Annotated in this window: 41 protein-coding genes and 2 pseudogenes; 21 read left to right on the top strand and 22 right to left on the bottom strand. The window is 31.1% G+C overall.

The window, feature by feature from the left end:
• From ACVC2P_RS13355 to ACVC2P_RS13310, 10 genes and pseudogenes are all read left to right on the top strand, one after another.
• Positions 1-1,192, top strand: a pseudogene (locus ACVC2P_RS13355) (patatin-like phospholipase family protein); the annotation flags it as partial.
• Positions 1,193-1,380: 188 nt separating this feature from the next.
• Positions 1,381-2,538, top strand: coding sequence for a homogentisate 1,2-dioxygenase (locus ACVC2P_RS13350; protein WP_452598956.1), 1,158 nt, complete (start codon positions 1,381-1,383; stop codon positions 2,536-2,538).
• Between the two features lie 180 nt (positions 2,539-2,718).
• Complete coding sequence (hppD, locus tag ACVC2P_RS13345; protein ID WP_452598955.1) at positions 2,719-3,882, top strand: 4-hydroxyphenylpyruvate dioxygenase; 1,164 nt, start codon at positions 2,719-2,721, stop codon at positions 3,880-3,882.
• 139 nt (positions 3,883-4,021) lie between these two features.
• On the top strand, positions 4,022-4,807 hold the full coding sequence (locus tag ACVC2P_RS13340) for a DUF3108 domain-containing protein (protein ID WP_452598954.1): 786 nt from the start codon (positions 4,022-4,024) through the stop codon (positions 4,805-4,807).
• Complete coding sequence (locus ACVC2P_RS13335; RefSeq protein ID WP_452598953.1) at positions 4,807-5,730, top strand: tryptophan 2,3-dioxygenase family protein; 924 nt, start codon at positions 4,807-4,809, stop codon at positions 5,728-5,730. The genes ACVC2P_RS13340 and ACVC2P_RS13335 overlap by 1 nt, the downstream gene beginning before the upstream one ends.
• Complete coding sequence (locus tag ACVC2P_RS13330) at positions 5,688-7,022, top strand: peptidoglycan DD-metalloendopeptidase family protein (protein ID WP_452598952.1); 1,335 nt, start codon at positions 5,688-5,690, stop codon at positions 7,020-7,022. Before ACVC2P_RS13335 ends, ACVC2P_RS13330 begins: the two co-directional genes overlap by 43 nt.
• Positions 7,022-8,665, top strand: coding sequence for a glucose-6-phosphate isomerase (gene pgi / locus ACVC2P_RS13325; RefSeq protein WP_452598951.1), 1,644 nt, complete (start codon positions 7,022-7,024; stop codon positions 8,663-8,665). Before ACVC2P_RS13330 ends, pgi begins: the two co-directional genes overlap by 1 nt.
• A gap of 169 nt (positions 8,666-8,834) precedes the next feature.
• Positions 8,835-11,417: a TonB-dependent receptor gene (locus tag ACVC2P_RS13320; protein ID WP_452598950.1), complete on the top strand. Its 2,583-nt coding sequence runs from the start codon at positions 8,835-8,837 to the stop codon at positions 11,415-11,417.
• A 12-nt stretch (positions 11,418-11,429) separates the two neighbouring features.
• Complete coding sequence (locus tag ACVC2P_RS13315) at positions 11,430-13,124, top strand: choice-of-anchor J domain-containing protein (RefSeq protein ID WP_452598949.1); 1,695 nt, start codon at positions 11,430-11,432, stop codon at positions 13,122-13,124.
• A 107-nt stretch (positions 13,125-13,231) separates the two neighbouring features.
• The gene (locus tag ACVC2P_RS13310) at positions 13,232-13,669 is read left to right on the top strand and encodes a hypothetical protein (RefSeq protein ID WP_452598948.1); all 438 of its coding nucleotides are present in this window, start codon (positions 13,232-13,234) and stop codon (positions 13,667-13,669) included.
• Between the two features lie 75 nt (positions 13,670-13,744).
• Here the strand turns inward: ACVC2P_RS13310 and ACVC2P_RS13305 are convergent, their stop codons facing one another.
• Positions 13,745-14,797: an endonuclease/exonuclease/phosphatase family protein gene (locus ACVC2P_RS13305; protein ID WP_452598947.1), complete on the bottom strand. Its 1,053-nt coding sequence runs from the start codon at positions 14,795-14,797 to the stop codon at positions 13,745-13,747.
• Between the two features lie 141 nt (positions 14,798-14,938).
• Between ACVC2P_RS13305 and ACVC2P_RS13300 the strand changes: the two genes are divergently transcribed.
• From ACVC2P_RS13300 to ACVC2P_RS13290, 3 genes are all read left to right on the top strand, one after another.
• Positions 14,939-17,764, top strand: a complete 2,826-nt coding sequence (locus tag ACVC2P_RS13300; protein ID WP_452598946.1) for a carboxypeptidase regulatory-like domain-containing protein — start codon at positions 14,939-14,941, stop codon at positions 17,762-17,764.
• A 36-nt stretch (positions 17,765-17,800) separates the two neighbouring features.
• The gene (locus ACVC2P_RS13295) at positions 17,801-19,261 is read left to right on the top strand and encodes a DUF5689 domain-containing protein (RefSeq protein WP_452598945.1); all 1,461 of its coding nucleotides are present in this window, start codon (positions 17,801-17,803) and stop codon (positions 19,259-19,261) included.
• A gap of 70 nt (positions 19,262-19,331) precedes the next feature.
• Positions 19,332-19,709, top strand: a complete 378-nt coding sequence (locus ACVC2P_RS13290) for a hypothetical protein (protein WP_452598944.1) — start codon at positions 19,332-19,334, stop codon at positions 19,707-19,709.
• Between the two features lie 91 nt (positions 19,710-19,800).
• On the opposite strand, the gene ACVC2P_RS13285 is transcribed toward ACVC2P_RS13290, so the two are convergent.
• A complete protein-coding gene (locus ACVC2P_RS13285; RefSeq protein WP_452598943.1) occupies positions 19,801-20,706 on the bottom strand; it encodes a histone deacetylase family protein in 906 nt (301 codons plus the stop codon).
• Between the two features lie 158 nt (positions 20,707-20,864).
• Positions 20,865-22,991: a Tex family protein gene (locus ACVC2P_RS13280; RefSeq protein ID WP_452598942.1), complete on the bottom strand. Its 2,127-nt coding sequence runs from the start codon at positions 22,989-22,991 to the stop codon at positions 20,865-20,867.
• A 197-nt stretch (positions 22,992-23,188) separates the two neighbouring features.
• On the opposite strand from ACVC2P_RS13280, the gene ACVC2P_RS13275 reads away from it, so the two are divergent.
• A complete protein-coding gene (locus ACVC2P_RS13275; RefSeq protein ID WP_452598941.1) occupies positions 23,189-23,932 on the top strand; it encodes a T9SS type A sorting domain-containing protein in 744 nt (247 codons plus the stop codon).
• A 4-nt stretch (positions 23,933-23,936) separates the two neighbouring features.
• Here the strand turns inward: ACVC2P_RS13275 and ACVC2P_RS13270 are convergent, their stop codons facing one another.
• Positions 23,937-24,191, bottom strand: a complete 255-nt coding sequence (locus tag ACVC2P_RS13270; protein WP_452598940.1) for a hypothetical protein — start codon at positions 24,189-24,191, stop codon at positions 23,937-23,939.
• A 99-nt stretch (positions 24,192-24,290) separates the two neighbouring features.
• On the opposite strand from ACVC2P_RS13270, the gene ACVC2P_RS13265 reads away from it, so the two are divergent.
• Both ACVC2P_RS13265 and ACVC2P_RS13260 read left to right on the top strand, forming a co-directional pair.
• Positions 24,291-25,088, top strand: coding sequence for a LytTR family transcriptional regulator DNA-binding domain-containing protein (locus tag ACVC2P_RS13265; RefSeq protein WP_452598939.1), 798 nt, complete (start codon positions 24,291-24,293; stop codon positions 25,086-25,088).
• Positions 25,089-25,261: 173 nt separating this feature from the next.
• On the top strand, positions 25,262-26,299 hold the full coding sequence (locus ACVC2P_RS13260; RefSeq protein ID WP_452598938.1) for a serine hydrolase domain-containing protein: 1,038 nt from the start codon (positions 25,262-25,264) through the stop codon (positions 26,297-26,299).
• Positions 26,300-26,302: 3 nt separating this feature from the next.
• Here the strand turns inward: ACVC2P_RS13260 and ACVC2P_RS13255 are convergent, their stop codons facing one another.
• From ACVC2P_RS13255 to metG, 3 genes are all read right to left on the bottom strand, one after another.
• The gene (locus ACVC2P_RS13255) at positions 26,303-27,721 is read right to left on the bottom strand and encodes a hypothetical protein (protein WP_452598937.1); all 1,419 of its coding nucleotides are present in this window, start codon (positions 27,719-27,721) and stop codon (positions 26,303-26,305) included.
• A 19-nt stretch (positions 27,722-27,740) separates the two neighbouring features.
• Positions 27,741-29,153 (bottom strand): hypothetical protein, encoded by a 1,413-nt coding sequence (locus ACVC2P_RS13250; RefSeq protein ID WP_452598936.1) that lies wholly within the window; start codon positions 29,151-29,153, stop codon positions 27,741-27,743.
• A 63-nt stretch (positions 29,154-29,216) separates the two neighbouring features.
• Positions 29,217-31,298 carry a methionine--tRNA ligase gene (metG, locus tag ACVC2P_RS13245; RefSeq protein WP_452598935.1) on the bottom strand — a complete coding sequence of 694 codons (2,082 nt, stop codon included), beginning with the start codon at positions 31,296-31,298 and terminating at the stop codon, positions 29,217-29,219.
• 23 nt (positions 31,299-31,321) lie between these two features.
• Here metG and ACVC2P_RS13240 point away from each other — a divergent pair, with 23 nt between their 5' ends.
• Together ACVC2P_RS13240 and ACVC2P_RS13235 are read left to right on the top strand one after the other, a co-directional pair.
• Complete coding sequence (locus ACVC2P_RS13240) at positions 31,322-32,356, top strand: S66 peptidase family protein (RefSeq protein WP_452598934.1); 1,035 nt, start codon at positions 31,322-31,324, stop codon at positions 32,354-32,356.
• Between the two features lie 46 nt (positions 32,357-32,402).
• Positions 32,403-32,762, top strand: a complete 360-nt coding sequence (locus ACVC2P_RS13235; protein WP_452598933.1) for a YraN family protein — start codon at positions 32,403-32,405, stop codon at positions 32,760-32,762.
• Positions 32,763-32,845: 83 nt separating this feature from the next.
• Here the strand turns inward: ACVC2P_RS13235 and ACVC2P_RS13230 are convergent, their stop codons facing one another.
• The 10 genes from ACVC2P_RS13230 to ACVC2P_RS13185 all read right to left on the bottom strand — a co-directional run bounded on the left by ACVC2P_RS13230 (position 32,846) and on the right by ACVC2P_RS13185 (position 43,886).
• Positions 32,846-34,021 (bottom strand): serine hydrolase domain-containing protein, encoded by a 1,176-nt coding sequence (locus ACVC2P_RS13230; RefSeq protein WP_452598932.1) that lies wholly within the window; start codon positions 34,019-34,021, stop codon positions 32,846-32,848.
• A gap of 110 nt (positions 34,022-34,131) precedes the next feature.
• The gene (locus tag ACVC2P_RS13225) at positions 34,132-35,271 is read right to left on the bottom strand and encodes a helix-turn-helix domain-containing protein (RefSeq protein WP_452598931.1); all 1,140 of its coding nucleotides are present in this window, start codon (positions 35,269-35,271) and stop codon (positions 34,132-34,134) included.
• Positions 35,272-35,648: 377 nt separating this feature from the next.
• The gene (locus tag ACVC2P_RS13220) at positions 35,649-37,391 is read right to left on the bottom strand and encodes an FAD/NAD(P)-binding protein (RefSeq protein ID WP_452598930.1); all 1,743 of its coding nucleotides are present in this window, start codon (positions 37,389-37,391) and stop codon (positions 35,649-35,651) included.
• A gap of 362 nt (positions 37,392-37,753) precedes the next feature.
• On the bottom strand, positions 37,754-38,539 hold the full coding sequence (locus tag ACVC2P_RS13215; protein ID WP_452598929.1) for a VOC family protein: 786 nt from the start codon (positions 38,537-38,539) through the stop codon (positions 37,754-37,756).
• A 272-nt stretch (positions 38,540-38,811) separates the two neighbouring features.
• Positions 38,812-39,933, bottom strand: a complete 1,122-nt coding sequence (locus ACVC2P_RS13210; protein WP_452598928.1) for a serine hydrolase domain-containing protein — start codon at positions 39,931-39,933, stop codon at positions 38,812-38,814.
• Positions 39,934-40,227: 294 nt separating this feature from the next.
• Entirely contained in the window at positions 40,228-41,877 is a 1,650-nt protein-coding gene (locus ACVC2P_RS13205; RefSeq protein WP_452598927.1) for a serine hydrolase domain-containing protein, read from the bottom strand.
• Positions 41,878-42,074: 197 nt separating this feature from the next.
• Positions 42,075-42,674, bottom strand: a complete 600-nt coding sequence (locus ACVC2P_RS13200) for a dioxygenase family protein (RefSeq protein ID WP_452598926.1) — start codon at positions 42,672-42,674, stop codon at positions 42,075-42,077.
• A gap of 185 nt (positions 42,675-42,859) precedes the next feature.
• A complete protein-coding gene (locus tag ACVC2P_RS13195) occupies positions 42,860-43,054 on the bottom strand; it encodes a hypothetical protein (protein ID WP_452598925.1) in 195 nt (64 codons plus the stop codon).
• Between the two features lie 74 nt (positions 43,055-43,128).
• The gene (locus ACVC2P_RS13190; protein WP_452598924.1) at positions 43,129-43,482 is read right to left on the bottom strand and encodes a hypothetical protein; all 354 of its coding nucleotides are present in this window, start codon (positions 43,480-43,482) and stop codon (positions 43,129-43,131) included.
• Positions 43,482-43,886, bottom strand: coding sequence for a hypothetical protein (locus ACVC2P_RS13185; protein ID WP_452598923.1), 405 nt, complete (start codon positions 43,884-43,886; stop codon positions 43,482-43,484). Before ACVC2P_RS13185 ends, ACVC2P_RS13190 begins: the two co-directional genes overlap by 1 nt.
• A gap of 159 nt (positions 43,887-44,045) precedes the next feature.
• Here ACVC2P_RS13185 and ACVC2P_RS13180 point away from each other — a divergent pair, with 159 nt between their 5' ends.
• Entirely contained in the window at positions 44,046-44,609 is a 564-nt protein-coding gene (locus tag ACVC2P_RS13180) for a tyrosine-type recombinase/integrase (protein ID WP_452598922.1), read from the top strand.
• Positions 44,610-44,725: 116 nt separating this feature from the next.
• Positions 44,726-44,857, top strand: a pseudogene (locus ACVC2P_RS13175) (hypothetical protein); the annotation flags it as partial.
• Here the strand turns inward: ACVC2P_RS13175 and ACVC2P_RS13170 are convergent.
• The 3 genes from ACVC2P_RS13170 to ACVC2P_RS13160 form a co-directional block, all read right to left on the bottom strand.
• Positions 44,847-46,526 (bottom strand): TlpA family protein disulfide reductase, encoded by a 1,680-nt coding sequence (locus ACVC2P_RS13170; RefSeq protein ID WP_452598921.1) that lies wholly within the window; start codon positions 46,524-46,526, stop codon positions 44,847-44,849. The pseudogene ACVC2P_RS13175 and the gene ACVC2P_RS13170 sit on opposite strands and share 11 nt — an antisense overlap.
• Before the next feature lie 32 nt (positions 46,527-46,558).
• The gene (mfd, locus tag ACVC2P_RS13165) at positions 46,559-49,897 is read right to left on the bottom strand and encodes a transcription-repair coupling factor (protein ID WP_452598920.1); all 3,339 of its coding nucleotides are present in this window, start codon (positions 49,895-49,897) and stop codon (positions 46,559-46,561) included.
• A 62-nt stretch (positions 49,898-49,959) separates the two neighbouring features.
• On the bottom strand, positions 49,960-50,382 hold the full coding sequence (locus ACVC2P_RS13160) for a JAB domain-containing protein (RefSeq protein ID WP_452598919.1): 423 nt from the start codon (positions 50,380-50,382) through the stop codon (positions 49,960-49,962).
• Between the two features lie 252 nt (positions 50,383-50,634).
• On the opposite strand from ACVC2P_RS13160, the gene ACVC2P_RS13155 reads away from it, so the two are divergent.
• The gene (locus tag ACVC2P_RS13155) at positions 50,635-51,066 is read left to right on the top strand and encodes a TerB family tellurite resistance protein (protein ID WP_452598918.1); all 432 of its coding nucleotides are present in this window, start codon (positions 50,635-50,637) and stop codon (positions 51,064-51,066) included.
• Between the two features lie 56 nt (positions 51,067-51,122).
• Here ACVC2P_RS13155 and ACVC2P_RS13150 read toward each other — a convergent pair whose 3' ends face one another.
• On the bottom strand, positions 51,123-52,631 hold the full coding sequence (locus ACVC2P_RS13150) for an ATP-binding response regulator (protein WP_452598917.1): 1,509 nt from the start codon (positions 52,629-52,631) through the stop codon (positions 51,123-51,125).
• 95 nt (positions 52,632-52,726) lie between these two features.
• A partial coding sequence (locus tag ACVC2P_RS13145; protein WP_452598916.1) for a response regulator occupies positions 52,727-53,134 on the bottom strand: 408 nt, incomplete at its 5' end.

The raw sequence follows: 53,134 nt of genomic DNA, 5'->3' as shown, positions 1-53,134 counted from the left end.
GCTAAGACCATTTCAAAAAGTAAGTTATAAGCGTTTTATAAGTGGAACTAACAATATAATAGCCACTAACAACTTCGATAGCTTTGTATACCAATTAAAACCATCGGTATTTGAAGGAGTAAAAGGATATGATTTGTATGTAGAGCTAAGAGAGTCTAAAAAAACAACAGTACTACGTTTTGGATTGCATTACGATGGTTTGTATAAAAGTGCGCTTTTGGCTAACATAACAAAAAAGCAATTGCTTTTAAAAAATGATATAGTATCATTAGATTTAATAGCAGGAGATAATGTAAGGTATAATTTTGAATATTATATAGACAAAGGATTTTATTGGAGTGTAGGTGTGCGTTCTCGTTATAATGAGTTTGATAAAGGAGTGGCAGCAGCAGCACTTTTAAATTCAGATGAACAAAACAACTTAGAAGTCAATAAAATAGATGTAAAAATAGCAGATTTAACCAATCAAGTATTTGTGCAAACACAATATAAAAATGATCTCACTTTAACGCTAGGAGCAGAGCATAAAAAATATAAAATAACAACAGAAACAGTAACCTCTTCAGGAAATCAAGATAAAACTATTTTTGATAATAGCGATTATGTAAGTGTCTTTGCAAATTTTAGATTCGATTCTTTTGATCATCGTTATTTCCCAAAACAAGGATTTTATTTTAATGGAGATTTTAATTTATACTTATATTCATCAGACTATAATAATAACTTTTCAGAATTTTCAATAGTAAAAGCAGATCTAGGATATGCCCATGCGTTTTCTTCTAAACTTAGTGCTAATATTATAGCAGAAGCAGGGACAAAGATTAATGCGCAAAATAATACGTATTTAGATTTTGTTTTAGGAGGATACGCTAAAAATTTCATTAATAATTTTAAATCTTTTTATGGATATGATTATTTGTCCATAGCGGGAGGTAGTTTTATAAAAACAACTTTAAATATAGACTACGAAATATTTAAGAAAAACCATATTACATTTGCAGCAAACTACGCTAATGTACAAGACGACCTATTTAGTTCTACAGATATAGATTGGTTTTCGCTACCAGAATACTCGGGATATGCTTTAGGGTATGGAGTAGAAACATTTTTAGGCCCAGTAGAAGCAAAATATACATGGTCTCCAGAAACAAAGAAAAGTTATTGGTTTTTCAACCTAGGATTTTGGTTTTAGCTCTTATCTAAAAAGATTGAAGGAATGTTATATTTTATAAAATCCAAAAAAATCACGATATTTGTTTAATAATGAAATACTATTGGCAAGACATACTAACTTTTTTAAAGTTTCTTATTAAAAGAAACCCAGAATGATTTACCCTGTATTTATAATAAACCATTGTTTAATTAATAATACAAATCATTATGCCATTTTATCATAAATTAGGAGAAATTCCTCATAAAAGACACATACAATTTAGAAAACAAGACGGTTCTCTATATTATGAGCAGCTCTTTGGAACTATAGGTTTCGATGGGATGTCTACTAACTCATACCATGAGCAGAGACCAACACAAGTAAAAGCTATTAAAAAGCAATATAGTGTAGCTCCAAAAATAGCTAAGAAAAACCATATGCAATCCTATCGTTTTAGAGGATTTCAAGTAAAGCCAGAAAACGATTATTTAGAAAGCAGAAAAGCAGTGCTAACAAATAGCGATTGTACTATTATTTTAGCAGCACCAAAACAATCTACAACAGATTATTTTTATAAAAATTCTGATGCAGACGAGCTTATATTTATCCATAAAGGATCTGGGAAGTTAAGAACACATTTAGGGAATTTAGATTTTAAATATGGAGACTATTTAGTAATACCAAGAGGTATTATTTATAAAATAGACTTTGATACAGAAGATAATCGCTTATTTATAGTAGAGTCTCGCAGACCAATTTATACACCAAAACGATATCGAAATTGGTTTGGCCAATTATTAGAACACTCTCCATTTTGCGAAAGAGATTTACGTAGACCTTACGAATTAGAAACCAATAACGAGTCTGGAGATTTTTTAATGAAAGTTAAAAAGCAAGACGATATGTTCGATATGGTTTATGCTTCACACCCTTTTGATGTTGTAGGTTACGATGGTTATAACTACCCTTATGCCTTTTCAATTCACGATTTCGAACCCATTACAGGTAGAATCCATCAACCGCCACCAGTACACCAAACATTCGAAACGGATGCTTTTGTAGTATGTAGCTTTGTACCACGTTTGTATGATTATCATCCGAAAGCTATTCCAGCACCATATAACCATAGTAATATAGACAGTGATGAGGTGCTATATTATGTAGATGGCGATTTCATGAGTAGAAACGATATCGATGCAGGGCATATATCATTACACCCAGCAGGAATACCACATGGACCGCACCCAGGTGCTGCAGAAAGAAGTATAGGAAAAGTAGATACAGAAGAATTAGCAGTAATGGTTGATACCTTTAAACCATTAATGGTAACAGAAGAAGCAATGAAAATTGCAGACGAAGACTATTATAAATCTTGGTTAGAGTAAAATAAAAACATTAAACACATCAAAATAATATATTGGTAGATTCTCAAAGTAATAATTCAGCAATTGTTACCACTAGAATTAGAAAGAGAATAAATGACGTACATCTAGACAATAAAAGTTTTATAGAAGTAGAATCATTCCAATAAAATAAAAAATAAATAACTCAGAAAATTTAAAGATATGAGTAAAAAAGAAGTACAATCGGTAAACTACGGTTTAGAAAAAATATTCGAAGAAGCGCAAGATTTCTTACCGTTATTAGGAACAGACTATGTTGAGTTTTATGTAGGTAATGCAAAACAAGCAGCACATTTCTATAAAACAGCATTTGGGTTTCAATCATACGCATACAAAGGGTTAGAAACAGGATCTACGGAATCTGTTAGCTATGTATTAAAACAAGATAAAATACGATTAGTATTAACAACACCACTTAATAGCAAATCCCCAATAAATAACCACATAGTAAAACATGGAGATGGCGTAAAAGTAGTAGCGTTATGGGTTGATGATGCTAGAAAATCGTATGAAGAAACAACAAAAAGAGGTGCTAAATCCTACATGGAGCCAGTAGTAGAGAAAGATGAATATGGAGAAGTAGTAAGAGCAGGAATCTATACTTACGGAGAAACTGTACACATGTTTGTAGAGCGTAAAAACTATAACGGTATATTTATGCCAGGATTTACAGAGTGGAAGTCAGATTACAACCCAGAACCAGTAGGTCTAAAATATATAGATCACATGGTAGGTAATGTAGGTTGGGGACAAATGAATACGTGGGTAAAATGGTACGAAGACGTCATGGGGTTTGTTAATTTCCTATCATTTGATGATAAGCAAATACATACAGAATACTCAGCATTAATGAGTAAGGTAATGAGTAATGGAAACGGACGTATTAAATTTCCAATAAATGAACCAGCAAAAGCCGCAAAAAAATCACAAATTGAAGAATATTTAGATTTTTATGAAGGCTCTGGAGTGCAACACATTGCAGTAGCAACAGACGATATAATTAAAACAGTTGCACAATTAAAAGCAAGAGGAGTAGAGTTTTTACCACCACCGCCACAAGCCTATTACGATGATATTCCTAACCGTTTAGGAGAACATAGAGAGATGATGAAGGAAGATATAAAAGAACTTCAAAAATTATCGATTCTTGTAGATGCAGATGAAGAAGGTTACTTACTTCAAATCTTCACAAAACCAGTAGAAGATAGACCAACGCTGTTTTTTGAGATCATTCAAAGAATGGGAGCAAAAGGTTTTGGAGCTGGAAATTTTAAAGCGCTTTTTGAATCTATAGAAAGAGAACAAGCAAAAAGAGGCACACTGTAATAAAAATTAATAAAAAAATGCCATTACAAATAGTGATGGCATTTTTTAGTTTCATACTTTTGGAATAGTAATTGTTATCTATTTAAATAGATAATAATAAAATAACTTTTTAAAGTTATTTAGCAATGACATTAGGCATATGAAAAAGACATTACTTATACTATTAGCAATTGTTACATTTAATGTAAGCTTTGCGCAAGAAGGTGCTTTTAAAGACGGAGAATGGTTTCGCTTTAGAATGAGTTATAGCGGGTTCTTAAAAGCAGGAAACGCAACGCTTTCAGTAAATGAAACAACGTTAAACGGAAAACCAGTATTTCATGTAGTAGGAAAAGGATGGACCACGGGAGCTATTAAATGGTTTTTTAAAGTTAAAGATAGATATGAGAGTTATTTTGATGCCGAATCAAATTTGCCATATAAATTTATAAGAAACATAAACGAAGGCGGGCATAAAAAGAATATTGAAATAGATTTTGATCAAAAAAATCAAACAGCATTAGTATTCAATAAAAAATACAATAGAAAACGTACAATAGAAACAAAGCCCAATGTTCAAGATATGGTGTCTACATTTTATTATTTAAGAAATAAACTAGATGTTTCAAAATTAAAATCTGGAGATGAGATAACATTAGATATGTTTTTTGATGAAGAAAACTATGGTTTTAAATTAAAATATTTAGGGAAAGAAGTAATAAAATTAGGAAATAAAATAGGAAAAGTAGAAGCTTTAAAGTTTAGGCCCTATGTAATGGCTGGTCGAGTATTTAAAGAAGAAGAAAGTTTAACACTTTGGGTTTCTAATGATAAAAATAAAGTACCTTTACGTATTAAGGCAGATTTAGCAGTAGGATCTTTAAGAGCAGACTTAGAAGCTTTTAAAGGACTAAAACACTCTTTTAAAACAGTAGTAGAAAACTAATGGAATTAGATTCTAAAATAACCAACAAACTCAAAGAAAAGTACGATGCAATCGATCAAAATTTAGAAACCCATTTAGATGGCTTGCTGCATTCTAAACCCATAACGTACTGGGATTATATACAAACAGATGCGCTGTTAAATCTTCAAAATCAACGTACAACACTACCAGATGAAATGGTGTTTTTAATGTACCATCAAGTAAATGAGTTGTTGTTTAAAATGATACTTTGGGAAATAGACCAAGTTGCCAAAGAAAAAGATATAACAGCAGCTTTCTTCGAAACTAAATTAATGCGAATAAGTCGTTATTTCGATGTGTTAACCTCTTCCTTTACTGTTATGAAAGATGGAATGGATGTTGAACAATACAATAAGTTTAGAAACACCTTAACACCAGCAAGTGGATTTCAAAGTGCACAATACAGGAAAATTGAGTTTGCTTCAACAGAATTAATCAATTTAATAGATAATCGTTTTAGAGCTACAATAGATAGAAACACCTCTTTTGAACATGCTTTTGAACATTTATACTGGCAAGCAGCAGGAAAAGACTACAAAACTGGTAAAAAAAGTTATTTATTAACAATATTTGAAGAGAAATACAAAGACGAATTTATTAGATTTGCTGAATTCTATAATACACATAACTTGTGGACCATTTTTAAATCGTTGCCACAAGATGTAAAAGAAGACGAAGATTTAATAAAAGCAATGCGTCATTACGATTATACAGTTAATATAACTTGGGTAATGGCACATTATAATACTGCTAACCATTATCTTAATATAGGTGGCAAAACAGCAGAAGCAACAGGAGGAAGTGAATGGGTAAAATATATGCATCCAAAATATCAAAAAAGAATATTCTTTCCAGACTTATGGAGCCAAGAAGAATTAACAAATTGGGGAAAAGATGTGTAATACTTTTTGTGTTACTAATAAGTATATACAGCTGTAAAAAAGACCCAGAACCAGAAGAGATAACAGAACCAATAGCTGTTGTAGAACCAGAAGAGATATACGAATTTGGTTTTAATTTAAATGAATTTATTGTTAAAAGAGACACAGTAAAGCAAGGAGAAACCTTTGGTGTTATTTTAGAACGTAATAATATTGGCTATCCTGAGATATATAATATTGTAGAAAAAACTAAAGATAGTTTCGATGTAGCACATCGTTTACGAGCAGGAAAACCATATACCTTACTGTGTTCTACAGATTCACTACAACGCCCTCGATGCTTTATATATCAACCCAATAGAGAAGATTATGTAGTAATTAATTTTCAAGACTCTATTCATGCCTACACAAGCTCTAAGCCAATTAAGTACGTAGAAAAAGAAGTATCTGGAATTATAAAAACTAATATTTCAGAAGCGTTAGACGAGCAAGGAAAAAGCTTTAATATAGCCCTTAAAATGTCAGACATATATGCTTGGACTATAGACTTTACAAGACTTCAAAAAAATGATAAATTTAAAGTAATCTATACAGAAAAGTATATAGACGATAGTATTTATGCAGGAATAGATAATATTAAAGCCGCTTATTTTGAGCACAATAAACAGCCTTTATACGCTTTTGAATTCAAAACAGATTCAGTTAAAGGCATAAAAGACTATTTTAGCGAAGATGCAAAGAATTTAAGACGCGCCTTTTTAAAAGCACCAGTAAGTTTCAGCCGTATCTCATCAAGATATAATTTAAACAGACGAATTGCATTGTACGGAAACAGAGTGAGAGCACACAAAGGAACCGATTTTGCTGCGAAAAGAGGAACCCCAATTATGGCTACAGCAAACGGAACAGTAATAGAATCTGCAAAACGAGGAGGAAATGGTAACTACGTTAAAATAAGGCATAATGCAACGTATACCACCCAATACTTGCACATGAGAAAACGTAAGGCTAAAGTAGGAGATTATGTTAAGCAAGGAGATGTAATTGGTTGGGTTGGAATGACAGGAAATACCTCTGGTCCACACGTATGTTACCGTTTCTGGAAAAACGGAAGACAAGTAGACCCTTTTAAACAAAAATTACCTGAAGCAGAACCAATTTCAGATAGTTTAAAAACAAAATATCTAGAATATATAAAACCTATAAAAGCTCAGTTAGATACTATCGAGTTTCAAGAACTAGAAAGTGAAGCTCAAGAACAAGATTTAAAAACTGAACTAAAAGAAAACCAACAAATCACACTATCAAAATAATGTCATTACCCAATATCAACCCTACAACAACACAAGCTTGGAAAAAACTACAAGAACATTTTGAGCTAGTAAAAAATGTAGAAATGAAAAGCTGGTTTGCTCAAGATAAAAATAGAGCGAATAAGTTTACTATTAAATGGGAAGACTTTTATGTGGATTTCTCCAAAAATAGAATTACAGAAGAAACATTTAATTTATTACTAAACCTAGCAGAAGAAGTTAAATTAAAAGAAGCTATAAAAAGCTATTTTTCTGGAGAAACTATTAATCAAACAGAAGAAAGAGCGGTATTACATACAGCATTACGAGCTAAAGCAACAAATACTATTTTAGTAAACGGTAAAAATGTAATTCCAGAAATAGTTGAAGTAAAAGCAAGAATTAAAACGTTTTCTAACGAAATTATAAATGGAGATAGAAAAGGATATACAGGTAAACCGTTCACAGATATTGTTAATGTAGGCATAGGAGGGTCAGATCTTGGTCCAGCAATGGTAGTAGATTCACTCCAATATTATAAAAATCAATTAACAACACATTTTGTTAGTAATGTAGATGGAGACCATGTTAATGAAGTTTTAAAAAAAATAAATCCAGAAACAACCTTATTTGTAATAGTATCTAAAACTTTTACAACACAAGAAACATTATCTAATGCCAATACTATTAGAAAGTGGTTTTTAGAACATGCAGGAGTAGAAGACGTATCAAAGCATTTCGTAGCAGTATCGACCAATATAGAAAAAGTAAAAGACTTTGGAATAAACGAAGCTAACGTATTCCCAATGTGGAACTGGGTAGGAGGACGCTTCTCTTTGTGGAGTGCCGTAGGATTAACTATTAGCTTAGCAGTTGGATATTCTAACTTCGAAAGCCTTTTAAATGGAGCTAATAAAATGGATAATCATTTTAAAACAGAGGCTTTTGATAAAAATATACCAGTAGTTCTAGCATTATTAAGCATTTGGTATAATAACTTTTTTAAAGCAGAAAGCGAAGCGGTAATAGCATATTCACAATACTTAAACCAGTTTGCTACTTATCTACAACAAGGCATTATGGAAAGTAATGGTAAAAGCGTAGATAGAAATGGAGATAAAGTCAACTACGAAACAGGAACACTTATTTGGGGAGAACCAGGTACAAATTCTCAACACGCATTTTTTCAATTAATACATCAAGGCACAAAACTAATTCCAGCAGACTTTATTGGTTTTGCTACAAGTTTACATGGTAATAAAGACCATCAAGACAAATTAATCTCTAACTATTTAGCACAAACAGAAGCGTTACTAAACGGAAAGACTGAGACAGAAGTAATAAGTGACTTAAAAGCGCAAAATCTTTCAAGTAATCAAATTCAAAAACTATTGCCATTTAAAATATTTGAAGGTAACAAGCCTACAAATACTATCTTTATAAATAAACTAACTCCAGAGAGCTTAGGAGAGTTAATAGCTATGTATGAACATAAAATATTTGTACAAGGTATTATATGGAATATATACAGTTACGACCAATTTGGAGTAGAATTAGGAAAACAATTAGCCACTACTATTCTATCTGAATTTGAAATTAACACAATTGCGAATCATGACGCTTCAACGCAAAATCTTTTAGAATACTACAAACAATTAAGATAATTTTTGTTAAAAACTTTTGTATAGTTTTGTTTGTTTAATTCTATGAAACACAATGAATTGAGTTATCTTCTATTGTCAAAAAAATGTTAACTTTTAGTTAATATGCGTGCATAATTTATTTGTACTTTTGCACAAAATTTAAATTAATCAACTTTTTTAATTAAACAAAATGAAGAACACATTCAAATTTTTGTTTTTTGCAGTTGCATTTATGTTTTCTGCGATTACAATGGCTCAAAGTACAGTAACAGGAACTGTATTAGATCCAGAAACTAACGAACCTTTACCAGGAGTAAATGTTGTCGAGGTAGGAACATCTAACGGGATGTCTAGTGATTTTGATGGGAATTTTACATTAACAACAAAATCTGAAAACGCTACCGTTACTTTATCTTATGTTGGCTACCTAACAAAGGAATTTACAATAACTGGAGACACTAACCTTGGTGAGATTACTTTAGAACCAAGTGAATTTGGTCTAGAAGAAGTGGCAATTATTGCTTCTGTAGCTGTAGATAGAAAAACACCAGTTGCAGTATCTACTATTAGAACAGCAGACATTGAGCTAAAGTTAGGAACTCAAGAATTTCCAGAAGTTCTAAAATCTACACCTGGAGTATATGCAACTAAAGCAGGAGGAGGTTTTGGAGATGGACGTATTAACTTACGTGGATTTAATTCAGAAAACGTTGCGGTAATGATTAACGGTGTGCCAGTAAACGATATGGAGAATGGTCGTGTATTTTGGAGTAACTGGGCAGGACTAGGAGATGTAACAAGCTCTATGCAAGTGCAAAGAGGTTTAGGAGCATCTAAAGTTGCTGTGCCTTCTGTAGGAGGAACAATAAATATCCTTACTAAAACAACAGATATAGAAGCTGGAGGGAATTTTTACACAACTTTAGGTAATGATGGCTATAAAAAGTTTGGAGTAACCTACTCAACAGGTTTAATGGAAAATGGTTTTGCTGCAACAGTATCTGCTGCTAAAACAGATGGAGATGGTTACGTACAAGGAACGCAATTTAACTCTGTCTCATATTTTGTTAATTTATCTAAAGAATTAAATGAAAATCATAAATTATCATTTACTGCCTTTGGAGCAAAACAACGTCACGGACAGAGACAAAACAGACACCTAATTGAAACTTACCGAAAAAGTGAAGATGGAATAAAATACAACTCAGATTGGGGGTATAAAAATGGACAAGTAACATTTATAGAGGATAACTTTTATCACAAACCACAAATTTCTTTAAACCATTATTGGACGCTTAGTGATAATACGAGTATCTCTACCGCAGCCTATGCTTCATTTGGTTCTGGTGGAGGTGGAGGAACTGTAGGTTCTGACAGAACTAAGTTTGAATTTGATAATGACGAGTATAGAATAGGAAACTTTGGGCCTTTAGATTTTGATAAAATTGTAAGAGAAAATGAAGAAAATGGAGCTTTAGGAGCAACAACTGCATTAAGAGCATCTCGTAATGACCATAACTGGTACGGTATTTTATCTACTTTAAAAACAGATTTATCAGACGATTTAGTATTCTTAGGAGGATTAGATTTTAGAAACTATAAAGGAATACACTTTAGAGAAGTAACAGATTTACTAGGAGGACAATTTTTATTAGACGACAATAACGTAAACAACCCTTTAAATGCTGCGCAAGTAGGAGATAAAATTGCATACCATAATGAAGGTCTTGTAGGTTGGTTAGGAGCTTTTGCTCAATTAGAATATGATGTAAATGAGAATTTTAACACATTTATATCGTTAGCAGCATCTAATACCTCTTATAAAAGAATAGATTATTTTAATTATTTAGATACAGACCCTTTACAAGAAACAGATCGTTATAATTTCTTTGGCTACAGTGCAAAAGGTGGAGCTAACTATCGTATAGATAATAATCATAATGTATTCGCTAACTTAGGATATTTTGAAAAAGCAGCAGATTTTGATTCAGTATTTACTCAATTCGATAATGAAAATATTATTGATGATGCAGAAAATCAAAAGATTTTAAGTTTCGAATTAGGATATGGATTTAGAGGAGAAAAATTCTCTGCTAATGTAAACTTATATAGAACAACATGGAAAGATAGAACCGAAACTGTAGGATTTCAACAACCAAGCGGAGAATTTGCATCTGCTAATATTTTAGGAGTAAATGCGATCCACCAAGGAATCGAATTAGACTTTGTATACAAGCCTACAGAGAAGTTAAACCTTACAGGAATGTTATCATTAGGAGATTGGAAATGGCAAAACGATATAGAAAATGTTCAGATTTTTGATGAAGAACAAGAACTAGTAGAAACAGTTAACATTCTTATTAAAGACTTACACGTTGGTGATGCAGCACAGACTACTTTAGGATTAGGCGTTAACTATAAGTTTACACCAAAAACAAGGCTAACAGTAGATTATAACTATTACGATAGATTATTTGCAGATTTCGACCCTAGTGATAGAGGAGAAAGAGGCCCAGATGCATGGGAAGTACCAGCATATGGTATTTTTGATACAGCGTTCACTCATGGGTTTAAATTTGGAAATTTCGATGCTAGTTTAACAGCAAGGATGAACAATATATTTGATACCCGTTTTATCTCAGATGCTCAAGACGGTTCTGCAGTTGGAACTCCAGGAGAACCAGGGTACATACCAGGATCTACTTCTAGAGTAGCAACAGTATATTATGGTTTTGGAAGAACATTTAGTGTTGGAGCAAAAATTAAATTTTAAAAAATTAGAAAAATGAAAAAAATAGTTTATTTATTAATGGTTATAGGAGCCGTTTTTACGAGCTGTAACCCTATAGAAGACATCAATAATGAAATTGATGCAGAAGCTAATCCTGTTGTGGGAGAAGTAGCTTTTACAATGACTACTGAAGACTACACAGATTTAGTAGAACAAGGAGAAGATGACCCTGTAGATTTCTATGAAATGTTTGAAAGTTTTAGTGATTTAAATGATGCTAAAACTATGTTGCCCCCTTACTTAGAAAATAAATATCCTTATTGGGGAGAAGGATCTTCTGCAGATGTTTCTTTTAACATTTATGCTGGTAATCCAGGAGATGATTTAATTGGCTTGGTTGCAGCATCTTCCTACCAATTGAGTACAGATGATTATCCTACAGTAGCAAGTAATGCTTTTTATCCAAATGAAGATACAGACTCTACTTTTGATGCTGTATTAGCTAGTCAATTTCCAACACCAAGTGCAGGAGATGTTGTAAGAATAGAATATAAAAGATTTAATGAAGAACCAGTAGTGGGATTTCCTGTCGTTTATGATGGCTTATTTCCAGATGTATATACAACATATGAAAATATAGATGTTCTTGGTGCTCAAGGATGGACAGAAGGCTCAAGTTATGCTCAGGCATCAGGTTATGATGGTTCTAATAATAATGATAATGAAGATTGGTTAATTTCTCCTGAAATTGATTTAAGTGCTGAGCAAAGCCTTCAATTTCAAATTAATCAACGTATTAGCTTCTTAAATGGAGCTACGTTATCAGACCATGTTAACATATTGGTAACTACAAACTACACAGGAGACGTTAATACTACAACGTGGGATACTATTGTGCTAAACACAGTTCCAGATGGAAATAGTTCAGCTTTTGTTTTATCAGAAGAGTATGATTTTTCTGCTTATGATGGACAAACTATACGAATAGCATTTAAATTTGAATCAACAGTAGCTAACTCACCACTTTGGAGAATAGATTATTTTACTATTAAAGCGTTAGGTATTACAGGAGAGACAACTACAAAGTCATCATATTTTCAATTTGTAAATGGAGCATGGCAAGAATTAGATGGAATTTATTATTTAAGCAATGCTGACTATGACTCAATGGGCGAGTCTTCTGGTCAACCAGGTCAATTTAACAATTTTAGTGGATCTGTTCTTCCTGAAAACTACTTACCAACATTTTTAGATATTAAATTTCCATTTGCACAAGAAGAGGATGAGTTATTTATGGTTTATAAGTTTTATGGAGGTAGTGGAGTTGGAACCGTTACTCGAGGGAATTTATATACAGTAGAAAACGGCATTTGGACACCAGCTATTACTAGTCTTAAATTCAGTTTTAAAAATGGAGTATGGGTACCAGATAATACTATTCGTTATACGTTAGTTGGAGATGATTATAACTATATGTCTTCACAATTAATAACAACACCAGATTTTGAAGGACCAGCTGAAAATATGGGTAATTTTGGAAGTTTTGATATTAGACCAACTAGTGGGAACTTCTGGAATGATGAAATGATTGTAACTGCCTTAGATATTTTATTAAATAATTTAAACCCAAGTGCAGAAGAAGGACAGAAATATATTCTTACTTACAAAATATATGATGGGAATGTAGGAACTAGAGAAAAAAGCCTAATTAAAACAGGAGGAAGTTGGGTTTTAAATACAGAAGGTTAAGCAGAAACCGAATGTATAATAAAATTAAAACCGCTTCTACTTGAAGCGGTTTTTTTATGCATAATAATTACTACATTTGTTTTATACATAACCTTAAAACTAAATCTATGTACTCAACAGTAAAAACGTTACACTCATATTGGGCTTATCTAGTCCTTGTTATGATAGTGATAGCAACATTTAATGCGCTTATAAAGCACTTTGGTAAAAAAGAATATGAAGCTAAAGATTTTAGACTTGCTTTATTTACATTAATAGTATCACATATCATGCTATTAATTGGAATTGTGTTATTCTTTGCTGCAGACTATTTAAGTGTAATAAGCGAGATGGGTATGGGGGCAGTAATGAAGAATGCAACATTGCGTTCTAATATTATTGAACACCCAATAACTATGATTTTAGCAGTAGCGTGTATTACTATTGGTTACTCTAAACATAAAAAGAAACTAACATCTGCTGGAAAATTAAAACCATTAGCTATATTTTATACAATAGCCTTAGTTTTGGTTCTTGCAAAAATCCCTTGGAATACTTGGTTTTAAAAGCAAATATAAATCATAAAAAAAGCGATTCTTAATTATTAAGAATCGCTTTTTTAAATTTTATAACTATGGTGATTATTTTACCTCTTTAATCAAATAAATATAAACAGGAAAGTGGTCGCTAAACCCATCGGTAAAACTGCCATTAGAGAAACTACGTTTAGGATAACCTTTGTAACGCCCTTTTTTGCTAATTAAATAGTTTTTATTAAAAATACCGGCTTTGTATAACTTAAACGAATCGTAACCTTCATCTATAAAAGGCTTGGTAACCATGATTTGATCAAATAAACTCCAACTATCCCTATAAGCATTAGAGCCTAGCCCCTTTTTGTAGAAATTCATCATTGGGTTATAAATACCTTTAAAGTCTACATTTTTCTTTTTGCGTTTAGCATTAAGTGTTTCTTTAACACTAGCATTATTAGGGTTATCGTTTAAATCACCCATAGTAATAATTTTAGCATAAGGATCTATAACCTGTAAAGAATCTATAATGCGCTTATTTAATTTAGCAGCAGCAACACGTTTAGCTCTACTTTTTGCTTCTCCACCACGTCTAGAAGGCCAGTGGTTAACAATAACGTGTATAGTTTCTCCGTCAAGTTTACCAGTAACTAAAAGCTGATCTCTGGTATAAATACGCTTTCCAGAGCTATCATCAAATATTTTTAAAGTATGAGTACTTTTAGAAATAGGTTGAAATAAGTTTTTTTGGTATAATAAACCAACATCTATACCTCGCTTATCTGGGGAGTTAAAATGTACAATACCATAATCTTTAGCTAAAAGTAAAGGGTCGTTAACAACATCCTCTAAAACATCAATGTTTTCAATTTCGGCAACCCCTACAAGGGCAGGAGTGTTTTTTGCAACGTCAGAACCTATGTCTGAGATTACACGAGCCATATTATGCACCTTCTTTTTATAAATAACTTCACGATTCGCTTTTATTTCCATCATTGGGCTCGCTTCATCGTTTTTATCAGGGTCATTTACAGTATCAAATAAATTTTCTAGATTATAGAAAGCCACAGTATGTAACTTAAATTTTTTTCCTTCTTGGGCATCAACGCTAACAAATGCAGTGATAATAACAGCTGAAAGCCACACTTTTAAATTCTTCATTGGTAATAAATGTTATATTATTGTTATGCAAGCATACAAAACTCACGCCAAAAGTAAATATTTCTAAGAAATAATGTACATTTGCACCCCTTAAATAATTATTATTTAGGGTTTAAACTATTATTAACAAGTATTTCAAGTATGAAAAAAAGTTTATTTATTTTTTTATTCGGAATGTTTTCTACGTTAACAGCATTTGCTCAAAACACTGTTGTTAAAGGAAGCGTTAAAGACGCGGTGACAGATGAACCCATTCCAGATGTTACAATTACTGTTGAAGAGACAGGACAAACAGAAACAACAGACGGCTTAGGACAATTCATGTTCAAAGAAGCCGTACCTTTTGGAGAACAAGTGCTAAAAATCTCTAAAGTAGGATTTCTTACTAAAAGATATCCTATTGTTGTTAACGAGGGACAAACAGTAGACATTCAAGACATGACTCTAGAAAAAGATCTAGGAAGTCAACCAGATTTGTTTACTATTACATTATCAGACGACGAATTAAGTGATGACTCAGCGGGTTCAGATAATATCTCAGGATTATTATCGGCATCAAGAGATGTGTTTCAAAGAACAGCTGCTTTCGAATTTAGCTCATCATTTTTTAGAGTAAGAGGATTAGATTCAGACAATGGAACTGTTTTAATAAACGGTATTGAAATGAATAAATTCGATACAGGAAGACCACAATGGAGTAACTGGGGAGGACTAAATGACGCCGTAAGAAATCAGGAATTTACTATGGGGTTAAAACCATCAGCTTATACCTTTGGTGGTGTATTAGGATCAACTAACATTAATACAAAAGCCTCTTCATACAGAGAAGGAGGTCAAGTAACATACTCTTCATCTAATAGAAGTTATACAAACCGTTTAATGGCTAAGTATTCTTCAGGATTAATGGAAGATGGATGGGCATATACTATTATGGCTAGTAGACGTTGGGGTAACGAAGGGTTTCAAGAAGGAACACTTTACGATGCTAACTCATTCTTTGCTTCGATAGAAAAGAAATTTAACGATAAACATAGCTTAAACTTTACATCTATATACGCACCTAATAGAAGAGGACGTTCTTCTGCAAATACACAAGAAGTTTACGATTTAAAAGGGATTAAGTATAATGAGTTTTGGGGGTATTTAGATGGAAAGAAAAGAAACTCAAGAATAAGAGAAGTTATTGAGCCAGTTTTAATGTTAAATCATACATGGGATATCTCTTCTAAAACTTCTTTAAATACTAATATAGCATATCAATTTGGACAAAGAGGTAGTAGTCGTATAGATAATGCTTCAGGAGCAAACCCTAGCCCGGCGTATTACCAAAATTTACCAAGTTATTATTTAGCAGACGACGACGGACCAGATTTTTCTGGAGCTTATGGAGCAGAGCAACAATTTTTAAACGACGGACAATTAAATTGGAACAATCTTTTTATAGCAAACAATTCTAGAAACCTATCTGGAGACACAGCTGCTTATGTATTATATGAAGATAGAACAGACGATAAAACGTTAACAGTTAATACTCTTTTTAATACAGAATTAAATGAGAACATTATATTAAATGGAGCTATAAATTACAGACGTTTAAGCTCAGATAATTTTGCTGAAGTAATAGATTTATTAGGAAGCAACATAGGAGCTTCTAACGTAGATGGATTTAGCCAAAATCAATTCGACCTTTTTAACCCTAATAGAATAGTACAAGAAGGTGACAAGTTTAGATATCACTTTAAAATAGATGCTAACGAATTATCTAGTTTTGCACAAGCACAATTTAAGTATAGTAAGATAGATTTTTATTTAGGAGCTAGCGTAACAAAAACAGATTATCAAAGAGAAGGTATATTCTTAAACGAGAATCAAGTGTTAAGAAATTCAAATGGAGATATTACTTTAGATAACTCTTCTGGTAAAGGCGATAAATTAAAATTTACAGGAATAGGAGCAAAAGCAGGATTTACTTATAAAATATCTGGAAAACATTTAATAGATGTTAACGGAGCATATTTAACACAAGCACCAACGATTAGAAATACGTACACTAACTCTAGAGAAAGTCACGATTACGTAGGTATATTCCAAGGACAGCAATTAGGAGATATAGAATTAACTGAAGAAAAAATTAGTTCAGCAGATATTAGTTATATCTTCCGTTCTCCAATAGTAAACGCAAGATTAACAGGGTACTATACTAAAATAGAAGATGCAAATGAAGTCTCTTTCTATTTCACACAAGGTTCTACAACTGGATTTATTCAAGAAACAGTTGCTAATGCAGATAAAAAACACATTGGAGCAGAATTAGGTATAGAAGCACAAATAACACCAACTATTAAATTAAAAGGAGCCGCATCTGTAGGACAATATACATACGATAATAATCCGTTTGTATATGTAACATCTACCTCTGAAGATTTCTTAGGAGTAGATGATGCAGGAGATCAAATAAACAGATCAGGAGAAATTTACGAAACATCTTTAAAAGATTATAAAGTAGCAGGAGGGCCGCAACGAGCTTACTCTGTAGGTTTCGAATACCGCGATCCAGATTACTGGTGGTTTGGAGCTACAGCTAACTTCTTCTCTAATGCTTATGTAGATATTAGTCCATTAGCACGTTCGACCAAATTTTACCAAGATGAAGATGGTCTCCCATTTGCGGATTACGATCCAAACGAAGCAAGAGAATTTTTACGCCAAGAAAAGTTTGATGACTACATGGTAATCAATTTAATAGGTGGAAAATCTTGGAAAGTTGGTAAAAACTTTGTAGGTTTCTTTGCTAGTGTAGGAAACTTATTAGATAAAGAATACAGAACAGGTGGTTTCGAGCAAGGACGTACAGCAGATTATAGAGCTATTAAAGAAGATAGAGGTAATCCAAAACGTGTATTTGGTTCTAAGTACTGGTATGGTCGTGGAGCTAACTACTTCGTAAATGTATATTACAGATTTTAAAAAAAAGAAAAGAAAAATATTATAAAACATTAAGTTATGAGTAAAACAAATAAATTTTTAGCGTTAGCACTAGGTTTAGTAACTATGCTATTTGTAAATTCTTGTGTTGAAGATGATGATTATACAGTGCCAGAAGTATTAGTACCAGCTGTTAATCCAGCAGATTTTGGAACTAAAACTACTTTTGATGCTGTAATATCAAGATATAATGATGCAGTAGCAGATGGAGATGATGTTGGTACTTTTGAGTTCGATGCTCCTTTATATATAGAAGGTTATGTAGTTTCTAGTGATGCTAGTGGAAATTTCTTTGAAGAAATTATTATTCAAAACTCACCAGATGCTAACGATGCTGGAAGCGACCCAAGAAGAGGGTTAAGAATTGAAATTAACCAAAGAGATTTAGCTAATTTCTATAATGTAGGAAGAAAAGTTTATGTAAGATTGAATATCCCAAAACCAAATCCAGTAAATGGTAATGAAAAATGGTTGGCGATAGGCTTAGAGAATGGGGTGTACACTCTAGGAAAAGCTGAAGGTACAAGTTTAGAGCAGTTAGAGCCATTTGAATATCAAGATGTAGTTATAAGAGATCCAGAAGTAGCGAATTTAACTCCAAAAGTTATTAACAGTTTATCTGATTTAGAAGAAAATGATGAAAATACATTAATTCAATTCTCTGATGCACAATTTATAAAAAATGCAATTGAAAGTACAAATACTTATGCAGGTGAAGAATCTGATCAGTTTGATGGATTTAGAACTATTGAAAAATGTGATACTGGAGAAACTATAGCTTTGCAAACTAGTACATTTGCAGATTTTAAATCTTTTCCATTAGCAGCAGGAAAAGGTTCTATAACTGGAATTTTAAGTAGAGATTTTGGGGATGATTTCGATGTGTTAATTGTTAACAATACAGATGCAATTAGTTTTACAAGTACAGACAGATGTGATCCAATTGTTTTAGAATGTACAGATCCAGTATCTACTGCATTTACAGTATTCGAAGAAGATTTCCAATCAATCACTAACGAATCACAATTAGATACTATGGGATGGACTAATATTAACGTATCTGGAGGTAGCGAACGTTACGAAGACAGTTCATTTAGTGGAGACAGATATATGAAGATTTCTGCATTTGGTACAGGAGAAAGTCCATTAGAAGCTTGGTTAGTAACACCAGCAATAAACTTAGATAGTACAACTGGAGAAGAGTTAACATTTGAAGTATCTGCGAACTTCGAGACAGGAACAGTTTTAACAGCTTTCATTACAGAAAACTTTACTGGAGACGTTACTACTACAGAGTGGATAGAATTAGAAGCTAACATTCCTGTTGGTGGAGGTGGTTTCGGTTCTTTTGTAGCCTCTAACCTTAATATTTCTTGTTTAAATGGAGATGTACATGTTGCCTTTAAATATTTAGGTGCAGACGGTGGTGCAGAAACAAGATACCACATAGACGATATTAAAGTTACAGGACAGAACTAATAACTGTTTCTTTATAATATTATACCTAAAACCTGCTAGACCATCTAGCAGGTTTTTTTATTTTTACCACATGACAATTTTCGATAAATTATTCTTTAGTATTTTTTTAAAATATAAAATACGTTTTAAGAAAAAGGCAAATACTATAGCTTTAGTATATACTTCGGTATTACAAATAACAATACTCTTCCTTTTGGGCTGTTTCTTTGCCGCTTTTTTTAGCCAAATGCATTATAACGCCATGTCTAGCGAAAAGGCTTGGACGGTCTTTATATTACTTTCTATAGGCATCTATTTTACTAATTGGTTAAAGTACAATGGTAAAACACGTAAAATATTGAATGCAAAACTAAATAAGAAGAAAACACCACAGTATAATATAAGCATGCTTTTAGCTTTACCATTTATATGTGTAGGTTTTGGCTTGTTATTTCTGCAGGCACTTTAAATTATATAAGTTAAAAATAATAGTTAAATGGTTATGAGAAACTGAAACAAGTTCGGTTTACCGAAAATTTTAATTTCTTATGAAAACGTAATCAAAAAAAGATGTCCTGAGCCAACCTAAAGGTATTTGCATGCGCATTTACAATGGTTTTAATATCTGGAGAATAACCACCGCCCATACTACACATAACAGGAATGTTTAATGTTTTACACGTTTCTAAAACGAATTGATCACGTTGTTTACAACCTTCTGTAGTTAAGCCTAACTTTCCTAGTTTATCGGTTTTAATAACATCTACACCAGATAAATAATAAATAAAATCAGGTTGTTGTTTCTGTATTAATTTAGGAAGTATTTTTTTTAAAATACTAAGATATTCGGTATCACTTGTATTATTCTCTAGAGCAATATCTAAATCGCTAACTTCCTTTTTAAAGGGGTAATTATGCTTGCCATGCATAGAAAAGGTAAATACAGATGAATCGTTAGCAAAAATTTCAGCAGTGCCATTGCCTTGGTGTACATCTAAATCGACAATTAGGATCTGTTTTGCTAATCCTTTGCTTTGAAGATGTCTTGCGCCAATGGCTTGATCGTTTAATAAACAAAATGCTTCTCCTCGATTAGTGTAGGCATGATGTGTGCCCCCAGCTATATTCATTGCAATACCATGTTTAAGAGCAAATTCGCTAGCCTTAATAGTCCCATCGGCAATAACAATTTCACGCTCTACGAGCACTTCACTTAAAGGAAAGCCTATTTTTCGAGCAGCACGTTGATCTAGAGTAATATTTAATAAATCGTAGAAATAATCAGGATCATGAACCGCCAGAATAGGGTTTTCATTTAGCATACGTTCAGGCTCAAAAAAGTTGGCTTCTGTGCATGTACCTTCGTGTAATAACTGTTCAGGTAGTAGTTCGTACTTAAGCATAGGAAAACGATGTCCCTCTGGCAAAGGGTGTTTGTAAATAGGATGGTAGGCTATTTTTAACATATTTATTTCCCGCAAAAGCGGGAATCTCTTTAATTAAATTTAGATGATGAAGAATAATTGCTATGTTTCAAAAAATCAAGATTTGTCATTTATAAAGTCTTAGACTGCACTTAGACTAACATTTTAGTAAACCATTAAGCAAAACTCGTCAATCAACTTTATTTATGTAATTTTAATTGAATTCGTTTTCTAGCAACATCTACTTCTAAAACTTTAATTATAATTTGTTGATGCAAATGCACATGCTCGTTTACATCTTTAACAAAACTATCGGATAAATTAGAAACATGTATTAAACCACTTTCTTTAATACCAATATCTACAAAACAACCAAAATTAGTAATATTATTTACAATACCAGGTAGTAATTGTCCAGCATGCAAATCGGTAATAGTTTTTATATTCTGATTAAATGTAAAGACCTTGGCTTGTTCACGTATATCTAATCCAGGTTTTTCCAATTCTTTTATAATATCCTCAAGAGTAGGCATTCCTATAGTTTCGGTACAATACTGTTTTAAGTTTATTCTACTCAATACCGCTTTATTGCCAATAAGTTGTGAAACGGAAAGCTTTTCATCTTTTGCCATTTTTTCAACAATTTTATAACTTTCTGGATGTACAGCAGAATCATCTAAAGGATTTTTAGGTGCTTTAATACGTAAAAAAGCAGCACCTTGCTCGTATGCTTTATTACCCAAACGCGGCACTTTTTTTATATCGTTACGGGAGTTGAAAGCACCGTTTTCGGTTCTGTAATTAAAAATATTTTCGGCTAATTTTGGGCCTATTCCAGAGACATAACTTAATAGCGATATACTAGCAGTATTAATATTTACACCTACAGCATTTACACAGTTTTCTACTACCAAATCTAACGATTTTTGAAGTTTGCTTTGGTCTACATCGTGCTGATATTGGCCAACACCTATAGATTTAGCATCTATTTTTACTAATTCTGCAAGGGGGTCTTGTAAACGTCTACCTATAGATACCGAACCACGAACAGTAACATCGTAGTTGGGGAATTCTTCTCGAGCAATTTTTGAAGCCGAATAAATACTCGCACCAGCTTCGCTAACTACAAACACTTGGATATCGTTTTTAAAACGGATTTTTCTAATTAAAGCTTCGGTTTCTCTAGACGCAGTACCATTTCCTATAGCAATAGCTTCAATATTATGAGCTTCTGCTAAAGAACTTATTTTTTTCATTGCACCAATACTATCATTTTTTGGAGGGTGCGGATATATGGTTTCATTATATTTTAAATTCCCTTGAGCATCTAAACACACCACTTTACAACCTGTTCTAAACCCAGGATCGATCGCTAAAACACGTTTTTCACCAATAGGCGAACCTAATAATAACTGTTTTAAATTTTTAGCAAACACGCTAATTGCAGAGTCGTCTGCTTTGCTTTTTGCGTTTTGTAATGCTTCATTACTTAACGAGGGGAATAATAACCGTTTGTAGGCATCTGTAATTGCTAATTCAATTTGGTCTGCACAAGCGTTATTACTACGTATTATTTTATTATCAATACGCTCTAAAGCACGAACATCGTCTATAGTAATTTTTACACGAATATAGCCTTCGCTTTCTGCTCTTAAAATTGCAAGTAACCTATGAGATGGAATGCGGTTTAAAGACTCTTCCCATTCAAAATAATCTCTAAACTTTTGCGCTTTCTCATCATTAATTTTTGCTTTTACTACCTTGGTAGCAATCATAGCATAACGCTCTAATTGGTTTCTAAGACTTGTTCTAATATCTGTACGCTCGTTAATCCATTCTGCAATAATATGTCTAGCACCTTCAAGAGCATCACTTACAGAAGAAACCTCTCCTTTTATGTATTTTGAGGCAATAGGTTCTATAGCATTAGCATTCTGACTCATAATAATTTTAGCCAAAGGCTCCAAACCATTTTTTCTAGCCGTCTCTGCTTTTGTTTTGCGCTTTTTCTTGTATGGTAAATACAAGTCTTCTAAAGCAATTAAGGTTGTAGTTGCATTAACCTTTTGTTGTAAATCTTCGGTTAATACCCCTTGCTCTTCAAGCGCTTTTATAATAGCCGTTTTTCGTTTTTCTAAAGCTTCAAATTCTTCTTTATATTTAACAATAGCTCCAATAGCTACCTCGTCTAGGTTTCCTGTACGTTCTTTACGATAACGAGAAATAAACGGAATAGTGCAGTCTTCATTTAATAATGCTATTGTGTTTTTAACTGCTATTTCTGAAAGTTGTGTTTTTGAAGTAATAAATGCTATTAGCTGAGTCATTAAGGCCTAAATTTTAAAAGAGCAATGTAATTACTAGACCATAAATAAACAATAAAAACCTATAAATATCTGTTTATGTTAAAGAAATGCTAAAATTAAAAACAGGTACAATTTAAAAAGCATGTTTTTTAAATGAATATGATAAATCAAAAACACAAAGGTCTATAGAAAAATACTACGCTAAAAAAGAGTTAAATATGGTAAAAGCGTGGAATATTTTGGTGTGTGTTGTGTTTTGTAATGTCTCTTTATCTCATAGTATATTACCTGTAAATAGTTGTAATTTAGAGATTGAAACAATAACACCTATTAATTGCAGTGAGACATTTAATGGAACAATAAAAATTACAGTTTCTGGAGGTACTGCACCTTATTATTATAAAATAAATAATGAAGAGTTTGTTGAATATAATATAATAGATGGAGTATTATCTAATAATTACGATATTACAGTTAGAGATAGTAGCGGATGCGAAGTTACTTTATATACTTACATAGAAATACCTGAACCCTTAACAATAGCCTATGCATTAGAAAACGGTAAACTTATTGTTACTATTAGTGAAGACGGAAAGTATAAATATAAATTAAATAATGGTAATTGGGTAGACTCTCCTATATTTAACGATGTTACCGAAGTTAATACGATATCTGTTAAAACAGAATATGGCTGTGAAATATCTAAAACTATAAACGACGTTAACATTACAGATGTCTTTAAGTTTCATCCTAATCCGGCAAGTGATTATGTTTTTATAATGGGAAATCGCAAAATTAAAAACATCGCTATTTTAAATGCTTTTGGAAAACGTGTAGTATCCCAACAAGTTAATAAAAGCATCATGAAACTAAATGTTTCTAATTTAAAAAGAGGAATATATCTTATTCAGGTTATAGATATAAACGATAGAAGACAGGTGAAAAAATTAATTGTTAATTAAAATATTAGTGAAGCCTACTAGCAATAAGTATAGAACACTCGATGATTAGAATTGGAATGGTAGAAAAAAACATACCGTATGCAATGTGTTTTTTCTTATAAGAAAAGAACACATAACCTATAATAGGTACAAGAACAGCAAATAAAATAGCAAAAAAACCATGCTCTATAGTATTGGCTAAACCTATACCAATTAATACTAATAGAAACGATATAAGTATACCTAAACAAAACTGAAGTATTAATTGTAGTGTTCTCAATAGCGCTTTTTCTTATACCAAGATAATACTATATTCATGTAAATCACATTTAGTTTAATCAAATATGTTTATTAGCTTTGAATAGCTGTAACATTTACAATGAATAAAAACTACCCATTTTACTCTATATTACAAAACCATTTGTGGATTACTTTAGGCTTAGCTCTTTGGGTGTTTTTGTTTTTATACTTTTCTGAACCTTTTGATATTAACAGATTTTCGGAAAATGAAAAAATATTTTTATTGCCTATTTATGCCTTAATACAAGGCATTTGTTATAGTATTCCATTACTGTATCAAAACTTTGTTTACAGAAAACAACAACAATGGTTTTTTAAAAATGAAGCTGTTTTTTTAATACTATTAATAAGTATAGGGGCCATTTTAAACTTTCTGTTTTATAAAATTATTATTGTAGATAATGATCCAGAAACGTATTCCTTTTTTCAGTATTTTAAATGGATATACCTTCCTGCTGTTGCTATTATATTACCATTTGTAATTGTTACTCGTATTATTTTAGGTAAACTATATAATCCAAAAGAAAGTAATGATAAAATAACAATTAAAGGGAAAGGAAAATACGACTTTATAACATTAAAACAGGAAGAGTTATTGTTTATACAATCGTCGGATAATTATATAGAAATTAACTTCATTCAAAATAATACAGTTCAAAAAAAACTAATTAGAGGAACTATTTCAGAAGTTGAGAGTACTTTTCCAGAATTACTAAAAACACATCGCTCCTTTTTAATTAATACAATACATTTTATACAATTTAAAACGGAAAACAAAAAGCTATTTATAGACTTAGGTTATGGAAATGCTATTCCTGTTTCTAGAAATTTACAACAAGCCGTAAAAAGTAAGTTACAACCAACCACAAATAAGTAACATTTCGCCACAAGAGCTAATTTTATTGAGCATTAAGCGCTTTTGACTAATACTTTTGAAGTATTAAAAATTAAAAACGCAATTAAAAAATGTTTAAAAAATCATTATTTTCTTTACTTATCCTAGCTTTGTTTTTGTTCATTTTGTCTTTTCAATCTTGTCATGTTGGACGAATGATTAGATATTATAAAGCAGATATATACGATCATAAAATATTCCCTTATACAGAAGTAAATACAGGAGAAAAAACATTCTATTTTAAAGATGGAACAAATTCTAAATACGCTAAGCGTATAGATACATTAACCATAGTAAGAAAAAATGGAAAAATATCAATAAAAGAAGCTTTAGATAAACAATCGGAAACAACAGCATATTTAATTATTAAAAACGATAGTATTATCTCTGAAAACTATTTTGAAGGTTACAAAAGAGACTCCATTTCTAATATCTTTTCGGTTTCAAAATCTGTAACATCATTATTACTTGGTATAGCCATAGACGAAGGCATAATAGAAAGTGTTAACGACCCTATTACCAAATACATTCCAGAGTTATCCGAAGCTAATAATAAGTTTAATAAACTCACATTAGAGCATTTGTTAAATATGAGATCGGGTTTAAAGTTTGATGAAACCTACAGCAGCCCTTTTGATGAGGTGAGTAAGTTGTATTATGGAAAAAACCAGATTAAGCAAATTAAAAAAATGAAATTTGAGCATGAGCCAGGAACAGTGCATAATTACCAAAGTGTTTGTACAACATTGTTGGGTATAGCCATAGAGCGAGTAACCAATAAAGAGCTAGGTAAATATCTAGAAGAGAAAATTTGGAAGCCATTGCAGATGGAAAACCCAGCAACTTGGAGTGTAGACGATAATAAACGTCGAAATACAAAAGCATTTTGCTGTTTAAACACTACTGCTATAGATTTAGCTAAAATTGCACGATTATATTTAAATAAAGGGCAGTTTAACGGACAACAAATAGTCTCTAAACAATGGATAGAAAAATCTGTTATAGGAAATACAAATAACGGTTGCTATCAATACCAATGGTATAGTAACGAGTGTGGAGAAGATTTTTATGCACTGGGCATTTTGGGACAAATTGTATTTGTATCGCCTAAAGAAAAAATTATTATTGTGCGCTTAGGGAAATCTAGCAGTAACTTTTATTTAGGCACTGTAGTAAATGCTTTAAAAGGATAAATACTAAAATTTAATAAGATTATATTCTCTTTCTTTTTGGTTAAAATAACCAAAGTAAAGGGTGTTATTATGAAAGAAAATATCCTCTGCTGTAATGTATCGTAACGGTGTTTTGTATGCCTCTATTTTATCGAAAACGTTATCTTTAAAATTACCTTTTTTATGATTAAAATTTAAATCGAAAATAGAATTAAAATAAGTAGATTTTGTTGTTGTGTAACCATTATAGCTTAGATAGGTTGTATTGAAACCTGTAAAGTTTCCGTTGGTAGTGGTTACCATCATTGGGCCACCGTTATGGATGTATTCAAACCCTCCTAAAGTTATGTAATACGATTGGTCTTGCTCTATAACTGTTAACCCTAATTGTCCAGAAGTAATTTTTCTTAAATATTTTTTAGTAGCCTCAAGCTCTCTTTTAGTAACAAAAGGGATAGCAGTAGCTCCCTCTTGAATAATAGAGGAATTTTTTATTGTAATTGGTTTGTCTTTATTAATATAAAAATCTTTTATAAGTTCGCCTTCTAAGGTTTTTATAGCAAATTTCATTTCTTCTTTAGAACTAGCTATTTGATAAAGCTTGTTTTTGTATAAGAAAGAATTAAATTTTTTAAAAGGCTTAATCCCTTGCTCAGGATAAGGAATAGCATTAAGAGATAGGTTTAAATACTCTAAATCTATAGTGTAAATCTGCGTCGCTTTTTTATTTACATCAAACGTAAGGTAAATAGAACTTCCGTTTTGATATATTTTGTTTTCATTAGAAGTCTGTTCTATAGAGTTGGGTACTCTTCGGTCTATTTTAGTAATATTTGAAACCTCTTTTCCTGAAAATAAAAAGGGGCCAAAACTCATTTTAGAACTAATAAGGTTAGTGTCATTACTTATTTCTTCTAAAGAAAACGTTTTAAGAACTTTAAAACTAGTCTCATTATCAAAAAGTCTTATTGTTATTTCAGAATTACCATTAACAGATAAAAGATAAAGCTTGTTATTATAATGTATAGCATCTAAAAATAAATGGTCTTCAAAATCTATGTCAATTTCTTTAGAAGCACCTGTGTGCGATTTAAAATCTAAAGACAATATGGAGAACTTATTTTTATTTTCGTTGGTATATAATATAGAATACCTTTCATTATTTATAGAATAACCTAAAGCTTTGTTGTATTTAGCTTTTATATTTTTACTTTCAATAGTGCTTTTTTGTTCAAAATTTGAATTAAAAAGATAGGCAAATATTTGTTTCCTCTCTAAAATAACAATTGCTAAATCATTATTTAAAGTATTAGATAACGTGTAAGAGTCTTTAGAAATTCGTTTAGAAAGCACTTCGTTTTTAAAGGAAAGTACTTGTTCTTGACTATATAAATTAAGAGCATTAATACCTATAAAAAGAAAAGAGAGAAGTATTGATTTCATAATTTATGCCTTGTTGTGATTAGTTAAACCTATATAATCTATAAGTGCTTTTATCTAGAGCTCCCCAAATATAACGGTCTTTATATTTAAATAAAGATTGTAGTTTATGATTATTAAACGTTTTACTTTTAATGAAATCATTAATTTCATCAAAAGCATTTAAAGGGATTTCTCCTTTTTTATGATTAAAATCTTTATCAAATAAACAGTTAATTCTAGTGGATCTTGTTTTAGAATAAGAATTAAAGGACGAGAAGATAGCGCCTCCAATTGCACCACCAATAAAACCACCCCCAACAGTTATCATGTTTATTTGCGGTACAGTCTCACTTGCTCCTAATGTTATTATAATGTCATCGTTTTTTTCATAAGCAGTAATACCTATTTTAGAGCCTGTAACTTTTCTTAAAAACTTAGAAGTTTTTTCAAATTCTCTATAATTACTAAATTCTCCACCTTCATGGATAATAGGGGAATTTTTAAAAGTAATGGCTTCTCCTTTTAATATTTCAAAGGCTTTAATAAGTGTTTTTGTTTTTAAATCGTAAACATTAAAATTCAACTTTTTATTAGTTGAGTATATATTAAAAAAATAATTCTTAAAAATATAAGAACTAGAGTTGTCTCCTAAGTTTTGCTCTAAAAAATCCTTATTATTAATAACATCGAAAGATTGTGTTGCTTTTTCTAAATCTAGTGTTGCTATATATGTATACTTATCAAAGAGGTTATTAGTTAAGGTCAATTTCCCCTCTTTAAAATATAATTTGGTGTAAGCTGCTGTTTTTTCTAGTGCATTAGGAACGTCGTTTTTTATAAGCTCTACAGTAGAATATGTTGGGTTACCATAGAGCAAATAATATAAATTATAATCCCAGCCTCTATCGCTTTTTATTTCTTCGTTAGAGAAATCGAATTTTTTAGAATCGACCAATCCATTATTATCTAGCTCGTATGTTTTTAAAACAGATGTTTTTTTAACAATACTAAGTATATAAATTCGATGCTTGTCTATTAAAAAATCGATAACTTTTTCACCTTTAATATCTATTTTTAGTTTGTTATTTATATTAAAATTTTTAGTTATAAAATTAATAGATATAGAGCTAAAGTATGTTTTTCTATTATTCGAAAAATATAAGGTGTAAGTGTCGTTGTTGTATACTGTACCTATTAAAACCTGTGCTTTTTTAGGGATTTCTATGGGGCTTATTGTGCTAATTAATTCCTGGTTTTCATTATATAAATAACCAAAAATCTTTTTTCTGTTTTTAAAAAATAGTGCTAATTGATTATTCTCCTCGTTAACAAAAGGAACTGCGTCTTTTATAATGTAATTTTCGGTAAATGGAGTTAAATCCTTTTCGAGCCATTGGTCTTGAGCAGATACAAAGGATATTGAGAATAACAGGAAATATAAAATGGGTTTCATTAATAGCGATTTTTATTAAAAAACCCTCACTAGTAGAAAATAGTGAGGGTTATGTATATAGTATTAACTTATATGCAATCCATTATTAACATTTGCATCATCGGGGTTTACAAATACTAATTTCCCTTCTGGAGTCTCAGTCATTAAAATCATGCCCTGACTTTCTACACCACGTAATTTTCTAGGTGCTAAGTTTACTAAAACAGTTACTTTTTTACCAACCACTTCTTCTGGTGTAAAGCTTTCTGCAATACCAGAAACAATAGTTCTTACATCTATTCCTGTATCTACTTTTAAAATTAAAAGTTTCTTCGTTTTTGGCATTTTTTCTGCTTCTAGAATGGTACCAACACGAATGTCTAATTTGGTGAAGTCTTCAAAAGTAATTGTATCTTTTTGAGGCTCTACAACTTTATTTGCAGCTTCGTTTGCCTTTTTACTAGCTTCTAATTTATCAAGTTGTATTTGAATATCTTTATCTTCAATTTTAGAAAACAATAATTCAGACTTACCTAATTGATGACCTGCTGGTAGTAAAACAGCTTCTGTTGCAATAGCATCCCAAGCATTACCGTCTGTATTTAATATGCTTTTTAGCTTATTAGAAGTAAATGGTAAAAAAGGCTCGCTTAATGTTGCTAAAGCAGATGCGATTTGTAACGCTACATACATGATGGTTTGCGTACGGGCTTCGTCTACTTTTATAACCTTCCAAGGTTCTTCGTCTGCTAAATACTTATTACCTAATCTGGCAAGGTTCATTAATTCTTGACTGGCTTCTCTAAAACGGTAGCGTTCTATAGAGCTAGAAATAACAGCAGGATAGGCTTTTATAGCCGCTAGAGTTTCTTCATCTACAGAAGATAACTCGTTAGGTGTAGGAACAATACCATTATAATATTTAGTGGTTAATACAGCGACACGGTTAATAAAATTACCAAAAATAGCAACCAATTCATTATTATTTCTTGCTTGGAAATCTTTCCAAGTAAAATCATTATCCTTAGTTTCTGGAGCGTTTGCAGTTAAGGCATAACGTAAAACGTCTTGCTTGTCTGGAAAATCTTGTAAATAGTCTGGTAACCAAACCGCCCAGTTTTTTGAAGTCGATAATTTATTGCCTTCTAAGTTTAAAAACTCGTTGGCTGGTACATTATCTGGTAAAATGTACGAACCTTCTGCTTTTAGCATGCATGGGAAAATAATACAGTGAAACACAATATTATCTTTTCCAATAAAGTGAACTAATTTTGTGTCTTTATCTTTCCAATAGGGTTCCCAATCTTTATTTTCTCTAGCAGCCCATTCTTTAGTTGCAGAAATGTAACCTATAGGGGCATCAAACCAAACATAAAGAACTTTACCTTCTCCACCTTTTACAGGAACAGGAATTCCCCAATCTAAATCTCTAGTAACGGCTCTTGGTCTTAAACCATCTGTAATCCATGATTTTACTTGCCCGTAAACATTGTGTTTCCAATCTTTTTCATGGCCTTTTAAAATCCACTCTTTTAAGAACTCTTCATGCTTGTTTAAAGGTAAATACCAGTGTTTAGTTTCTTTTAAACTTGGTACATTTCCTGTAATTGCAGATTTAGGATTTATTAAATCTGTTGCATTATGGCTCGTTCCACAGTTTTCACATTGGTCGCCATAACTTTCTTCGTTACCACATTTAGGGCAAGTTCCAATAACAAATCTATCTGCTAAAAATTGATTTGCTTCTGCATCATATAACTGCTCCGAAACTTCTTCAACAAACTCATTTTTATCGTATAAAGTTTTAAAAAACTCAGATGCAGTATCATGATGAATCTTTGCAGATGTACGCGAATAATTATCGAAGGTAATGCCGAAGTCTTCAAAAGATTGCTTAATAATTGCATGGTATTTATCTACAATATCTTGAGGTGTTACGCCTTCTTTTTTGGCTTTAATAGTAATTGGTACACCGTGCTCATCGCTTCCGCAAATAAATGCAACATCGTGTCCTGTTAATCTTTTATAGCGTGCGTAAATATCTGCTGGCACATAAACACCTGCTAAATGCCCAATGTGAATTGGTCCATTAGTATATGGTAATGCTGCAGTAATTGTATATCTTTTTGACATTGTTTTTTCTTTTGAAGCCGTAAAAGTACGCATTTTGACAGCGATTTAGAAAAAAAATGTACATTTACAATATGTCGGAAAATAGATTAATTATACTGTTGTGTTGCGTTGTTTTCTTCTTTGGAGGTAGAGCGGCAACGTCTCAAAATAATACAACATTAAAAACAAATGAAAATTTGATACAACCACCATATTTAAAAATAGGAGATACTGTTGCTATTGTTGCACCTTCGGGTATTTTAAAAAACAGAAATAGAGAAGTAGAACAAGCAAAAACATTACTTAAACGTTGGGGACTTAATGTTGTTGTTGGTAAACATGTGTTTAGTAGGGATAATCATTTTGCAGGAACAGACGAAGAACGATGTGAAGATTTTCAATCTGCACTAGATAATCCTAATATAAAGGCCATTTGGAGTGCAAGAGGAGGCTACGGAACGGTAAGAATTTTAGATAAGTTAGATTATACTAAATTTAAAGAAAACCCAAAATGGATTATAGGGTATTCAGACATTACTGCTTTGCACAATCAATTGCATAATAATGGTGCGGAATCCATTCATGCTATTATGTGTGTAAGTCTAACGGAAGATTTAAGTGAAATAAAGGAAAGTATTGCAACGTTTAAGGCTGCTATTTTTGGAGAACCTTTAGCGTATACCATTGCGGGGTCAAAATATAATAAGGAAGGAGAAACCTCTGGACAGTTAGTAGGTGGTAACTTAACCATTTTACATACTATGTTAGGCTCCAATACAAGCTTAAATATGGATGGTAAAATTCTCTTTTTTGAAGAAATAGGAGAGTATGCTTACCATATAGACCGTATGTTACAGAGTTTAAAACGTGCGGGGTATTTTGAGAATTGTAAAGGCGTAATTGTAGGCGATATTTCTAGGGTTAGAAAAAATACAACACCTTGGGGAAAACCAGTACAACAATTAATTTTAGATGTTTTGGCAGATTATAATTTTCCTGTTGTTTTTAATATGCCAGCGGGACATGAAGATGATAACCGCGCTTTAATTTTAGGTAGAACAGTAAAGTTAAAAGTAGGAAAAGAGACTTCTACTGTTGTTTTCGAAGAATAATCTATAAAAACAAGCAGGATGAGATTCCTGCTTTTGCAGGAATTAAATGGCACAACATAACGAACTTGGTAAGAAAGGAGAACAATTAGCAGTAGATTTTTTATTAGAAAAAGGTTACGAAATTATAGAACGTAACTATCGTTTCGATAAAGCTGAGGTAGATATAATTGCAAAGGCAAAAGAGACATTAGCTATTATTGAGGTCAAAACACGGTCTACTACAGATTTTGGAAACCCTCAAGATTTTGTAAAACCTAAACAAATACAACGCCTTGTAAAAGCTGTTGATGAATATGTTACCGCAAACGGATTGGATTTAGAAGTTCGTTTTGATATTATAGCCATTGTAAAAAGTAATAATAATTATAACATTGAGCATTTAAAAGATGCCTTTTATCATTTTTAAATAAGAAAATATAAAAGTGATTTAAATTACTATAAATCACTTTTATATTTAACTTAAGTGGTAATTAATTTATGTTTAATTGTTTATTGAAGCGAAATACTTTCCAATAAAGAGTCGCCAAGGTCATCTATATTCTCTGAATTTGGGTGTGTAGTGGCAGATACATTAGATAATACTATTACGGCACGTTTATTAATTTTATCTATAGCCAAATACGAGGTGTAACCAGCTGTACCTCCATTATGTGTAAGTATTCTAAATCCTTCACTTTCTATAATATGCCACCCTAAGCCCATAATATAATTTGTTGCTATATTAAAAGTAGTCTCTTGTGGTAGGTTATAAACGGCATTGTTTTCAAAGTTTTTTCGTACAAACTTTTCAAGATCTACTACTGATGATTTTATCGATCCGCTTCCAGACATGGTGTCTGTATGGTTCCAGTTTACAGCTGCATTTCCATATTGGTCTTGTCCTATTACTAATTTTGAAGTATCAACATTAGCTATTAATGTAGTGGAATTATGCATTTGTAATGGTTCCATAATTACACTCTGTATAAGTTCTTCGTAAGATACACCTCGTTTTTTTGCCAAAATATAACCTAGCATACCCATGCCTAAGTTAGAATATTCATAGGCTGTTCCGCTTGCAGTATTTAAGGTAATATGATTTTGCAGATAACTTTCTAAATTAGCTACAGTGTAGTTAGCATAAGGATCATTTATATCAAAGTCTATAACCTCCTCAACGTTAGTGGGCAAACGAGGTAATCCAGAGGTGTGATTAGCTAGTTGTAATAAGCTTATGTTTCCGCCATTTAGTAATGGGAAATCAAATTGTTGTTGTATTGTTTCGTTTAAAGAGGCTTCGTTGGTAGCAATTAATTCTGATAGGCATATACTAGTAAAAACTTTGGTTATTGAACCAATTTCAAAAATGTTATCGGCATTATCTATTGTTCGTAAAGTCCCATTATCATTTATTACACCAATAAATTCTGTTGAGGTATTGTCTATTATGGCGATTGCTACTTGGGTGTTTTCTGGAAAAATAGTAATATACTCCTCAATAAGATTTGCAAACTCTTGGTTGTCTATTTCATCTTTAATAGTACTACCATTGGTAGTTGGAGGGGTATCGTCACTAGTATTGCAACTGGTTGCAATAAATAGGCATAACAATGTAATAGTAAAGAGGGCTTTAATAGTTACAGTAGTATTCTTATGTAAAGAATAGATTTGTTTTAAAATTTCCATAGTTTTTTTGATTTAATGAAATTGATGAATAATTGTTTTATGTCATTACAAACCTATGGTGGTAAAACCTTTAGAAGGTTTCAATATCTTAAAATCTAATAAATTCGAACTTATTTGTGCTTTTTTCGGTAAGCATTTGGTGTCATTCCAGTCATTTTTTTAAATGAATTATGAAAAGTGGTTTTAGAAGAAAATCCACATTCTAACCCAATTGCTAAGAGGCTATAATTATCAAACTCTGGATCTAAAATAATACGTTTAACTGCTTCAACTCTATAGCGATTAATGTAGGTTGAAAAATTTTCGCCAGTAACGGTATTAATTAACTGCGACACATAACCAGAACTAATGCCTAATTGTGTTGCAATTTTTTCTCTATCTAATGTGCTGTCTTTATAAATGTTCTGATCATTACAGAGCGCTTCTAATTTTACAAAGTAGTTGTTGTCCTTAGTAAAAGTATCTCCTTTTTTTATGTTTAAACTATTAGATGATTTCTGCTCAATACTAACTGGCTTACTTGAATTTAATTTATTAAGTAAGGTTTTAATTTCTTTTCGGTCTTTTGCAAGTCTAAATTTAAAAATCCCAATGTAGCTAATCCAATAAATTAAAAATGCTACAAATAATGTTAACATTTGTATTAATGGAGTAATGATATCTTGTTGTAGAAATTCGCTAACAGCAGACCCTATAATAGAACCAAAAATCCAAGAAAAATAGAAAATAGAGACTAGAACTAATAAATAGGTTAACCATTTTTTTTCTTCTGGAGTATCAGAAAATTTAATAAAAGTGAACGTGTATATTAAAAGGACTGGAGTAAAAAGGAGTATTATTGGAATTTGAATAAGATTTAATATTAACTCTACTGTTTTTGGTAGAAAACTTAGGCCTCCAGCATATTCATCTATCGCATCATAAACAATACTATATAGAAAAGGAACAAATAACCATAACCATTTTTTTGAGTTTTTTATATTGTGATTTACTTGATGTACCACATATAGAAAAAGGAAAATTGGGAATAGTAGTCCAGAATCTATAATATCAAAAAATCGTAAAAAAGGATAATTTGTATAGGCTCCTGTTTCTTCTAAAACAAAATTTAGTAAAGAGATAGAGAATGAAAAAATAGCAAAGGCTAAATATTTATTTGCTTTACTTTTAAATATAGGTGATTTTAAAATCACTATCCCTAAAATAACTCCTTGAAAAATGGCAATGTTAAGTAGAGTAATTAATAGCAATGGGTAAGTGGTTTGTTTAATGTTTTATAACGATGTATTTATTATTTTGATTTTTTAGATTGAGCATATCAAGAATTTGTTAATATTGCTAGAAGTAAAATCGTAATTATTTTTACACGCATTCTATATTTTTTACTATGGTTTGTATCTAAAAGTAGTAGATTTATATATGTTCTTTTTTTACTTAGCCGAAAGATAATAAAAAAGGGTCAACCAAATAGGTTTATAATAACTCTTCTATTCTATATATGTGTGCTATTGTTTTAGAAATGCAATTATTTTAAACATAATACTAGATAGTTTGTCCAGGTTAGATAAATTTACAAATGGAGAAATATTTTGTTCGTAATACTATAACATGGGTTGTAAAACACGTTTTAATTTAACCAGTTTTGGTGTCTAAATGCGGCTTTTTTGGCCCAATCTTTAGGGCGATCTCCAAAACATTCCAAAATAGCATCTACACCTATTATAGTGCCTTTAGCTAATCTGCCTAATAATGCTATAGGAATCGTTTTGCCATTGGTATCGTTTTTTGGAATAATATAACCATTAGAGTCGGTTTCTATACCATAATCGTCATGAGCTGGCTTTATAAGTTCGTTTAAAAACAGGCTGTTAACTAGCTCAGAATTTACTTGTTTTACCTTGGGACTATCTAACACAGAATTTATCATTACATTGGCTAATATCGTATTGTTATTAGAAGACAAATACCAGCCTTTTTTATCTAGAGTTATTTCCGGATTGTTTATGTAATCTGTTGTCATTATTCCAGCAGACAAAAGTGCTAACATTTGTTGAATACTTTCTACTGGTGGACCGTACGCATATCGTTTCATACGTTCATCTAAACCAATAATTTCAGCAAAAACTTCTGGACTACACTCGTTAAAGGATAATTGCTCGTATATAGAGGGTTGACAGTGCCTCCATACTTGGCCAATACAAAAATCTAAGCTTATTTCGCGGGTGTTTTTAGCCATTTCTATATAGTTCTGCATTAAAAGTGCTGTGGATTGTTCATTATCTACTATAGAGGGAGCTTTGTAAGATTCATTTTTTAACCAGTTTTTTACATGAGTTTCTATAGCACTTAGTATTCTTGTGTTACAAGGTTTGGTTAAAGGTAATTCTGCATAGATTTTTGCAATTATAGGTGTTATAGCTTCTATTAAAAAATTGAAATTTTTGGCTTGCTTTTGTGTTTCGGAATTACCTATTAAGGCGCTAAAAAGGTCTAATTGTTTGTTTGTTGGTTTGTAATAGTTATCTATTTTGGCAGAGAGTGGTTTTGGGACTACGGGTAAACCATTTAGAGAAAATGGAATAAACATAATTTTAGCATCGTTTTTAGGGCGATATACAATTTCTTGTGTTTCTTTATTATTAACTATAAATGTTCCTGTATTACTAGCGATGCTTCTAATAACATCTATGGCGGCTAAACCAAACCCACGAATTGCTATTGTATTTGTGGGTTTTATATGTTCTAAAATTTTTACAATAGGGTAAGGTTCTGTAAAAAGTGTTGTATTATTATTTAGAGCCGCTTTCCAATGTGCAAGTTGTTTAGATAATCTTGTTGGTTGGTGCCCAATGGTTAGTAAAAGTTCATCAGCATTATGAAAGGTACCACTATGTGTTTCTATTGCTACGGTTTTATCTTCTAATAGGTTTACCTTAATAACCCGTTCTTTAAATAGTGTTATCAACCCTAATTTTATTAAGGGTTTTGCTAAGCTATCAAACCGTTCTTTTAAATACTTACCTATTTTTGCTCTTGGAGGGTAAGTGTCTTTTAACTCATTTGAAAGTTTATAAAAATCTTTATTATCCCAGTTATGATACGATGGAAAACTAGGAATTATGATACTCTCTAAGTTTATTTGGGGGCGTGTTTTTATGTTTAGAATACGTTCAGAAATATTAATCCAGTTCGTTTTTACTTGGTCTACGTCATAAACTTGTCCATTACCATAGTGTCCTGTTTCTTCAAATAGTAATATGTGTATTTGTTTACAGGCCTGTTTTGCATTTAGTTCTAAGATTAAATTTTCTAGTGCATATAATCCTCTTGGTCCAATGCCTATAATACTTAAAGTCCTTGTTGTTTTCATTAATAATTTTAAGGTTTATAATAGAACGTATCTAAAGTTATAGTTTGCTCATCAACTTCTATTAAAATGTGTATAAACTACTCAAAAATAAATATAGCAGTTTAGTATTTGTAACGTTATTAAACTAATTATTGTAAAAAAAGATCAAATGGTGTTAATTCTAATTTTAGAGAACATGTCCATATTAAATTGTTCTTTCGGTGTAATATTGGTTCCAAAAAAATAAGTTTTGTTTTTATATTCTAGGTGAGCTACAAACTAACTATTATTATTTCTAATATATTTGCCTGTTTTTCCTCTAAGTTTATAGACTTCCTCTTGTTTAATAACAGTTAGGCTTTTTATTTACTTTTCGTTTTATGTTACAGATAGACTATTAATGGCAATTCTGGTCTTAAATCGAATGTTTTACCTTGAATATTATTATCAAAATACAGTTTCATTAAATGTTCTTTTCCACTTTTAACGGTTATGTTTTTAATGCCGTTTATAGCTTTAATTGTTTCTGTTTTTATGTCTAAATCTGTTGATGTGATATTAATATTTGTAATTTTTTTTGCTCCATTTGGATGCTTGTAAAACGCTCTTGCAAATGCATACTCATCTGGAATATTTTTTAAGTCAGACATTGTTTCAAATCTCTCCGATTCTATTTCAGGATAGACAACAAAAATAGAAGGTTCTTTTAGGTTTATTTTTGAATTTTTTGCTGAATATATACTAGCGTTTCCCTCCATCCAGTCTTGATGGTAGCGTATTTTCTGGAATGGAATTTTTTCTGTATTGTAGTCTTTTACTTTTAACGCTATACTAAAAGGGGACGCACCGTTTTTTTCAAAGTTTGCTCTTTCTGTAAAATCTAAATCTTTGTTTTTTATATTATTTTGCTCCAATTCGTTTTGGTTATAAACAAAAATTAATTCGAGATAGTTATTTAAAAAATAGAAATACCTTCCAGTTGTACCTTGCCCTGTATGGATTTTAGAAAGTGAATCGGGAATAGAAGTAAATCCAATATCGATTAATTTTTGCTTTGCTTTTTCAGGATTTTTAACCCAAATATTTAAATGATCTACTTGTAAATCTGATACTATGTTTTTATCTATTTCAATAGCTTGTTTTTCGTTCTCTTGATTGTTACAAGACAAAAAACTAAATAATAAAACTAAAATTATAATGTAATAACGGAGATTCATTTTAAATGTGGCATAGCGTGTTTGTATATGCTTTAAGCTTTAAAGTTAGCAAATACAAACAAGAGCATCAAAGTGATTTTAGTAATTTTGTTTTTTACTAATATTCTTATTTAATGAGTTGCTTCACTTCATTAGTTAATAAACCTTTTAAAGTATTAAATTCGTATGCATATTGCTCAATTTAAGAGAATACAATTAATTTGCTACACTTTTGTAGAGCGTTTTTATTTTAGGTCTTTTATTATTTTTTTAACGGTTTTTAGTAGTTTATCTGCAGTATCTAGGTCGCTTTGGTTAGTAATAACCGAAACTCCCATGTTAAACTTTGGAAGAATAAATAGCCAATTTTGACTCCCAAAACCTCCTCCGTGCATACTGTAATACGTACCATATTCTTCGTTATTTCTTATGGGAAAATAATAGCCTATTTCTCTATTTCCGTTTTGCAAAAGATTCCTATGAGATTCCTTAATTACGTTATTATTAGAATCCAATTGTAGCTGCATGTAATTTACTAAATCTGGCATGGTTGTTTTAACACCGCCATCTGCTCCATAAATTACAACTTCATGAGGAACAAGTTTGCCAGTCATTCCATAGCCATTTGCCAAATATTGTTCATTTTCTTTTGAAAGTTTAATTTGGGTATTTGGCATGTCTGCATTTTTTTGAAAGTAATTTTTTACTAGTTCATTAAACGATTTACCATATAAATTTTCTAGTATTTCTGCCATTAATTCAGTATCTACATTGGAATATTTATATTTTTTACCAGGAATAGTATCTAACTCTATCGTGTGTAAATCATGAAAGAAATCTTTTTTACTGTAATTCTTTTGGATCTCAGACACCTTAAAAGGTAATTCTTCATTAAAATCATTGAATAAAGCATTGATACTTTCGGGTAGAAATTTTGACATTCTACTTGTATGTGTTAATAAATGTTTGATTTTTATTGGATTACCCTTGTATTCAAAATTTTTAAAATCCTCTTTTAAATAGTTCCGAATATCGTCTTCAAGATTAATTTTGCCTTCTACAACTGCATTGGCAACTAGAACTCCAGTAAACGTTTTACTTACTGATGCTATTTCGTATATGGTATTATCGGTAGGTGTATTGCCTTTTCCTTTGTCTAATTCGCCATAGTGAGCGATGTATTTTTTCCCGTCTTTGTATACTCCTATTGAAACTGCATTTATTTTTGAATCCAAAAGAAGCGAATCAGCATTTTTGTTTATTAAAGCTTGAATTGGATCAACAGATTTAGTTTTAGATGTTTTTTCTGAATTTTTACAGTTTAAAAAGATAAAGAGACAAATTAAAAGGGGGATTTGAAATTTCATTTAATTAATTGTTTGGTTGTTTGTTTAAAGAAGACGAGTTATAAGCAAAAGTGTTACCAATTAGACTGAACTTTCGTTTTTTAGGTGTTTTTAATATGAATATGCGTAGTTTTAATGCCTGTAAATAAAATAAAGCATGTAAAGCTCTTTTTATTAGTATAGTAGCCAAAGGAGAAAGTGAAAAACTAGCTATTGCTTACAGTAAAAAATATGTTGCTATACGATGTTAACCACAGCTGTACTTTGATAGAGAATTAATTGTTTCCTACTTTAGTTCTTTGTTAGCCATAGTAATTATATCTTTTTAAACAAGATTTCCATTATTTCTAAACCTGTAATTTGTTTATTTTTATTTCTTTTAAAAACTATTGGTTTAAATGACATGTCAAATATGTCTTTGGATAAAGATTTCATTTCATCTTTCCAAGCTCCATTTCTATAGTAAAAATATAGTTTACCATTGTGTAACTTGATTTTTTTACTTATTTGCAAATCTGCGTTAAAATACTGTCCTTCAAACTCTTTTAACTCCTCTATTGAATATTTGTAAGGTTCATAAGTTTCAAATAACCAAGGTAATTGATTTTCAGAATCATAGTATTTGTAGTTTTTTCTGCCTGATTTTATATCAAATTCAATCCGTTTATCGTTGAATAGAAATTGATGATTTCCCAATGGTTTTAGATTTGTAATCACATCTCCATCTAAAGTAAGCACAGCCAATTGATTATCCACAAGTTTTATGGTGTTTAATTTTCTATCTTCATCATCACTACCAATAAATAGATAATTGCCTTCATACTGCTTTAATTCTTTTTTAGAAAGATTGACTTGATTTTGTTGTTTAGTTTCTTGTTTGTCCTTAGACCTATCTTTTTGTGAAATGTATAAGTCTACTAATTGAAAAAATCGCTCTTCAAAATCGGGTTCAAATGTGTTTTGAGTAGTAAAAAAGGCAATGTTTAATTCAGGAAAATAAAGGTACTTTGAAACAAAACCGCCTATAATCATTCCATCAAATCCCATTGCTTTGTGTCCGTTGTGCGTTTCAAATTCAACACCTAATCCGTAATTGACCTCTGCTCCGTTATTTAGTTTTGCCTTAGTGTGCATTTTTTTATAGAGTTTGGGGTACTGGTCTTTTATTTTTTTTAATCCCATGTGCCATTTAAACATATCCCTTGCTGTGGTTAGCACTTGCCCGTCTCCATTGTAGATAAATGAATGTAGGTGTGTTTTGTAAAATTCGCCTTCATCTTCTTGATAGCCGATAGCTCTATTTTTTATAATTGAATATGTGCTTGTTTTCTTAATTGTATTTTCCATTTTAAATGGTTTGAAAACATCTTCATACAAAAAATCAGCAAAAGATTTTCCAGATGCATTGGCAACAATTTCAGCAAGTAAGACATAATTTGTGTTGGTGTATTGAAAATAATCTCCTGGTGTAAAATTTAGAGTTTTTACTTTTGTGATAAAATTTATCATTTGAGATTGGCTCAGCATATCTTGCATATAAAAATCGGCTATTCCAGCTATGAGGTCAACTTCTCGTACTCCACTTGTTTGGTTGAGTAACTGCTCGATAGTTGGGTCTCCTTTTTTGTAACGAGGAAGGTTTTCTATATATTTATATGCAGACTCATCTATAGATAACTTGCCTTGTTCTTCTAATAAAAGTATAGCAAATGCAGTGAATTGTTTAGCAATTGAACCTACATCAAAAAGTGTTTTAGATGTTATTGGAATGTTATAATCAAGATTTGCACTTCCATATTGTTTTTCTAAGATAATGTCATTGCCTTGAAATACAGCTATTGAAAAACCTGGTTCGTTCTTTTTTACTTGGTAAAGGTTATCAATTTTGGATTCCAAATTTTGGGAATATCCTATTTTTGAAATTAGTGCTAAAATGATAAATATTCCAAATAGTTTGTCACTCATAGAATTTGCTTTTTTCAAGGACTCAATTAGTTTTAGTTTGTTACAGTTGGGTTTATTATGGCTAATGGTCTCGCCTATGAATAGTTGTGTAGTTTAGCCTTTAACTTTGCAAGTACACACCGAATTGAAAATCCGCGAGGATTTTTGTAAGTAGGCAAGAACAAGCAATTACTTATAGCCATTGTTTTACAACTTTTTTATTCATAATCAGGGATATTCATTCCTAAAATCAAATTCCTATTCGCTGTCCAAATTCCTTTTTCTTTTTCAAGTTTTACAATTCCAGAACCTCCTCTGTTTTTTTTAGATTTTCTCTTTTCTGTTGTTAGTTTTGGGTCGTTTTCAAAAAAGTAACTATCAATATAATATGGAATAGTATTTGGCTCTTTTACATAGATGTGAATGTGTTCAGGTTCTTGAGTTTTAGGATATGGTGCAGGTCTAAATGTGTAAAAGGTAAATTTTCCATCTTTACCAGTTTTTAACCATCCACGATATTGTCCGTGAATTTTTTCCCAGCTAATAGGATTTTCACTTGGTTGATAAATTCCATTTCGGTCTGTATGATAAACGTATAGTATTACATTTTCAGCTGGTGTTTTTCCATCTTTTTGAAATACAGTTCCTGTAATTTTTACTTTCGGTTCATTGTTTTCAAATTCTGGCAAAGTAACAGTTGATTTAGGTTTCAAATTCAATAACTTATAATCCAAAACCGCTTCGCAATCTTGACAAGGTCCACCAACATTTTTTTCAGATTTAGATTGCCCTTTACAGGAAATGGTAAAAAAAGCCATTAAGATTATTACCAAATATTTTTCCATTATCAATGATTTTTCAAATGTTACACAATGGTTTTGTGTATGATTAGTGGCGTGTTTAAGCACCTAATTTAGCAAATAAATACTGAATAGAAAATCCGAGAGGATTTTTGTAAGTAGGCAAGAACAAGCAATTACTTATAGTCATTGTTGTGCGTTCGTTATTTTTTTGTTCCTTCTAGTGTTTTCTGAAGTTCCAAAAGTATTTTTTTGTCAATAATATCGGTTAAAATTCCAGATTCTAAATTGTATTTTTTAATGATTGTTGGCTCGTTATATTCATTGTAAGTTCCATCATCATTTTTGTCAATTCCAAAACTTTTTATTTTATCTTTTTCTTTATAAAGCCAAATCAAAAGATTTGGCGGACTTGGTTAAAAGCTCTAAACTTTGGGTTAAGTACCAAAACCCATATTAATTATAGCCATTGTTAGGCATCTGGCTTTATCTTTCCGCTTTCACGAATTTCCAGTAAAATCAGTTCAAGTTTTTCGGTTATTATTTTTTGAGACTTTGAGTTTTCTATTTTTAGTGGATTATCCCAATCTTTATTTTCTATAACATAAATTTTAAATTCGCCTTTATTAGAAGATATTTCTCCGTACCAACCTAAATCAATTATCAGATTTGAATAATCAAATTCAATTTGTAAAAGGTCTTCTGTTAAATTATATAGATTTCTTTCTTCTGTAAAATCAATTTTAGGGTCATACGTTGTAAAATCATTTTTTGCGATTCTACATCCACTTGGAATAATTAAAGGTTGTAATTTATATTCAATCATTAGTCAGTGATTTCGGTCAGATTTAAATCCAATTCTTTCATAACTTCGTCAATATTGAATTCAAAGTCTTTAGGAATATTTACAGTTGCTATTCCTCCAAAATCCACTTGCCAAAATCCACCGTTCTTAGTTAATTCGTCTCCTAAAACTCTATAATCAGATTCTTTATACTGAGGTGATAAAAAGAAACGTTTTGTTATAAAATCAGAGTCTTTTATTATTTTAACTATTTCGTGTAATCCTTCTTTATTAATCCTTGTTTCAAATTCAGTTCCTTTTGTTAAGCGACAATTGAAAATATCATTATCTGTCATTCTGAATTTGTTTTCAGACAATTGTTCAACATAGAGATTTCCAGTTGATTTTTCTCGTTTGTCATAAACCCGAATTTCGATTTCTTTCATTTCAATTCTCATTTTTTTTTCAGCTTGCGCCTAACTAGTGTATATAAGCAATTTACAAATAATTATCGATTCTGTAGGCTATAGCAATATATTATAAAAAAATAAAGCTTAATTTTAAAAAAAATGTATATAAGTATGTTTCAGGATTTTAAAACTTTAATGATAATTAAAAGATACAGTAGTAATACTATTAATACTTATATTGGGTTATTACAATCTTTTCAAGATTATCTGGGAGATTCTTTAGCTATATCTAAATTGAATAATAAACATTTACTTCAAAAAATTAGAGAATTTATAATAGATAAAAACTACTTATATACATCTCAAAAGCAATTTTTAGGTGCATTAGCACTTTATATGTTAGAAGTGCATAGGATTTCTCTCGATTTAAGTACAGTTCAACCAAGAAAACCACAAAGCGTATTACCAGAAATTTTATCTAAAAATGAAATAAAATCAATAATAGAGAATACAACCAATAAAAAACATAAAGCCATGCTTGCTACTTTATACGCTGTTGGTTTACGTAGTGGTGAATTAATAAACCTTAAAATTTCAGATATAGATAAAAACCGAAAGATTATTTTTATTAAAAGTGGTAAAGGAAAAAAAGATAGAGTTTTACCTTATCCAGAATCTTTAAAGCAGCTATTAAGAGATTACTACATAGAATATAAACCTAAATTTTATGTTTTTGAAGGACAAAAAGGAGGTCCCTAGACAGCAACGTCTTTAAGAAAGGTTTTTAGCGCAGCATGTAAAAGGGCAAAAATAAAAAACAAGTCGCTTGCCATAACTTAAGGCATTCTTATGCAACGCATTTATTAGAGTCTGGAGTAAATTTGAAAATTATACAAGAGTTGTTAGGACATAATAGTATAAAAACTACAATGATGTATACTCAAGTATCAAATAGTAGTCTTTTAAATACTTTAAGCCCGTTGGACTCTATAAATATTAACGATTAATACCTTTTAATAATAACAATTCCTTTTCAGCATTTTCAATAGTGTACGATTTAACTACTTTACCTTTTGGCGTCATTATAACTAATGTTTGCGTCTCTGCTTCATAGTTCCATATTCCATCAACCATAGCGTGTCTATCTGTAGGAGATAGGCTTAGGTATTTGCATGTGCCATCTTTAGCTAATTCCATCTTAAAACGAAAACGACTTGGTGGAAAGGTTTTATAATCTGTAGGGCGAAATACCATGCCCCCTGGATTTAGTTCTTGTTCTTCTCTAGAGTCCGTCCAAGAGCCAATTAAGTTAGATTGTTCTATTGTTTGTGCTATTTTTGTTGGCATAGGTTGTTTATCGAAATAAATTTTAAAGGCTTCAAAATCGTAAGGTTTATTAATAATTTTTTTGTTTTTATCTAGTACAAAATAACTTGGTGTGGCACTTACATTGTAATTGTTTCCTATTGGGTTGTCCCATTTACCTTGTCCAAAAACATGAAGGAAATCTGGATACTCGTAAGTCATGTTTCTCCATCGGTATAAATCATTATCTAAAGCTATAGCAATAACTTGAAGGTGTTGTTTATTAATACCAGCAGTATATGCCTTTAGTTTAGGGATTTCATCTAAACAATGTGAACAAGTTGTGCTCCAAAAAAATATTAAGTAATTGTTAGAATGGTTTAACTCACTTAATTTTTTACTAGTTTTTACGCCTTTATTATTTATTGTTTCTATTTCAAAGTCGTAGCCTGTGCTACCAATAGATGCATTTTTAAAGTAAGTAATTTTTTCGCTTAACGGCATATCGTTAGCATTATAGGCTAATTGTATTAGGTACTTTGTGGCAATATGGTTAGCTACGTCTTCATTTTCTTCTTGAGCAAATTGATTCCATAATACTTCTAATAAAATCTTCTGTATTTTTGGGTGGTTCCTAGAGGCTTTAGCAACATCATCTATATTACTTTTAAAATCGTTATTTCCACTATCTGGATTAGAAAACCCAAAAACATAGTTTAAAGTTGTCTCAATTAAAAAGCTTGAATTTTGTAGCATTTCGTTACCAAAGTCAATAGGTGTAAAATAATTGTCTTTAACGTGTTTTGAAAATGTTTGTACATCTTCGTACTTACTAGGAATATAAGGTCTTCCTGCTTTTATAAAATTATAGGCAAGTGTGCCTTCAGTTGCTTTTTCGAACTCATTTTGAGTTTCGTTAAGGATTTTAAATACACTATTAAACCCGTCTTCATCTTTTGTATTTTTAGAGTAGTAGTTGTTTATACTAGCTCCTACCATGCTCATACTTTTGTTATACGATGTAAGTAGTTTGTTTTGCGAAGATTCTATAAATGTTACCCCTTTTTTTAAATCGAATTCTAGTACAATATCTTCTTTACCATTGTATAATAAATCGAAATTATATTCTTCTTGTGGCTGTGCATAAACAATACGGTATGTTCCTGGTTTTTGCTTTTTATCCATAGTGATTTCAAAACTTCCATCTTTGCTAATATTGGCATTATTTATAAATACCGATGTTTCTGCTGTAACTCTATATAAAAATACAAAGTTAAATTCTTCAGGTGGTGTAAAGGTTCCCTTTATGGTATGCTGTGCAAGTAATACACTTGGTAATATGCTAAGTAAAAAAAGTAATTTTTTAGTCATTTTAAAATGGGTTTCTTTTATAAGGACAATAATTATTCCAAAATGGGTTGTAGTGCTTTTAAAGCTTGTTCTACGGTTTTAATATTTTCAAAAGTAAGTAATAAACGTAAGCCATTTCTGGTTTGCTTCTCTTTCATTTTACCAGCTCTTGGGTTTTGTTGTACATATTGTAATATCTTAGTAAAATTAGGGCTTTGGTAAAAACGGCTTTGTTGGTCGTTTATAAAGTAACTTATTAGTTTGCCTTGTTTTAATATTACTTTCTCTATACCCAATTTAGTTGCTATCCATTTAAGTTTTACACTGTTTAGTAGGTCTACAACTTGTGTTGGTAATGCTCCAAAACGGTCTATAAGCTGCGCTTCGAAAGTTGTTAATTCTTCTTCTGTTTTAAAATTGTTTAATTGGGTGTATAGGTTTAAACGTTCGGCAATATTATTTACATAATCGTCTGGGAAGAGCAATTCGAAATCGGTATCTATAGTAATATCTTTTACATAGTCTTTATTTTCTGCTTCGTCTTCGTATAGGTCTTTAAATTCGTTTTCTTTTAGTTCTTCTATTGCTTCGTTTAATATTTTTTGGTAGGTATCGAAACCTATTTCGCTTATAAATCCGCTTTGTTCTCCTCCTAATAAATCTCCAGCACCGCGAATTTCTAAGTCTTTCATAGCGATATTAAAACCGCTACCAAGAGCTGTAAATTGCTCTAGGGCTTGTATACGTTTACGGGCATCGTTAGTCATGGCAGAATATTCTGGTGTTATAAAATAACAGAATGCCTTTTTGTTGCTTCTACCTACTCGTCCACGCATTTGGTGCAAGTCGCTTAATCCAAAATTATTAGCATTGTTTATAAAAATAGTATTGGCATTAGGAACGTCTAGACCGCTTTCTATTATGGTTGTACTTACTAACACATCGAAAGCACCGTCCATAAATGCCAGCATAAGTTCTTCTAGTTTTTTACCATCCATTTGACCATGGCCAATGCCTATTTTAGCATCGGGTACTAAGCGCTGAATCATGCCCGCAACTTCTTTAATATTTTCTATACGGTTATGGATAAAGAATATTTGTCCGCCGCGTTGTATCTCGTAACTTACTGCATCTCTAATACTTTCTTCATTAAATCTAATAACATTACTTTCTATAGGGTAACGGTTGGGAGGCGGCGTTGTTATTACCGATAAGTCTCGGGCTGCCATTAAACTAAATTGTAATGTTCTAGGTATTGGTGTTGCTGTTAGTGTTAATACGTCTACATTATCTTTTAACGTTTTTAATTTTTCTTTTACGGCTACTCCAAATTTTTGTTCTTCATCTACAATGAGTAGTCCTAAGTCTTTAAATTTTACGTTTTTATTTACGAGTTGGTGTGTGCCAACAATAATATCTACATGTCCTTTTTCTAATCGTTCTAGTGTTTCTCTTTTTTGTTTTGCGGTACGAAAACGGTTAACATAATCTACAGTTACAGGAAACTCTTTTAAGCGCTCGCTAAAGGTTTTATTATGCTGAAATGCTAAAATGGTTGTTGGTACTAAAACGGCTACTTGCTTACCGTTGTCTACGGCTTTAAATGCAGCACGTATGGCGACTTCCGTTTTCCCAAAACCTACATCTCCACAGATTAAACGATCCATAGGGCGCTCGCTTTCCATATCTGCTTTAATGTCTGCCGTGGCTGTCATTTGGTCTGGTGTGTCTTCGTATATAAAAGAGGCTTCTAGTTCGTGTTGTAAATAACTGTCTTGTTTGTATTGAAAGCCTTTTTCTAGTTTACGTTTAGCGTATAGTTTTATTAAGTTAAATGCTACATGTTTTACACGTGCTTTTGTTTTCTGTTTTAATGTTTTCCATGCTTTACTACCTAATTTATAGACTTTAGGCGGTTTGCCATCTTTACCATTAAACTTCGTAATTTTATGTAGGGAATGGATGCTTAAATACAATACATCGCGCTCACCGTATACTAGTTTTATGGCTTCTTGTTTTTTGCCTTCTACATCTATTTTTTGTAGTCCTCCAAATTTACCAATACCATGGTCTATATGTGTTACATAATCTCCAATATCTAGATTGGTTAATTCTTTTAGGGTTATGGCTTGTTTTTTTGCATACCCATTTTTTAGGTTGAATTTGTGGTAGCGCTCAAATATTTGATGATCTGTATAGCAAACTATTTTATTGGCATGGTCTACATAGCCTTGATAGAGCGATAGGGTTATGGCTTGGTAATGAACGTCTTGCTCTACATCGTCGAAAATATCTTTAAAACGCTTGGCTTGTTGTTCGCTAACGCAGGCTATATAATTAGTGTAGCCGTTATTATGGTTTCTGTTAAGGTCGTCTATTAATAGGTTAAATTGCTTATTAAATGCGGGTTGTGGTGTTGTATTGCATATTATTTCGGTTGCGGGGTTTAACCAAGCATCTGTGCCAAATTCTACTAATGTAAACTGTAGGAGTTGTTTTTTTAGTAATTGCGAATTGCAAAATAATTCTTTAGGTTCTGCATGTTTTACTTCTGTAGAAAGTGTTTTAAAGGCTTCTTCTGCTTTACCAAAAAAGTTATCTATTCTAGAAAAAAGGACGTCTACATTTTTTGTAAATACAACTGTTTTTGCTGCTATATATTTTAGAAAACTAGCTCTAGACTCGTCTAGAAATTTATTTTCTACATTTGGGATTATTCCTATTTTTTTTATTTGCTCGTTAGAGAGTTGCGTTTCTACATCAAAAGTACGAATGCTATCTACTTCGTCTCCAAAAAACTCTATACGGTAAGGCTCATCGTGAGAGAATGAAAATACATCGACAATACCGCCACGAACAGAGAATTCTCCAGGTTCGGTTACAAAATCTACTCGCTTAAATTTATATTCGAATAATACTTCGTTTACAAAGTCTATAGATAAGTTGTCGCCAATAGTAATTTTTAGCGTATTGCGTTCTAATTCTTTTCGGGTTACTACTTTTTCGAATAATGCATCGGGATAGGTAACTATTAATGCTGGTTTTTTTTGTGAGTTAATACGGTTTAAAACCTCGGCTCGTAATAGTATATTGGCATTATCTGTTTCTTCTATTTGGTAGGGTCTTCTATAACTTCCAGGATAGAATAAAACATCTTTTGTATTAAGTAGCTGCTCTAAGTCGTTAAGGTAAAAAGCGGCTTCTTCTTTATCATTAAAAATGAGTAAAAAAGGCTTAACTGCATTTTTAAAACTTTCGCTTATAACAAAGGATAGGGCAGAGCCTATAAGTCCTTTTATATGCGTTTTTTGTTCGGTTTGGGCAATAGCAGTTTGAAGTTTTTGCAGTTGCAAAGACTTTAAATAGGTTTGCGAGATTGTAGATTTGCTCACGTATTTTTCTTTTACACAAATATATGTTTTAAATTACGAATTACGAATTGACTTTTTTAATTTTAAAATTCGTTTAACTCAAAAATACTGGTGTAGCTTTTAGACTCGCTTATGATGATGTGATCTAGAAGTTCAATTTTAAGAGTTCTAGCCCCTAACATTATTGATTGTGTTAGTTTTAAATCGTCTTCACTAGGTTTAGTATTACCTGAAGGATGGTTATGACAGAGTATTAGTTTTTTACATTTTTTTGCTACTGCAAAGTTAAAAACTTCTACAGGGTCTAAGATATTTTGATTTAGTGTGCCAATGGTTAACAACTCTATATACTCTACATCATTATTAGTGTTTAAACCTATAGACCAGAAGTATTCTTTTTTTCGATGAAGCCTATTTTGTCTTAATAGTATTTTACGCATAATACGAGCAATATCCTTTGTGTTTGCTATGTGTATGTTTTCATCTTTTGGAAGGCGTACAGTCATAATAAGTTACTTTATTTCAAATATAATATTTTAATTAATTGATACTACACATTAAAGTAAACTAAATGTTGCTAAGCACGCGCATTAGTGATTGAGGTATTTGTTGAAGCTCTTTTAAATTTTTTAATTTAAAAAGCGACTGCCGAAGACACGACATTTTGTGTGCAAAATGGAATGCCCAAAAAAAGAAATTTTTAATTTTAAAAAGGGTTAAGATTACTTATATTTGCAGCACTTAAAAAAATAAAATATATGTCATTTTCAGATTTATTTGATAGCGGATTTAAAAAGCGTAATGAAGATCATTTTGCAGCGATTGTTAGAGTAGCAATGGATGATGGTATTATTACAGACGACGAGAAAGCGTTTTTAGACAGATTAGCTCGAAATTTAGATATTTCTGAAGCTGATTATAAAACGATTTTAAAGGATTACCAATCGCACCCAATTAATCCTCCTACTTCTTACGATAAGCGTTTGGAGCGTTTATACGATTTAGCGCGCATGGTATATATAGACCATATTAAAGGAGATCATGAAGAGGTTTTACTTAGAAAAATTGGTATTGGTTTAGGGTTTACTCCAGAAAACGTAAAATATGTTTGCGATAAGGCATTAACCTTAGTAAGTAATGGAGTGGATTTAGATACTTTTATAGAAGAAATTAAATTAATGAACAGATAGTTTTCATTATTAATGATAAACACACAAAAAAAAGCGAACGTAATAGTTCGCTTTTTTTATGTGTTGCTTTTTATAATTTGTAATATTTTTTTATCATCAAAGGGTTTGCCTATATAGCCATTCATCTGCTTTTCTATACAGCCAGCTTCTTCTTTTGTGTTAGGTTTATCTGTTATTGCTATAATAGGAATTTTTGAGAATTGACTAAATTCTGAAAAACGAGCATAGCGCGTAACATCATAACCATCCATTTTGGGTAACCTTAAATTTATTAATACAATATCGAATTTAGATCTGTGTAATTGATTAATAACATCATCTCCGTTATCTACAATAACACAATCGTAAATTCCTGAACTGTTTAGTATTTTTGAAATAGCTATTTGATCTTTTTTTATGGTTTCGCCTACTAAAATTCTGTAATCGTATGTTTTTTTATGGTTTGGAATTTGTTCTATAGTTTCATTAACATGATTTTGAGAGATTTTAAGTGGTAGCGTTACAGTAAAAGTAGTACCTTCTCCAAGCTTACTCGATACTTTTATTGTTCCTTTTAAGGCTTCAACTAAACGTTTTACAATGCTTAACCCCAAACCTGCACCTTTATTGGCTTGTTTATTATTTATTTGGTAAAAACTATTGAAAATAAAATCCATTTTATCTTTTTCTATACCAATACCAGTATCTTTTACTATAAATGCTAACTCTGCTGTTTGGTTATTTTTAGATAATAATTTTATTTGTAAACTAATTGTTCCAGAATTGGTAAATTTAATAGCATTACCAATAAGGTTGCTAGATATTTGTGCTAGTCTAAATTTATCTGATATGATATATTTTGGACAATTTTCATCTATTTCTGTTTCTAAAACGAGTCCTTTGTACTCGCATTTTTTTGTGTAAATATCTATTATTGTCTGTAACTCGTCTATAAGGTTTAATTCGCTTTCTACAATAGAAAAATAGCCAGTTTCTATTTTCGAGAGGTCTAAAATATCATTAATCATGTATTTTAACTTCTCATTAGTGTTTTTTATAACTTTTAAGTTATAATGTTGACTTTGTGTAAGGTCTGAAGATTCAAGTAAGAAAGTAGAACCGCTAATGGTGTTAATAGGCATTTTAATTTCATGACTAAAATTTGCTATAAAGTTATTTTTAAAATCTTCTTTTTTTTGAAGTAATTCGTTTTTATAGGTTAATACTTCCGCCTGTATTTTTGTTTCGTTCCTTATTTGTGCTACTTTTTGATAGGCTGTATATTGTTTGGTTAAATCATGAATTATAATAAGAGCATTATTATCGTTTTTAAACGTTTTTAAGGATACATCTATAATATAATGTTTCTGTTTTATATTTATGTTAACACATGAAAAATTATGAGTAGTATCTTTATTAGAGAGTAATGGTGTTAGCGTTTCAAAAAATGGGTGCAGCGCGCTAATATGTTCTCCCTTTGTAATATTAAAAATAATGGTATCGCTATCTATAACATTTCCAGTATTATTAATGACTATTATTTGATTTATAGAGTTACTGTACGAGGTATTGTAGTCCTTTATCATTAAATGGTATTATTTTATAGATTATGCTAGGGAGCAAATAAATATACAGTTTTTTTATAGATTAAAATTTGGTATTTATATGATTGATAACTCTTTTATTTAAGATATAGAGCCATTTTTTCTAAAAGAGATTCTTCGTTAAAGGGTTTTTTTATGACATCATTAATTCCTGCCTTTTTATAACGTTTTAAGTCTTCTTTAAATACTTTAGCAGTTAAGGCTATAATAGGAATTTTTCTATGCTGCTTTTCTGGTAGTTTTCTAATAAGTTTAGCAATATCATCTCCAGAGTTTTCTTTTAATTTAATATCCATGAGTACTAAATCGAACTCATTATCGAAATTAGTTATTTTAGAAATAACATCTTCTGGAGTAAAAACGATATCTAAGAAAAATTGTCCTTTAGAGGCTAATATTTTAAGTACAGATAATTGTGTTATTTCTGAATCTTCTACTAAAAGAATATTGTATTTTTTATCCTTTTTTAAATGACTAAGTTTAGA

The organism is Pontimicrobium sp. MEBiC01747 (genome assembly GCF_053601635.1).
This window is presented reverse-complemented; position numbering and strand designations above follow the sequence as displayed.

Excerpts from the sequence above, each read along its gene's own strand:
- ACVC2P_RS13350 (WP_452598956.1), top strand. The coding sequence starts at position 1,381 with ATGCCATTTTATCATAAATTAGGAGAAATTCCTCATAAAAGACACATA.
- hppD (WP_452598955.1), top strand. The coding sequence starts at position 2,719 with ATGAGTAAAAAAGAAGTACAATCGGTAAACTACGGTTTAGAAAAAATA.
- ACVC2P_RS13340 (WP_452598954.1), top strand. The coding sequence starts at position 4,022 with ATGAAAAAGACATTACTTATACTATTAGCAATTGTTACATTTAATGTA.
- ACVC2P_RS13335 (WP_452598953.1), top strand. The coding sequence starts at position 4,807 with ATGGAATTAGATTCTAAAATAACCAACAAACTCAAAGAAAAGTACGAT.
- ACVC2P_RS13330 (WP_452598952.1), top strand. The coding sequence starts at position 5,688 with ATGGAGCCAAGAAGAATTAACAAATTGGGGAAAAGATGTGTAATACTT.
- pgi (WP_452598951.1), top strand. The coding sequence starts at position 7,022 with ATGTCATTACCCAATATCAACCCTACAACAACACAAGCTTGGAAAAAA.
- ACVC2P_RS13320 (WP_452598950.1), top strand. The coding sequence starts at position 8,835 with ATGAAGAACACATTCAAATTTTTGTTTTTTGCAGTTGCATTTATGTTT.
- ACVC2P_RS13315 (WP_452598949.1), top strand. The coding sequence starts at position 11,430 with ATGAAAAAAATAGTTTATTTATTAATGGTTATAGGAGCCGTTTTTACG.
- ACVC2P_RS13310 (WP_452598948.1), top strand. The coding sequence starts at position 13,232 with ATGTACTCAACAGTAAAAACGTTACACTCATATTGGGCTTATCTAGTC.
- ACVC2P_RS13305 (WP_452598947.1), bottom strand. The coding sequence starts at position 14,797 with ATGAAGAATTTAAAAGTGTGGCTTTCAGCTGTTATTATCACTGCATTT.
- ACVC2P_RS13300 (WP_452598946.1), top strand. The coding sequence starts at position 14,939 with ATGAAAAAAAGTTTATTTATTTTTTTATTCGGAATGTTTTCTACGTTA.
- ACVC2P_RS13295 (WP_452598945.1), top strand. The coding sequence starts at position 17,801 with ATGAGTAAAACAAATAAATTTTTAGCGTTAGCACTAGGTTTAGTAACT.
- ACVC2P_RS13290 (WP_452598944.1), top strand. The coding sequence starts at position 19,332 with ATGACAATTTTCGATAAATTATTCTTTAGTATTTTTTTAAAATATAAA.
- ACVC2P_RS13285 (WP_452598943.1), bottom strand. The coding sequence starts at position 20,706 with ATGTTAAAAATAGCCTACCATCCTATTTACAAACACCCTTTGCCAGAG.
- ACVC2P_RS13280 (WP_452598942.1), bottom strand. The coding sequence starts at position 22,991 with ATGACTCAGCTAATAGCATTTATTACTTCAAAAACACAACTTTCAGAA.
- ACVC2P_RS13275 (WP_452598941.1), top strand. The coding sequence starts at position 23,189 with ATGGTAAAAGCGTGGAATATTTTGGTGTGTGTTGTGTTTTGTAATGTC.
- ACVC2P_RS13265 (WP_452598939.1), top strand. The coding sequence starts at position 24,291 with ATGAATAAAAACTACCCATTTTACTCTATATTACAAAACCATTTGTGG.
- ACVC2P_RS13260 (WP_452598938.1), top strand. The coding sequence starts at position 25,262 with ATGATTAGATATTATAAAGCAGATATATACGATCATAAAATATTCCCT.
- ACVC2P_RS13255 (WP_452598937.1), bottom strand. The coding sequence starts at position 27,721 with ATGAAATCAATACTTCTCTCTTTTCTTTTTATAGGTATTAATGCTCTT.
- ACVC2P_RS13250 (WP_452598936.1), bottom strand. The coding sequence starts at position 29,153 with ATGAAACCCATTTTATATTTCCTGTTATTCTCAATATCCTTTGTATCT.
- metG (WP_452598935.1), bottom strand. The coding sequence starts at position 31,298 with ATGCGTACTTTTACGGCTTCAAAAGAAAAAACAATGTCAAAAAGATAT.
- ACVC2P_RS13240 (WP_452598934.1), top strand. The coding sequence starts at position 31,322 with ATGTACATTTACAATATGTCGGAAAATAGATTAATTATACTGTTGTGT.
- ACVC2P_RS13235 (WP_452598933.1), top strand. The coding sequence starts at position 32,403 with ATGGCACAACATAACGAACTTGGTAAGAAAGGAGAACAATTAGCAGTA.
- ACVC2P_RS13230 (WP_452598932.1), bottom strand. The coding sequence starts at position 34,021 with ATGGAAATTTTAAAACAAATCTATTCTTTACATAAGAATACTACTGTA.
- ACVC2P_RS13220 (WP_452598930.1), bottom strand. The coding sequence starts at position 37,391 with ATGAAAACAACAAGGACTTTAAGTATTATAGGCATTGGACCAAGAGGA.
- ACVC2P_RS13210 (WP_452598928.1), bottom strand. The coding sequence starts at position 39,933 with ATGAAATTTCAAATCCCCCTTTTAATTTGTCTCTTTATCTTTTTAAAC.
- ACVC2P_RS13205 (WP_452598927.1), bottom strand. The coding sequence starts at position 41,877 with ATGAGTGACAAACTATTTGGAATATTTATCATTTTAGCACTAATTTCA.
- ACVC2P_RS13200 (WP_452598926.1), bottom strand. The coding sequence starts at position 42,674 with ATGGCTTTTTTTACCATTTCCTGTAAAGGGCAATCTAAATCTGAAAAA.
- ACVC2P_RS13190 (WP_452598924.1), bottom strand. The coding sequence starts at position 43,482 with ATGATTGAATATAAATTACAACCTTTAATTATTCCAAGTGGATGTAGA.
- ACVC2P_RS13185 (WP_452598923.1), bottom strand. The coding sequence starts at position 43,886 with ATGAAAGAAATCGAAATTCGGGTTTATGACAAACGAGAAAAATCAACT.
- ACVC2P_RS13180 (WP_452598922.1), top strand. The coding sequence starts at position 44,046 with ATGATAATTAAAAGATACAGTAGTAATACTATTAATACTTATATTGGG.
- ACVC2P_RS13170 (WP_452598921.1), bottom strand. The coding sequence starts at position 46,526 with ATGACTAAAAAATTACTTTTTTTACTTAGCATATTACCAAGTGTATTA.
- ACVC2P_RS13160 (WP_452598919.1), bottom strand. The coding sequence starts at position 50,382 with ATGACTGTACGCCTTCCAAAAGATGAAAACATACACATAGCAAACACA.
- ACVC2P_RS13155 (WP_452598918.1), top strand. The coding sequence starts at position 50,635 with ATGTCATTTTCAGATTTATTTGATAGCGGATTTAAAAAGCGTAATGAA.
- ACVC2P_RS13150 (WP_452598917.1), bottom strand. The coding sequence starts at position 52,631 with ATGATAAAGGACTACAATACCTCGTACAGTAACTCTATAAATCAAATA.